This window comes from Marinobacter vulgaris (genome assembly GCF_003344045.1).
GTDB lineage: Bacteria > Pseudomonadota > Gammaproteobacteria > Pseudomonadales > Oleiphilaceae > Marinobacter > Marinobacter vulgaris.
This window is the reverse complement of the sequence record NZ_QFWX01000001.1, coordinates 114,118-171,788: the sequence shown is the minus strand read 5'-3', so window position 1 is coordinate 171,788 and position 57,671 is coordinate 114,118. Positions and strand designations below refer to the sequence as shown.

General features: G+C 58.9%; 52 protein-coding genes (2 of these 52 only partly in view). 26 read left to right on the top strand and 26 right to left on the bottom strand.

Going from position 1 to position 57,671, the window contains the following annotated elements:
- The 5 genes from DIT71_RS00790 to phoR form a co-directional block, all read left to right on the top strand.
- A protein-coding gene (locus DIT71_RS00790; protein WP_114611301.1) for a hypoxanthine-guanine phosphoribosyltransferase crosses the window boundary here: on the top strand, positions 1-324 show its 3' portion. Its footprint begins 234 nt before the window's first position; 324 of the gene's 558 nt are visible here — the last part of the coding sequence; the start codon falls outside the window, past its left edge; the stop codon is at positions 322-324.
- Positions 305-847: a chorismate--pyruvate lyase family protein gene (locus DIT71_RS00785; protein ID WP_114611300.1), complete on the top strand. Its 543-nt coding sequence runs from the start codon at positions 305-307 to the stop codon at positions 845-847. The genes DIT71_RS00790 and DIT71_RS00785 overlap by 20 nt, the downstream gene beginning before the upstream one ends.
- 110 nt (positions 848-957) lie before the next feature.
- Positions 958-1,845, top strand: coding sequence for a 4-hydroxybenzoate octaprenyltransferase (gene ubiA / locus DIT71_RS00780; RefSeq protein ID WP_114611299.1), 888 nt, complete (start codon positions 958-960; stop codon positions 1,843-1,845).
- 101 nt (positions 1,846-1,946) lie between these two features.
- Positions 1,947-2,639: a phosphate regulon transcriptional regulator PhoB gene (gene phoB / locus DIT71_RS00775; RefSeq protein WP_114611298.1), complete on the top strand. Its 693-nt coding sequence runs from the start codon at positions 1,947-1,949 to the stop codon at positions 2,637-2,639.
- A gap of 57 nt (positions 2,640-2,696) precedes the next feature.
- Positions 2,697-4,013: a phosphate regulon sensor histidine kinase PhoR gene (phoR, locus tag DIT71_RS00770; protein WP_114611297.1), complete on the top strand. Its 1,317-nt coding sequence runs from the start codon at positions 2,697-2,699 to the stop codon at positions 4,011-4,013.
- 17 nt (positions 4,014-4,030) lie between these two features.
- Here phoR and DIT71_RS00765 read toward each other — a convergent pair whose 3' ends face one another.
- Positions 4,031-4,867 (bottom strand): response regulator, encoded by an 837-nt coding sequence (locus tag DIT71_RS00765; RefSeq protein WP_114611765.1) that lies wholly within the window; start codon positions 4,865-4,867, stop codon positions 4,031-4,033.
- 313 nt (positions 4,868-5,180) lie between these two features.
- On the opposite strand from DIT71_RS00765, the gene DIT71_RS00760 reads away from it, so the two are divergent.
- The 3 genes from DIT71_RS00760 to DIT71_RS00750 all read left to right on the top strand — a co-directional run bounded on the left by DIT71_RS00760 (position 5,181) and on the right by DIT71_RS00750 (position 8,128).
- Positions 5,181-6,323, top strand: a complete 1,143-nt coding sequence (locus DIT71_RS00760; RefSeq protein ID WP_114611296.1) for a lytic murein transglycosylase — start codon at positions 5,181-5,183, stop codon at positions 6,321-6,323.
- 78 nt (positions 6,324-6,401) lie between these two features.
- On the top strand, positions 6,402-7,433 hold the full coding sequence (locus DIT71_RS00755) for a metal-dependent hydrolase (RefSeq protein ID WP_114611295.1): 1,032 nt from the start codon (positions 6,402-6,404) through the stop codon (positions 7,431-7,433).
- Between the two features lie 2 nt (positions 7,434-7,435).
- Positions 7,436-8,128, top strand: a complete 693-nt coding sequence (locus tag DIT71_RS00750; RefSeq protein ID WP_114611294.1) for a pseudouridine synthase — start codon at positions 7,436-7,438, stop codon at positions 8,126-8,128.
- Here DIT71_RS00750 and DIT71_RS00745 read toward each other — a convergent pair whose 3' ends face one another.
- From DIT71_RS00745 to ilvD, 3 genes are all read right to left on the bottom strand, one after another.
- Entirely contained in the window at positions 8,129-8,608 is a 480-nt protein-coding gene (locus DIT71_RS00745) for an asparaginase domain-containing protein (RefSeq protein WP_114611293.1), read from the bottom strand.
- A 27-nt stretch (positions 8,609-8,635) separates the two neighbouring features.
- Positions 8,636-9,550: a D-alanyl-D-alanine endopeptidase gene (gene pbpG, locus DIT71_RS00740; protein ID WP_114611292.1), complete on the bottom strand. Its 915-nt coding sequence runs from the start codon at positions 9,548-9,550 to the stop codon at positions 8,636-8,638.
- A gap of 87 nt (positions 9,551-9,637) precedes the next feature.
- Positions 9,638-11,314, bottom strand: a complete 1,677-nt coding sequence (ilvD, locus tag DIT71_RS00735) for a dihydroxy-acid dehydratase (protein ID WP_114611291.1) — start codon at positions 11,312-11,314, stop codon at positions 9,638-9,640.
- A gap of 217 nt (positions 11,315-11,531) precedes the next feature.
- Here ilvD and DIT71_RS00730 point away from each other — a divergent pair, with 217 nt between their 5' ends.
- Both DIT71_RS00730 and DIT71_RS00725 read left to right on the top strand, forming a co-directional pair.
- On the top strand, positions 11,532-11,930 hold the full coding sequence (locus tag DIT71_RS00730; protein WP_114611290.1) for a glutaredoxin family protein: 399 nt from the start codon (positions 11,532-11,534) through the stop codon (positions 11,928-11,930).
- A 127-nt stretch (positions 11,931-12,057) separates the two neighbouring features.
- Complete coding sequence (locus DIT71_RS00725; protein WP_114611289.1) at positions 12,058-14,466, top strand: phosphoketolase family protein; 2,409 nt, start codon at positions 12,058-12,060, stop codon at positions 14,464-14,466.
- On the opposite strand, the gene DIT71_RS00720 is transcribed toward DIT71_RS00725, so the two are convergent.
- The 4 genes from DIT71_RS00720 to ald form a co-directional block, all read right to left on the bottom strand.
- On the bottom strand, positions 14,444-17,203 hold the full coding sequence (locus tag DIT71_RS00720; RefSeq protein WP_114611288.1) for a cation-translocating P-type ATPase: 2,760 nt from the start codon (positions 17,201-17,203) through the stop codon (positions 14,444-14,446). The genes DIT71_RS00725 and DIT71_RS00720 overlap by 23 nt on opposite strands.
- Before the next feature lie 131 nt (positions 17,204-17,334).
- Positions 17,335-17,946, bottom strand: coding sequence for a Yip1 family protein (locus DIT71_RS00715; RefSeq protein WP_114611287.1), 612 nt, complete (start codon positions 17,944-17,946; stop codon positions 17,335-17,337).
- A 149-nt stretch (positions 17,947-18,095) separates the two neighbouring features.
- Positions 18,096-18,668 carry a glutathione S-transferase N-terminal domain-containing protein gene (locus tag DIT71_RS00710; RefSeq protein WP_114611286.1) on the bottom strand — a complete coding sequence of 191 codons (573 nt, stop codon included), beginning with the start codon at positions 18,666-18,668 and terminating at the stop codon, positions 18,096-18,098.
- Between the two features lie 23 nt (positions 18,669-18,691).
- Positions 18,692-19,810: an alanine dehydrogenase gene (gene ald, locus DIT71_RS00705; RefSeq protein WP_114611285.1), complete on the bottom strand. Its 1,119-nt coding sequence runs from the start codon at positions 19,808-19,810 to the stop codon at positions 18,692-18,694.
- A 159-nt stretch (positions 19,811-19,969) separates the two neighbouring features.
- Here ald and DIT71_RS00700 point away from each other — a divergent pair, with 159 nt between their 5' ends.
- Complete coding sequence (locus DIT71_RS00700) at positions 19,970-20,800, top strand: dienelactone hydrolase family protein (RefSeq protein ID WP_114611764.1); 831 nt, start codon at positions 19,970-19,972, stop codon at positions 20,798-20,800.
- Positions 20,801-20,819: 19 nt separating this feature from the next.
- Here the strand turns inward: DIT71_RS00700 and DIT71_RS00695 are convergent, their stop codons facing one another.
- The 3 genes from DIT71_RS00695 to crcB all read right to left on the bottom strand — a co-directional run bounded on the left by DIT71_RS00695 (position 20,820) and on the right by crcB (position 22,482).
- Positions 20,820-21,515, bottom strand: a complete 696-nt coding sequence (locus tag DIT71_RS00695; protein ID WP_114611284.1) for a lysophospholipid acyltransferase family protein — start codon at positions 21,513-21,515, stop codon at positions 20,820-20,822.
- 140 nt (positions 21,516-21,655) lie between these two features.
- Positions 21,656-21,862 (bottom strand): cold-shock protein, encoded by a 207-nt coding sequence (locus DIT71_RS00690; protein WP_114611283.1) that lies wholly within the window; start codon positions 21,860-21,862, stop codon positions 21,656-21,658.
- A 239-nt stretch (positions 21,863-22,101) separates the two neighbouring features.
- Positions 22,102-22,482: a fluoride efflux transporter CrcB gene (gene crcB / locus DIT71_RS00685; protein ID WP_114611282.1), complete on the bottom strand. Its 381-nt coding sequence runs from the start codon at positions 22,480-22,482 to the stop codon at positions 22,102-22,104.
- Between the two features lie 95 nt (positions 22,483-22,577).
- Between crcB and DIT71_RS00680 the strand changes: the two genes are divergently transcribed.
- Complete coding sequence (locus DIT71_RS00680) at positions 22,578-24,248, top strand: GMC family oxidoreductase (protein WP_114611281.1); 1,671 nt, start codon at positions 22,578-22,580, stop codon at positions 24,246-24,248.
- 6 nt (positions 24,249-24,254) lie between these two features.
- On the opposite strand, the gene DIT71_RS00675 is transcribed toward DIT71_RS00680, so the two are convergent.
- From DIT71_RS00675 to cysZ, 3 genes are all read right to left on the bottom strand, one after another.
- Entirely contained in the window at positions 24,255-26,702 is a 2,448-nt protein-coding gene (locus DIT71_RS00675; RefSeq protein WP_244311911.1) for an acyl-CoA dehydrogenase, read from the bottom strand.
- 103 nt (positions 26,703-26,805) lie between these two features.
- A complete protein-coding gene (gene rapA / locus DIT71_RS00670; RefSeq protein ID WP_114611279.1) occupies positions 26,806-29,673 on the bottom strand; it encodes an RNA polymerase-associated protein RapA in 2,868 nt (955 codons plus the stop codon).
- A 16-nt stretch (positions 29,674-29,689) separates the two neighbouring features.
- On the bottom strand, positions 29,690-30,463 hold the full coding sequence (gene cysZ / locus DIT71_RS00665; protein ID WP_114611763.1) for a sulfate transporter CysZ: 774 nt from the start codon (positions 30,461-30,463) through the stop codon (positions 29,690-29,692).
- Positions 30,464-30,547: 84 nt separating this feature from the next.
- Here cysZ and DIT71_RS00660 point away from each other — a divergent pair, with 84 nt between their 5' ends.
- Positions 30,548-30,961, top strand: coding sequence for a VanZ family protein (locus tag DIT71_RS00660; protein ID WP_114611278.1), 414 nt, complete (start codon positions 30,548-30,550; stop codon positions 30,959-30,961).
- 465 nt (positions 30,962-31,426) lie between these two features.
- Here DIT71_RS00660 and DIT71_RS00655 read toward each other — a convergent pair whose 3' ends face one another.
- Positions 31,427-32,092: a 50S ribosomal protein L11 methyltransferase gene (locus tag DIT71_RS00655; protein WP_114611277.1), complete on the bottom strand. Its 666-nt coding sequence runs from the start codon at positions 32,090-32,092 to the stop codon at positions 31,427-31,429.
- An 89-nt stretch (positions 32,093-32,181) separates the two neighbouring features.
- On the opposite strand from DIT71_RS00655, the gene mnmH reads away from it, so the two are divergent.
- The 5 genes from mnmH to DIT71_RS00630 all read left to right on the top strand — a co-directional run bounded on the left by mnmH (position 32,182) and on the right by DIT71_RS00630 (position 36,736).
- Positions 32,182-33,279, top strand: coding sequence for a tRNA 2-selenouridine(34) synthase MnmH (mnmH, locus tag DIT71_RS00650; protein WP_114611276.1), 1,098 nt, complete (start codon positions 32,182-32,184; stop codon positions 33,277-33,279).
- 116 nt (positions 33,280-33,395) lie between these two features.
- Positions 33,396-34,229 carry a mechanosensitive ion channel family protein gene (locus DIT71_RS00645; protein ID WP_114611275.1) on the top strand — a complete coding sequence of 278 codons (834 nt, stop codon included), beginning with the start codon at positions 33,396-33,398 and terminating at the stop codon, positions 34,227-34,229.
- A gap of 170 nt (positions 34,230-34,399) precedes the next feature.
- A complete protein-coding gene (locus DIT71_RS00640) occupies positions 34,400-34,957 on the top strand; it encodes an aminoacyl-tRNA deacylase (RefSeq protein WP_114611274.1) in 558 nt (185 codons plus the stop codon).
- 86 nt (positions 34,958-35,043) lie between these two features.
- Positions 35,044-36,330 carry an FAD-dependent monooxygenase gene (locus tag DIT71_RS00635; protein WP_114611273.1) on the top strand — a complete coding sequence of 429 codons (1,287 nt, stop codon included), beginning with the start codon at positions 35,044-35,046 and terminating at the stop codon, positions 36,328-36,330.
- 40 nt (positions 36,331-36,370) lie between these two features.
- Positions 36,371-36,736 carry a histidine triad nucleotide-binding protein gene (locus tag DIT71_RS00630; protein ID WP_114611272.1) on the top strand — a complete coding sequence of 122 codons (366 nt, stop codon included), beginning with the start codon at positions 36,371-36,373 and terminating at the stop codon, positions 36,734-36,736.
- Positions 36,737-36,758: 22 nt separating this feature from the next.
- Here DIT71_RS00630 and phoU read toward each other — a convergent pair whose 3' ends face one another.
- The 5 genes from phoU to DIT71_RS00605 all read right to left on the bottom strand — a co-directional run bounded on the left by phoU (position 36,759) and on the right by DIT71_RS00605 (position 42,283).
- A complete protein-coding gene (gene phoU / locus DIT71_RS00625) occupies positions 36,759-37,481 on the bottom strand; it encodes a phosphate signaling complex protein PhoU (RefSeq protein WP_114611271.1) in 723 nt (240 codons plus the stop codon).
- A 33-nt stretch (positions 37,482-37,514) separates the two neighbouring features.
- Positions 37,515-38,405, bottom strand: coding sequence for a phosphate ABC transporter ATP-binding protein PstB (pstB, locus tag DIT71_RS00620; RefSeq protein WP_114611270.1), 891 nt, complete (start codon positions 38,403-38,405; stop codon positions 37,515-37,517).
- A gap of 10 nt (positions 38,406-38,415) precedes the next feature.
- Entirely contained in the window at positions 38,416-39,693 is a 1,278-nt protein-coding gene (pstA, locus tag DIT71_RS00615) for a phosphate ABC transporter permease PstA (RefSeq protein ID WP_114611269.1), read from the bottom strand.
- Complete coding sequence (gene pstC / locus DIT71_RS00610; protein ID WP_114611268.1) at positions 39,686-41,074, bottom strand: phosphate ABC transporter permease subunit PstC; 1,389 nt, start codon at positions 41,072-41,074, stop codon at positions 39,686-39,688. The genes pstA and pstC overlap by 8 nt, the downstream gene beginning before the upstream one ends.
- Positions 41,075-41,224: 150 nt before the next feature.
- Positions 41,225-42,283, bottom strand: coding sequence for a substrate-binding domain-containing protein (locus DIT71_RS00605; RefSeq protein ID WP_114611267.1), 1,059 nt, complete (start codon positions 42,281-42,283; stop codon positions 41,225-41,227).
- A gap of 194 nt (positions 42,284-42,477) precedes the next feature.
- Between DIT71_RS00605 and DIT71_RS00600 the strand changes: the two genes are divergently transcribed.
- Positions 42,478-42,882, top strand: a complete 405-nt coding sequence (locus tag DIT71_RS00600; RefSeq protein ID WP_114611266.1) for an acyl-CoA thioesterase — start codon at positions 42,478-42,480, stop codon at positions 42,880-42,882.
- A 71-nt stretch (positions 42,883-42,953) separates the two neighbouring features.
- Here DIT71_RS00600 and DIT71_RS00595 read toward each other — a convergent pair whose 3' ends face one another.
- Positions 42,954-43,250 carry an RNA polymerase sigma factor gene (locus DIT71_RS00595; RefSeq protein ID WP_114611265.1) on the bottom strand — a complete coding sequence of 99 codons (297 nt, stop codon included), beginning with the start codon at positions 43,248-43,250 and terminating at the stop codon, positions 42,954-42,956.
- A 393-nt stretch (positions 43,251-43,643) separates the two neighbouring features.
- Here DIT71_RS00595 and DIT71_RS00590 point away from each other — a divergent pair, with 393 nt between their 5' ends.
- On the top strand, positions 43,644-44,093 hold the full coding sequence (locus DIT71_RS00590; protein ID WP_114611264.1) for a phosphate-starvation-inducible protein PsiE: 450 nt from the start codon (positions 43,644-43,646) through the stop codon (positions 44,091-44,093).
- Positions 44,094-44,141: 48 nt separating this feature from the next.
- On the top strand, positions 44,142-44,885 hold the full coding sequence (locus DIT71_RS00585) for a ZIP family metal transporter (RefSeq protein WP_114611263.1): 744 nt from the start codon (positions 44,142-44,144) through the stop codon (positions 44,883-44,885).
- A 44-nt stretch (positions 44,886-44,929) separates the two neighbouring features.
- On the opposite strand, the gene arsJ is transcribed toward DIT71_RS00585, so the two are convergent.
- The 3 genes from arsJ to DIT71_RS00570 are packed head-to-tail and all read right to left on the bottom strand — an operon-like array spanning position 44,930 to position 47,959.
- Positions 44,930-46,141, bottom strand: coding sequence for an organoarsenical effux MFS transporter ArsJ (gene arsJ / locus DIT71_RS00580; protein ID WP_114611262.1), 1,212 nt, complete (start codon positions 46,139-46,141; stop codon positions 44,930-44,932).
- 1 nt (position 46,142) lies between these two features.
- Entirely contained in the window at positions 46,143-47,147 is a 1,005-nt protein-coding gene (locus tag DIT71_RS00575) for an ArsJ-associated glyceraldehyde-3-phosphate dehydrogenase (protein WP_114611261.1), read from the bottom strand.
- 47 nt (positions 47,148-47,194) lie between these two features.
- Positions 47,195-47,959, bottom strand: a complete 765-nt coding sequence (locus tag DIT71_RS00570) for a metalloregulator ArsR/SmtB family transcription factor (RefSeq protein WP_114611260.1) — start codon at positions 47,957-47,959, stop codon at positions 47,195-47,197.
- 215 nt (positions 47,960-48,174) lie between these two features.
- Between DIT71_RS00570 and arsH the strand changes: the two genes are divergently transcribed.
- From arsH to corA, 5 genes are all read left to right on the top strand, one after another.
- Positions 48,175-48,891: an arsenical resistance protein ArsH gene (gene arsH, locus DIT71_RS00565; RefSeq protein WP_114611259.1), complete on the top strand. Its 717-nt coding sequence runs from the start codon at positions 48,175-48,177 to the stop codon at positions 48,889-48,891.
- Between the two features lie 10 nt (positions 48,892-48,901).
- Positions 48,902-49,972 carry an ACR3 family arsenite efflux transporter gene (arsB, locus tag DIT71_RS00560; protein WP_114611258.1) on the top strand — a complete coding sequence of 357 codons (1,071 nt, stop codon included), beginning with the start codon at positions 48,902-48,904 and terminating at the stop codon, positions 49,970-49,972.
- A 148-nt stretch (positions 49,973-50,120) separates the two neighbouring features.
- Entirely contained in the window at positions 50,121-50,654 is a 534-nt protein-coding gene (locus DIT71_RS00555) for an arsenate reductase (azurin) small subunit (RefSeq protein ID WP_114611257.1), read from the top strand.
- Between the two features lie 13 nt (positions 50,655-50,667).
- On the top strand, positions 50,668-53,160 hold the full coding sequence (locus DIT71_RS00550; RefSeq protein WP_114611256.1) for an arsenate reductase (azurin) large subunit: 2,493 nt from the start codon (positions 50,668-50,670) through the stop codon (positions 53,158-53,160).
- A gap of 71 nt (positions 53,161-53,231) precedes the next feature.
- On the top strand, positions 53,232-54,185 hold the full coding sequence (gene corA, locus DIT71_RS00545; RefSeq protein ID WP_114611255.1) for a magnesium/cobalt transporter CorA: 954 nt from the start codon (positions 53,232-53,234) through the stop codon (positions 54,183-54,185).
- A 25-nt stretch (positions 54,186-54,210) separates the two neighbouring features.
- Here the strand turns inward: corA and uvrD are convergent, their stop codons facing one another.
- On the bottom strand, positions 54,211-56,376 hold the full coding sequence (gene uvrD, locus DIT71_RS00540) for a DNA helicase II (protein WP_114611254.1): 2,166 nt from the start codon (positions 56,374-56,376) through the stop codon (positions 54,211-54,213).
- 194 nt (positions 56,377-56,570) lie between these two features.
- Positions 56,571-57,671: the 3' portion of an NAD-dependent succinate-semialdehyde dehydrogenase gene (locus DIT71_RS00535; protein WP_114611253.1), read on the bottom strand. Its footprint extends 351 nt past the window's final position; the window shows 1,101 of its 1,452 coding nt (coding positions 352-1,452); the start codon falls outside the window, past its right edge; its stop codon occupies positions 56,571-56,573.

Below are 57,671 nucleotides of genomic sequence, written 5' to 3'. Positions count from 1 at the left end.
CGCCAGGAAACCACTGGCGGCATACTGGAATGGAAACTGCGGCCGGAAGCGGACATGAATGGCCGCACAGTGCTGATTGTCGACGATATACTCGATGAAGGTACGACGCTCTGTGCCATTGCGGATTACTGTCTCGCTCATGGCGCCAGGGAGGTACTGACGGCAGTGCTGGTGGACAAACAGCACGACCGCAAGGCAAGGCCGGACCTGAAGGCTGACTTCACCGGGCTGGAAGTGGAAGACCGCTTCCTGTTCGGCTACGGCATGGACTACAAAGGTTATTGGCGCAACGCCCCGGGAATTTATGCCGTCAAGGGACTGTAACCCGGCCTGCATCCCCCGGACGGACTGGTATCGCTCGTTCGCAGCCGCCGCGCTGAGAAGCCCCGCGGTACATGGCAAACTTGGTAAATGGCTGAAACTGGAGGGCTCACTGACCCGCGCACTCCAGCTTCAGTGCCGCGAAAGCTTCCATGTGGACATCCTCCAGGAAGGTTTTGCCCGTCCTTCGCTGGAAGAAGCGCGCACCCTCGGTATTCCGATCCGCCAGAATGCCTGGATACGGGAAGTCTGCCTGACCGGCGATAACACTCCCTGGGTGCTCGCCCGCACCGTCATTCCACTCTCCACCCTGGCGGGACGGGGCCGGCGCCTGCGCAACCTGGGCCGCCGGCCTCTGGGGGCCTATCTGTTCAGCAATCCCGAGTGGCAACGCGGCCCCTTCGAGACAGGGCTATGCCACCGCAGCTCCAGCCACCAGCCACTGGCAGCACGACGGTCCCGTTTTTTCAGTGGTCACCACGGGCTGCTGGTGGGTGAATATTTCCTGCCGACACTGTTCAGCTGACGCTCCCGCCCCTAACCCGGAACCTTTTGCCCCTGCCCTTTTACCCCAGCCCCGACGCTGGCTATAATCCCGGCCTCACATTCCGAACATAGCCCGAACGGACCTCGCTCATGCTGCCCAACGCCGTGCCCGTCCATATCCAGGCCCGCCTTGCGGACTACGCCCGCCTGTTGCGCCTCGACCGTCCCATTGGCAGCCTGCTGTTGCTGTGGCCGACTTACTGGGCACTTTGGCTGGCGGCTGACGGCTTTCCCGGCATCGGCAACTTTATCGTGTTCACCCTCGGTGTTTTCCTGATGCGCGCTGCCGGCTGTGCCATCAATGATTTTGCCGACCGCAAGGTAGACCGCCACGTAAGGCGCACCCAGGACCGCCCGCTCACATCGGGGCGTATTGAGGCCTGGGAAGCCGTCGCGCTGTTTGCGGGAATTTGCCTGATCGCCTTCCTGATGGTGGTGCTGTTCACCAACACACTGACGCTGTATCTCTCCTTCGGCGGCGTACTGCTGGCCTTCATTTATCCCTTCATGAAACGCTACACCCATTTACCGCAGCTTTTCCTGGGTGCAGCCTTTTCATGGGCCATCCCCATGGCCTGGGCCGCCGAGGCCGGTGAGGTTACCCGCGTCGCCTGGCTGCTGTTTACCGCCAACCTGCTGTGGACCGTCGCCTACGATACCCTTTACGCCATGGTCGACCGCGACGACGACATCAAAATCGGCATCAAGTCCACTGCCATACTTTTCGGCGACGCAGACCGGGCGGTCATCGCCGTGCTCCAGACACTGGTGGTGCTGGTCCTCATCATGGTCGGCCAGCAGGCCGAGCTGGGCGCTTTCTACTACCTGGGGGTCGTGGCCATGGCCTGCCTGTTTGTCTTTCAGCAACACCTGGCGCGCTATCGGGAACGGGATGGCTGCTTCAAGGCCTTTCTCAACAATAACTGGGCCGGCTTTGCAGTTTTCACCGGTTTGCTGGTGGACCTCATTATCCGTTAACCCTTCAAATCCAGACACAGGCGGATCCTGTCATATACTTGTAACACTACCCGGGTGTAATAAGGCAGCAACAATACAAGGTCTGACACAGGTTAATGCTCATGACTGGAAAAACTGTCCTGATCGTCGATGACGAGGCGCCCATTCGCGAGATGATTGCGGTTGCCCTTGAAATGGCCGACTATGACTATCTTGAGGCAGCGGATGCCCGCGAAGCACATGCCCTGATTGTCGATAAACAACCCGATCTCATACTGCTGGACTGGATGCTTCCGGGCACCAGCGGCGTGGAACTGGCACGGCGCCTCAAGAAAGACGAGACCACCGCTGAAATTCCCATCATCATGCTTACGGCCAAGGTCGAGGAAGACAACAAGATCCAGGGCCTGGAAGTGGGTGCAGACGATTACATCACCAAGCCTTTCTCGCCGAGGGAACTGGTAGCCCGGCTCAAGGCGGTTCTGCGCCGCGCGACTCCGCCCGGTGTGGAGACCCCCATCGAGGTGGATGGCCTGACACTGGACCCGATTGGCCACCGGGTAACGACGGCAACCGCCGAGCTCAACATCGGCCCGACTGAGTATCGGCTCCTGCAGTTCTTCATGACACACCAGGAACGGGTTTATACTCGCTCCCAACTGCTGGATCAGGTATGGGGCGGGAACGTTTACGTTGAAGAGCGAACGGTCGATGTTCACATACGCCGCCTGCGCAAGGCTCTTGGCGACCAGTACGATCACCTGATCCAGACAGTGCGTGGCACCGGCTACCGGTTTTCTACCAGGGCAGCATAACCACAACCGGCGCTCTCAACCCCGCAAGGGCCCGGAACTGACTCAGGGGCAGCAGTAATGCAACACAACTGGTCGAGATACGTGCGATGGATCATCGCATTCCTGATCGCCTGCACGGCGGTCGGACTGTTCTTTGGTGAGCCCGTTTACGGACTGACGGTGGGACTTCTGGCCTACCTCTGGTGGACGCTCGCCCAGGCCAAGCGTCTCTACCAATGGCTGGGAAATCCCGGCGGCGGCGAGGATGCCCCTCAGAGCATCGGGCTCTGGGGTGATATGTTTGACGGCCTCCACAAGCTTCACCAGAACCACCTGCGCACCCGGGACAAGCTTCGCGCCCAGATCAACCGGGTCCAGGAATCCACCAATGCCATGCGCGATGGCGTCATCATGACCGACTCCCGCGGGGCCATGGAGTGGTGGAACGGTTCCGCGGAACACCTGCTCGGCTTTCGGCGCAGCTCGGATCAGGGCCAGTTCATCCACAACCTGATCCGCAACCCGGCTTTCAAGGCCTATTTTGATTCCAGGGACTACCGCGAACCGCTGGAGCTGAACTCGCCGGCGCGCCCCCATATCCATTTGCAGATCCAGATCAGCCTGTTCGGCGATGACGATCGCCTGATTGTAGCCAAGGACGTGACCCGCCTCTTCCAGCTCGAACAGATGCGGCGTGATTTTGTTGGCAACGTTTCCCATGAAATGAGAACACCGCTGACGGTCATCAGCGGTTACCTGGAAACCCTGGTGGACAACGCCGATGACCTGCCCCCCAAATGGCGGCGCGCGATCAACACCATGGCCCAGCAATCTTCCCGCATGGAAGCACTGATTACCGATCTGATCCTGCTGTCAAAGATTGAGACCGGCGAACAGACCATCAGCGATGCGGTAACGGACGTCAAGCCGATGATCAACCAGATATGTCACGATGCCAAAGCCCTCAGTGGCGACCAGGGACACGAGTTCAGCATCAACATCGCTGAACGCCACCTGCTCACCGGCGACCAGAGTCAGCTGCGGAGCGCCTTTTCCAACCTGATTTTCAATGCGGTGAAATACACCCCGGCCGGTGGAAAGATTACCGTTACCTGGACCACCGATCGCGAGGGTGCGCATCTGTCAGTGAGGGATACCGGTATTGGTATTGATCCGGTCCATATCCCGCGGCTCACCGAACGCTTCTACCGCGCCGACCCGAGTCGACACAAGGAAACCGGGGGCACCGGGCTGGGACTGGCGATCGTCAAACACGTACTGCTTAACCATGACGGCCGGCTGGAAATCCGCAGCCGCATCGGTGATGGCAGCGAGTTTATATGTCACTTTCCCCGGGAACGGCTGGCGGAGAAACTGCCAGAAACTGCCTCCTGACAGGGTCTATTGCCTGGCTAGCCTGCGCTTCGAAAACGGGCAATAAAGCGGGAAAGATCCTCCAGCTTTTGCGGATCTTCATCAACAAAGCGGATTGTTACGCTGACAAAATCCGTATCCTGCCGCTTTTCCACCGCCTGTAACTGGTGAACATAGCCATTCAAACGCGCTACCTGGCCCTCGGCCACTTCAATATCCACCACGGCCTGGTCGAGAATACCGGGAAACTGCTGGTCCCGCCTGGCGACCACACGCACTTCCGTGAGGGTAATATCCTTGACCACCGACCGCAGGGTGCTGTCTGAAAAACGCACCGAGGCTACGCTCATTGCCGACCTGCCAGCAGCAGTGGGTGCAATGGATGGTTGGCCCGGAGGCGCCGGTTCCCTTTTCCGGGTCAACAGAGAGGCAGACTCCTTGAACGCATCGGCAGGGCCAGCCATGGACTTGCCTCCGCGATCCATGGCGTGCTTGAGCCGCGGTCCCATTACCTTGATGATCTTGTTGCTCAGGCCCTCCGGGCTAAAGGGTTTGCCGAGATACTCGGACACCCCGCCCTTTACCGCCTCCACCACATGATCCTTGTCGCCACGGCTGGTGATCATGATAAACGGGACCTTCTCGTACTGGGGCTGCTGGCGCATCCATTGCAACAGCTCGAGGCCCGACATCTCAGGCATCTCCCAGTCACACAGGATGAGATCGAACACGGTGCGCGACATTAACGACTGGGCCCGCCGCCCGTTCTGGGCGTCCGTGGTTTCAATCACCGGGAATCGCTGGCGTACTGTGCGCTTTACCAGATCCCTAACAAAACTGGCATCGTCCACCACCAGCACTTTCAGCATTGCCATGATCAGGGCCTTTTTGTGCAAAAGTTTGTCATTGATATGGCCGAACTATAAAACAAGCCGCTACCGGGGAATAGCCAGGCTACAAAAAGACGACACAGGCATGGTTGCAGGAAACGTCAGGTTAAAGAATTGTCACCGAAAGCGGCCGACAACGGTATTTAAGGGCCGTAAAAACAGGCTACCATGAGCCTGAAATATCCACTCCAGACCGAGGTTCAGCGTGCCGACCATATTCCCAGGAGCTTTTTCAGGCAAACAGACAATTCGTCAGCTTTCATTTGCCGGAGTCCTGGCCGCAGCAAGCCTGCCCGGCATGGCCCACAGCGATGCTCTGGAGGATTTTCCCCAGTGCATCGAACGGCTGGAAAGCCAGGCGGTTGAGGCCGGAGTGTCATCGCAAACCGCCCGCGAGGTTCTGGCAAGCGCCGAATACCTGGAGCGGGTAATCGAACTGGACCGGCGCCAGCCGGAGTTCACCACCACCTTCGCGGACTATCTCAACCGCAGGGTAAATGATCAGCGTGTCAGTCAGGGGCGGGAACTGCTGCGGGAGCATCGTGAACTGCTCGACCGCGTCACCCGCGAATCCGGCGTGCCAGCCCCCTATCTGGTGGCTTTCTGGGGCCTGGAAACCAACTTTGGCTCCTATTTCGGCAAGATGCCGGTGCCCAGCTCCCTGGCGACACTGGCGTGTGACCAGCGCCGCAGCACATTCTTTACCGAGCAGCTGATTGCCGCTCTGCAAATCATAGACGAGGGCGCCATTGCAGCGGAGCAGATGGAAGGCTCCTGGGCCGGGGCCATGGGGCACGTACAGTTCATGCCTACCGTATTTCTGCGCCATGCTGTGGACGGTGACGGCGACGGCAAACGGGACCTGTGGAACAGCCTGCCGGATGCCATGATGTCAGCGGGCAATTTCCTGGAAGACCTTGGCTGGGACGGGGATTACCGCTGGGGACGGGAAGTCCTGCTGCCAGACAATTTTGATTATCAACTGGCGGACGGCCGCAAGCTTTCACTTGCGGAGTGGCGGGAGCTGGGAGTCACCGATGCCTTCGGCAATGACCTGGCCAATGAGCCCATCAAGGCCTCTCTGGTGGTCCCCTCCGGCCATCGAGGCCCGGCTTTCCTGGCCTACAAGAACTTTGGCGTGATCATGGGCTGGAACCGTTCCGAGTTCTACGCCATCGCCGTGGGACACCTGGCGGACCGGATAGCGGGCGCGGGAACCCTGCAGAATCCGCCTCCGGAAGACCTGCCGGCCCTGTCCCGGGACAACATTCTCGCCATCCAGCAGGCACTGAATGAGGAGGGCTTCGACACCGGGGAGCCGGACGGCATTATGGGCCCCAACACCCGCTCTGCCATTCGCAACTATCAGGCCAGCAATGACCTCGTGGCTGATGGCTATCCCGGCGATAGGGTTCTGGAATCGCTGGACATTACTCTCTGACCCGGCGAGGCCCCGTGATCCGAAAATCGATTCCGCGCATAATAGCTGTCGGACTTCACTGACAAGGCCTCATTACTGATGGACTCGATCACCCAGGCTGCACTGGGCGCCTCGCTGGCAGGCGCGGTTGCCGGAAAAACCCTCGGCCGCTCGGCACTTCTGATCGGTGCGGCGCTCGGCACCCTGCCGGATCTGGACGTGGTTATCGATTACGGCACCGCGGTGGCCAATTTTACCCAGCACCGGGGGTTCAGCCATTCCCTGTTCATCCTGTTTCCGCTGTCGTTTGTTATCGCCTACGCCCTGCACCGCTGGCGCCCGATTCTCAGTTACAGGCGCTGGCTCGGAGTCAGCGCGCTGATATTACTGACCCATCCGCTGCTGGATGCCTTTACCACCTATGGCACCCAGTTGTTCTGGCCCTTTGGTCCGCCTGTTGCTATCACCAGCATTTTTATCATCGACCCCCTGTATAGCCTGCCCTTGCTGGCCGGGATACTCATATTCCTGTTCCGTGGGCCGCACACCAGGTCGGTCACCGTGGGCCTGGCGTTGTCTACACTGTATCTGGGCTGGAGCCTGGCCGCCCAGCAGATCATATCGGACCGTGTCGAACCGGCCCTGGCAAAGGAAGGTCTTCAGGACGCCCCGAGAATGGTGCAGCCGATGCCCTTCAACACCATATTGTGGCGGGTCACCGTCATGGGTGAGGAACGGAGGGTGGAAATTGTCACCGGCTTCCTGGACGGAGACGGGCCAATCACCCTGGAAAGCTTTCCCCGCCATCCAGAACTGGCAGAAGCGGCGGCCGCTCTTGAAGAGGGCCGGCGGCTACAATGGTTTACGGATGGTTTCCTGAGTTACCAAAGAACCAATGGCAAGCTGGCGGCAACAGACATCCGCCTTGGCATTCCCGGAGCGCATCCTTTCACCTTCATCCTGGCGGAAGATAACGGCGAAGGTTTTACCGCGCAACCCAGTTCCCGTCTGGATCGCCCGGCTGTTGCAGGGGAACTGCTGGGCGTGTTGTGGAGCCGGATGACCGGCTCTGCCGAGGTTCTATGCCTGGCCAGCCTGTCCCTGCCACCACCGGGAGAAGGCTGTAGCTGAACATGCGCCTGGATTATTTCATCGCCACCACCACAACCCTGTCGCGCCGTGATGCGAAAAAAGCCATCAGCGCCGGCCTGGTGAAGGTGGATGATCAGACCTGCCGCAAGGCGGCCACGCCAGTGGTCCGGGAGTCGGAAATAACCTTTGAAGGGCAGCCTCTGTCGCTGCCAGGGGAACGCTACCTGATGCTTCACAAGCCCCGGGGCGTCATCAGTGCCACCACGGACAGTCAACAGCCGACGGCACTGGACCTTCTACCGGCCGGGATACGGTACGGCCTGCACATCGCCGGACGCCTGGATGCCGACACCACCGGTCTGCTGCTACTGACCACTGACGGTCAATGGTCCCACAGAATAACGTCTCCCAGGGTCAATTGTCCCAAAACCTATCGGGTCACTCTCAGGGAAGCCATTGATGAGACGGCCATTGCCCGGCTGGAGCAGGGAGTTTTACTGCGTAACGAGTCCAGACCGACTGCTCCAGCCAGGGTTCACCGGCTGGAAGACCGTCTGATCGACCTGACCATTTCCGAGGGGCGTTACCACCAGGTCCGGCGAATGCTGGCCGCGGTGGGCAATCATGTGGACAGTCTGCATCGATGGCGGATTGGAGACATCGTGTTGGACCCGGCACTGGCACCGGGACAATACCGTGAGCTGAACGCCGATGAAGTGGACTGCCTGGGCTGATCAGGTGCGCTCGAACCGCTGGGCCTTCAGATTTTTGCGGACAGAGCCGGCCTCGAAAACCTCTCCGTTCATGGCGATGTAGACACCGTGGGGTAACAGCCTGGCCGCTGCCCAGGCAAACCCGATGTTGAACGCCGCATCACTGCGACGCATGCGGGCCGGCTGCATGGCACCGGTGAGCACAATGGTCTTGCCCTTTACTGATAACAGGGCATTCGCCGTTTCGGCCATGGTGTCGGTGCCGTGGGTGATGAGAACATGCTCTGCGGGACACTGGCTGACGGCATTCCTGACGGTTTCACGGTCTTCGTCCGTCATCTCCAGGCTGTCTTTTCGCATCAGGCCGGAAACTGAAAAGCCTTCATGGATGTTGGATTCCGCAAGCAGCTCTCCGACCAGGCTGTCACCGATGTCAAACTCACTGTTGGCATCGAAGTACACCTTGTCGATGGTACCGCCGGTGGTGAATATTTCGATCATTGGCCGTCAATCCTGAAGGTTTCGACGTCAGTTGACACTGACAGAGGCGCTGTCAGAGGAGGCATAGGCCGCGTTCTTTTTCTGCTCATAGGCCCGGGCCGCACCCGCCACACTGCCGCCGGCCCCGGTGGTCAACCAGCGCTTGATCCGCCCGGCATCCCCCATCGGTGAGCGGGTACCCAGGGAGTCCAGCAATACGGTCACGACCGGTCGGCCATCCATTTCCGAGAGCATAACCAGGCAGCGCCCTGCCGCGGACAGATAGCCGGTTTTACTGACCCCGACGCCCCAGCTGTCGCGATGCACCAGGGCATTGGTATTGCCGAACGCAAGGCGATAACGGGGCTGCCGGAAATGCCCGCTGAAATAACGGGTGGTGGAATATTCCCGGATCTGCGGATGCTTGCTGGCAGCCCGGACCAGGCGCACCAGGTCCGCCGCCGTGGAGCGATTGTTAACCGAAAGCCCGGTCGGATCCACAAACCTGGTATTCATCATGCCCAGCTGTCGGGCCTTTGCGTTCATCGCCTCGACAAAGGCGTCGTAGCCACCCGGGTGATGGCCGGCCAGGGTGTAGGCTGCGAAGTTTTCCGACGACATCAACGCGATCCGCAGAACGTCGCCGCGCCTCAGTTCAGAGCCGACGCGAATGCGGGTGTAAGCATTTGCCGGCGCCGGGATATGGCGCTCCCTGAACTCCAGCCATTCGCGCAATGGCTCCCCGGAGTCCATCACCACCAGCGCTGTCATCAGTTTGGTGATGGAGGCGATGGGTACCGGACGATCGGCGTTCTTGCCATACACCAACTCGTCGGTATCCGCGTAAGCCACCGCTGCGTTGACCGATGCCAGCCTCAGCTCTGCCCTTTCCAGCGCACTGGCAGGGGACAGAGTCAATGCAAGGAACACTGCCAACACCAGAAATCCGGCCGATCGGATCATCTTTCTAACCCTTCTTGTATTTGCCCACACGCTTGCCACCCAGGTTCAGCCTGCCACTATAGCAGCCATAGTGACTGCTGGCAGCGGTCAGGGCTTATCCGTCACCGCACCTTCCGAGGCCGAGCCTACCGTGCGCGCATACTTGGCCAGCACTCCCCGGGTAAATCTCGGAGCTGGCTCTGACCATGCTTTGTGGCGACGCTCCATTTCCTCACTGGAAATGTCCAGTTCGATACGATTGGCAACGGCATCAATGGTTATGGTGTCACCGTTTTCAACCAGCGCCAACGGCCCGCCTTCAGCGGCTTCCGGAGTGATATGGCCGACCACGAAACCGTGACTGCCTCCTGAAAAGCGCCCGTCGGTAATCAGCGCCACATCGTTACCCAGGCCTTTACCCATGATTGCAGAGGTGGGCGTCAGCATCTCGCGCATGCCGGGGCCGCCTTTCGGGCCTTCATAGCGGATGACCAGTACGTCGCCGGCCACCACGGTACCATCCATGATCCGCTCCTGAGCTTCCTCCTCGGAATGGAACACCCGCGCACGACCGGTGAAATGGGTGCCCTCCTTGCCGGTGATCTTGGCGACAGCGCCGGTAGGCGCCAGGTTGCCATACAGAATCCGCAAATGGCTGTCCGCCTTGATCGGATTGTCAAAGGCACGAATGATGTCCTGGCTTTCCGGATAGGGAGCGACATCATTCAGGTTTTCGGCCATCGTCTGCCCGGTAACGGTCATGCAGCCGCCATGGAGCATGCCCTTGTCCAGCAGCATCTTCATCAATGGTTGTATACCGCCAATCGCCACCAGCTCTGACATCATGTAATGGCCGCTGGGGCGCAGGTCCGCCAGCACCGGCACCCGTTTGCCAATGTCCACGAAATCATCCAGTGACAACTCTACCCCGACAGTGCTGGCCATCGCCAGCAGATGCAGCACCGCGTTGGTGGAGCCGCCCAGGGCAATCACCACCGTAATGGCGTTTTCAAAAGCTTCACGGGTCATGATGTCGGAGGGTTTGATGTCCCGCTCCAGCAGATTGAGCACCGCGGCTCCGGCGGCGCGGCAGTCAGCCGCCTTGGTCTCGGAAATCGCGTTCTGGGCCGAGCTGCCCGGCAGGCTCATACCCATGGCCTCAATGGCCGAGGCCATGGTGTTGGCGGTGTACATGCCACCACAGGACCCGGGGCCCGGGATGGCGGTTTCCTCGATCTGCTTCACTTCAATCAGATCCAGATCGCCGCGGGCATGGGCCCCTACCGCCTCGAAGACAGAGATGATGTCGGTATGGTTCTCGCCCGGCATGATGGTGCCGCCGTAGACAAACACCGAAGGCCGGTTCAGCCGCGCCAGGCCCATCATGCAGCCGGGCATGTTCTTGTCGCAGCCGCCAATGGCAACCAGCCCGTCAAACCCTTCACACCCGGCCACGGTTTCAATGGAGTCGGCGATAACTTCCCGCGATACCAGCGAGTATTTCATTCCCTCGGTGCCATTGGCGATGCCATCGGACACCGTAATGGTGTTGAACGTCAGGCTTTTGCCGCCGGCCTCGTCGGCTCCGGCCGCAGACTCTTCCGCCAGCCGGTTGATGTGCATGTTGCAGGGGGTCAGGTTGCTCCAGGTGGAGGCAATACCGATCTGTGGTTTGCGGAAATCTTCGTCAGTAAAGCCCACGGCCCGCAGCATGGCCCGACTTGCCGATTTTCCGAGACCGTCCACCACTGGGGACGAATAGCGGCGGCGCTTGTCTTCTGTCATCGCGTTACTCTCCTGTTAGCCACCGGCAAACCCGGCACTGTTGCTGTCATGAACGTGAGATTGGCAGAAACGCCCGATGACAGCAATAAAACCCTGGCGTCGGAAGCGCCGCCACGTGCTGGCCCGAAACCCGCCCGAATGGTACTGTAAGGTTCCCGCACCTGGTGGGACCCTGTCATTGGTAGCCCGCCCTTTTAACCGGAGCCGTATCCTTTTCATGAGAATTGTCATTCGTTATTTTTTCCGCACACTTCGACTGATCCTGACACCGTTTATGCTGATCAGCGAGAAAATCAGTACTCCCAAGAGCATCGACCGGTCCCCTGAAGAGCAGGCCCGCGTGGATGCTGCCTGCAAAAACCTGGCGCTTTACCAGTTCAGCGCCTGCCCCTTCTGTATCAAGGTCCGCAAGGAAATGGCCCGGCTCGGACTGAACATCGAAACCCGCGATGCCCAGCACAATGACAGCCACCGTGAAGCGCTTGCCGCCGGCGGTGGCCGGGTAAAGGTACCCTGCCTGTTGATCGGGGAGAACAGTGACAACGAGCAATGGCTGTACGAGTCTGACGACATCAAATCCTGGCTGCAGCAGCGGTTCGAACCGGCTCGCTCCTGACCGCCCTCGACACCCCCCTGGTGAAGAGACAGTCAAACAAGATGTAGGTCCGAATGATCTGCATCAACGGTTTTTCAGATGCTGGCTTCTATAATCGCTTCATATCACGAAGCCATGGAGGCCCGTCATGTCGTCCCCTATAAACCCTGAATCCGGCAACAGGCCTGTCTCTGATTACGAGCGCTGGCGGCGGGGCTATGGCGTGATCCGGCACTCCGAAACCACTTGTGACCAGGCCCGGACCATGGCCGGCAAACTGGTGGCCGCCGGGCTTCAACCTGATACCGCAACCGTCTATCGCAAGCTCGCCTGCCTGGATCTGCTGGCCAGCGCCGGCCTCTGGCTGGTGGCGCACATGACCTATACCAGCCGGGTGGATGTGAGCGGCACGCCCCTGTTGCCCAGCGATTTCAAAACCAACCCCGAGGGCCATACCGGCGGTGCCCTGAACATGATCCCCGCCTACGCTGCCTATATGGCGCTGAACAACCTGACCGGCCAGACCCGAAGCTGGCTGATGGGCCAGGGGCATTGTGTCGCCGCGATTGATGCACTGAATGTGCTGACAGGCAACCTGCACCCTGAACAACAGGACCGTTACCGGGGCAGGAACGGACTATCGCGCCTGGTGTCCGATTTCTACAGCTACCGCCAGCGGCCGGATGGTGGCATGGACGCCCCCCTGGGCAGCCATGTTGGCCCCCACACGGCGGGGGGAATCATGGAAGGTGGCTACCTCGGTTTTGCCGAACTGCAATATACCCACATGCCGCTGCCGGGTGAGTCACTGGTGGCCTTTCTGTCTGATGGCGCTGCGGAGGAGCAACGCGGTAGCGACTGGGTTCCGCGCTGGTGGCGAGCGGAGGATTGCGGCGCAGTGATGCCCATCATGATTGCCAATGGCCGGCGAATTGAGCAGCGCACTGAACTGGGCACCCACGAAGGTCTGGAACGGTTTGGCGAACATCTTTCGCACTGCGGTTTCGAGCCGCTTTATTTTGATGGCCGTGATCCGGCGGCCTTTGTTTGCGCCCTGTTCAACATGGAGCAAACCTTGAACCGTTATCGCGAGCAGGCCCGGAGCGGGACGCTTCGCTATCCTGCTGCAATTCCCTACGGCATCGCCGAAACCACCAAGGGTTACGGCTTTTATGGCGCCGGCAGCAATGCTGCCCACAACCTGCCACTGCCCGGGAATCCAAAAATTGACACCAGGGCCAGGGAACTGTTCCACCACCACGCCGGTTTGCTGTGGGTGCCACCGGAGCAACTTGCCGATGCCGTCAGCCAGCTCAACCAGCATCGGCAACAGCAACGCCCACTGGAGCGGGACCATGCACTGGCGACACGCCATCCGCCAGATCCTGTTATGCCAGCACTGCCGCCTTCACAGGACTTCGGCTCACCAATGCTGGCAGTCGACGATTTCTTCACCGCCCTGGTGCGGCAAAATCCAGGGTTACGGGCCAGGGTCGGCAACCCGGACGAACTGGCCAGCAATCGCCTGGAGAGCGTACTCAATGGCCTTAAACACCGGGTGAACTGTCCTGAAAATGAACAGGAATCCGTACACGGGCAGATCATTACCGCTCTCAACGAGGAAGCCGTGGTGTCCGCCTGCCTTGCCAACAAGGCCGGGCTGAACCTGGTGGCCAGCTACGAAGCCTTCTGCGTAAAAATGCTGGGGGCCATTCGCCAGGAACTGATCTTTGCCCGCCAGCAGAAGGAGATCGGCAGGCCGGCCAACTGGCTCGGTTTTCCGGTGATTGCCACCTCACACACCTGGGAAAATGGCAAGAACCAGCAATCCCACCAGGACACCACCTTTTGCGAGAGTCTGCTGGGGGAAATGAGCGATGTCAGCCGGGTTCTCTTTCCGGCGGACTACAACAGCACCCTGGAGGCGCTGCCCGGTGTCTACCTGGGGCGTGGGCAACTGGCCTGCATGGTGATACCGAAACGTGACCGGCCGGTGGTGTTTGACCGGAAAGAAGCTCAGGCCCTGGCAAAAAACGGTGCCCTTGTGGTGGATGAGGACACCTCCCCCGGCGAACCAGTAATGCTGATTGCCAATGGTGCCTACCAGCTCTCCGAAATGATCCGCGCCAGCGAGCGGTTACGGGAAACCGGGACCCCGTTCAGGCTGGTGTATGTGCAGGAACCCGGCCGCTTCCGCGAACCCCGGGACACCATCGAGGCCGCGCAGTGCGCCCGCGATCTTGAGCAGGAACGGCTGTTTCCCCGCAGAATGAAGCGCCGGGTTGCCCTCACCCACATGCGCCCGGAGGTATTTCGCGGCCACTTGTCCCCGCTGTTTCCAGAGCCGTCAAAATCCCGTGTTCTGGGCTATATAAACCGTGGCGGCACGCTCAATGAAGCCGGCATGCTGTTTGCCAACCGCTGCTCCTGGGCCCATGCCTTGGCAGCCTGTGCGGACGTTATGGAACGCCCGCCCGGCGAGTGGCTGTCCAGCGCCGAGCTGGCTGCCATTGAGGGCCGTGGCGACGCTGCCATCATAACCCGGAGCCAGAGCTGACGGAGTCATCGGCTCCCTTGCCCCATCGACGCCTGAGCCAGGTCTCCAGCTCCAGCACCAGCAGCACCACAACCCCGGCAGCGCCGGCAAAGACCAGGGCCCCGACCGTGAGCGGCGCGGTACCGAACGTCTGGTGGAATAACGGCAGGTAGGTAAACAGCAACTGCAACAGGATAACGGCACCCACCGCCAGCAACACGATGGGAGTGCCCAGCACCCCGCGCAGGGTTATGGAGGCAGTGTCCAGATAACGCACCGCGAACAGGTAAAAAACTTCCATTGCCACCAGCGTGTTCACCGCCAGCGTTCGCGCCATCGCTTCATTATCAAACCGGAACATCGCCCAGTACCAGGCGGCAAAAATGCCAATCAGGAACAGCAGGGATACAAAAGCGACGCGCCAGACAACGAAACCTGCCAACAGCGACTCGTCCCGGGGCCGGGGCGGGCGCTTCATGACGCCCGGTTCAGCAGGTTCAAAGGCCAGGGTCATCGCCAGGATCACCGAACCCACCAGGTTCACCCAGAGTATCTGCAACGCCGAGATGGGCAACGACAGCCCCAGCAGCAGGGCTGTGATAAGACTGATGGATTCACCTCCGTTAATCGGCAGCATGAAGGCGATCGCCTTTTTGAGATTGGCATAGACCGTGCGACCCTCCCGCACCGCTGCGGCAATACTGGCAAAATTGTCATCCAGCAACACCACCGATGCAGCCTCACGAGCCGCTTCCGAACCCTTGACCCCCATGGCAATACCAACATCCGCGCGTTTGAGGGCCGGTGCGTCATTCACGCCATCCCCGGTCATGGCGACCACACCGTGCAGAGCCTGCAACGCCTCTACCAGGCGCAATTTGTGTTCGGGGCTGGTGCGGGCGAAAATATCCACGTCACCGGCGACCTGCGTCAACTCCTTCTCATCCAGTTGATCCAGCTCCTTACCGGTGATCACGCGGGTGGTGTTCTCAAGCCCCAGCCGCGCACCGATGGCACTGGCGGTCATGGCATGGTCGCCGGTAATCATCTTTACCCGGATACCGGCGTCATGGCAGTCCTGGATGGCCTGGATCGCCTCCTGCCGCGGAGGGTCCAGAAGACCGACAAGCCCCAGCAGTTCCAACCCTTCCTCAACATCCTCCACCGCCAGCGTATTCTGCGACGGATCGACTGGCCAGCGGGCCAGAGCCAGTACCCGAAGACCCTCGGAGGCCAGCTCGGAAACCACAGCGGTCCAGGCCTCCCGATCCAGCGACGAGGTATCACCGCTGTCAGTCACCATGCCGGTACACATTTCCAGGATCCGTTCGGGAGCACCCTTTACGTAGACCACGCCGTGGCGATGGTGGTCATGGTTGAGCGTCGCCATGAAGCGGTTATCGGTATCAAAGGGGACTTCATCGGCCCGCGGCCACTGCCGGCCATCAGTCTCCGGATCAAACCCAGCCTTCTGGGCGAATACCTTGAGAGCCCCCTCCATGGGGTCACCGGCAACCCGGATTGTGCCCTCATGGCGCTCCAGGTGGGCGTCATTGCACAAGGCTGCGGCCCTGGCCAACTCGTCCAGCAGTGCACTGCCATCGGCCAGATCGCTGCCGTCGCGAATGTCTCCCTCAGGCTCGTAACCTTCACCCTCTATATCCAGGCGTTTCCCGGCCGCCACCGCCGCCGTCACCATCATTTCGTTGCGAGTCAGGGTTCCGGTTTTATCGGAGCAGATCACCGATACAGCCCCGAGAGTTTCAATCACCGGCATTCTGCGAACAACGGCGTGACGGCTGGCCATCCTGCGGACGCCGATGGCCAGCGTGATGGTAAGAATGGCTGGCAGCCCCTCGGGAATGGCCGCCACGGTCAGGCCCACAACCGCCATGAAGAGTTCACGAAGCGGGAGCCCGCTCAGGGCCAGCCCACCACCAAATATCACCACGCCGGCAACAATGATGATCAGTGACAGGTAACGGGCAAAACGGTCAATCTGTTCGAGCAGCGGCGTTTTGAGTGTGGCGGTATCCTGCAGCAGGCCGGAAATCCGGCCAATTTCGGTCTCCGGTCCTGTCCTCACGACCACGCCGCGGCCGGTGCCGGTTGCTACCATGGTGCCGGAAAACGCCATATTGAGCTGATCACCGAGGACCGCATCCGCTGGCTGAACATCGGTGGTTTTATTTACCGGTTCGGATTCTCCGGTAAGCACTGCCTCTTCAATTTTAAGGTTATGGCAACGCTCCAGCCGGATGTCAGCCGGTACCCGGTCACCCGGCTCCAACAGCACGGTATCACCAGGCACCAGCTCGGCCGCATCGATCTTCTTCTGGCCCCCATCCCGCAGCACAATTGCCCTGGGTGCCAGCATATGTCTGATCGCGGAGAGCGCCTGTTCGGCTTTACCTTCCTGTATGAAACCCACCAGAGTCTGGATAACCACCACCGCAAGAATCACCGTGGTATCCACCCAATGGCCCAACAGCGCCGTAATCACTGCTGCCGTGATCAGTACATAAATCAGGAAGTTTTTGAGCTGGTTGCCCAGGCGGGCCAACGGACCGCGGCGGCGGGCTTCCGGAAGGCGGTTGTGGCCAAATTTACTCAGCCTCTCGGACACCGCCTGCGCGGTCAGTGGGCCGGTTGCAGACAGATCCGAACGAACCTTGTCAGCATCCATGGCGTGCCAGTGCAGCTCACGATTGCCGGAGGATTCGTCGGATCCGGATTGAGGTGGTTCAGACGATGACATTGCCGGACTTCCTGGCCAGATACCTCCTGCTATTGAACCCGGACGCAGACCCGGAGGGGTTGTTTCAGGTCAATAATAAGCCTGTTCGGCCGGCGATGCCGGCCAGCAAGCCCACCTGTCGACAATACCCACTAGCCCTGAATGAACACCGGGCCGAAGCCATAATTCCAGAGGATAACGGACCCGACGCGGGTGGAGACCAGAATCACCAGGGCGACGGTCAGCAATGCTCCCGCGTACATGACCGCCCGGTCCTTGTGGATGCCCATGACAATGGGCAGACCGTCATACATCAGCTTGGCGCCGTAACCGGCGGCTACCAGAAACACGATGGCATTGAACCAGGGCACCGGATAAAGCAACGCAAATCCCGCCAGGAACAGCGGGGTGCACGAGTAGGACGCCAGTGCCAGGCCATTGGACGGCACCAGCTCCTCGTTGGCGCCGTAGGTCTTGGCCATCCAGTTAATGGCGTAACCAAGGGCAAATACGCCCACCAGCATTGCCAGGTAGGTAAGCACACTCATCTGGAAGGCGCTGATTTCCGTCAACTTGATCAGACGGTCGTTACCAACAGTCCAACCAAAATGCGCCGTGGAGATGTAGGCACAGATCGGCGCGATCGCCGCCAGAACCAGTACGTAGGCCACATACAGCCTTCTGGGAGGCGCGTGTTCCTTGCGAATTTCCGCCCACTCGCTATTGGGATGGGTAAACAGGCCAAACGCGTGATTCAGAAGCATAGCTCGACCCTCTTGGGTTGATATTGTTATTGATTGTCATAATTACGTTGTGCGGGCGTCAACAGATCAGGCCCTGCCTGCCCTTAACTATAGTCAAGAATTGCAGAAGGAAAAGCCGCAGGAACATGAAATAGTGCCAGTTTCCCGTTTCAACTCGTCCGCGGATCTGTGCGACTGACCACAGCATTATCGCGGTGGTGATCGCGGAAGCTGAGCAGGCTTTCAACCCCGGTAAAATCCACCAGACCGCGAAAATCGACCCAGTCCACCAGGCTATACAGGCAAATCGCCGGATAGTTCCATTCATGGAACAGGCCCTCATCAACCATGGCCGCCAGGGTGCGCATGGTCAACATGATGCGCTCCCGCTGAAGGTTGAAAAACATCAGGTTCTCGCTGGTGTCGATACCCGATCGGGACGACAGCAACAGGATAACGGCGGAATCATTGGCGGCATCGATCAGCGTCAGCTGGTTTTCCTGATCCCAGGTCAGGGGGCTGAGGCCCTGCTGTTCGCTGAAGTAGCGGGCGATCACCCGTGAATCATACACTTCCTGGTCACCGTCAATCAGCATGGGAATTTTCAGGGCCGGATTGTGGCGCCTGAGCTCGTCCCTGCCCTCACCGTAAATGTCGAGGTTCACGAACTCATAGTCGTTATCAGCCAGTAGCAGCCGGATGCGCCGGACGTAGGGGGACGTGGTAGAACCAATCAGTTTCATGAAATCTCCTTGTTGCAGTGGGGTTACTGACCCAGCAGCGATTCGGGGTCAGTAAACTCGTAGCCTGTGGCTTCCGCCACCTCACGGAAGGTCACCCTGCCCTGATAGACGTTGAGGCCATTGCGTAAGTGGTGATCGTCTCTCATCGCCTGCTCGGGGCCCTTGTTGGCCAGGGCGGCAATGAAAGGCAGAGTGACATTATTCAGCGCCAGTGTAGAGGTTCTGGCAACCCCACCCGGCATATTGGCAACGCAATAGTGCACTACACCCTCCACCACATAGGTGGGGGCATCGTGGGTAGTGGCCCTTGAGGTTTCGGTACACCCGCCCTGGTCGATAGCCACATCCACGATCACACTGCCCTCCGGCATCCTGCTGATCATGTCGCGGGTGACCAGTTTGGGCGCAGACGCCCCGGGGATCAGAACGCCACCAATGACCAGATCCGATCCGGTGACCGCTTCCTCCAGGGTGGCTGCCGTGGAAAACAGAGTGCTGATACGGTTGCCATACAGATGATCAAGATTTCTCAGCACGTCCATATTCCGGTCCAGCACCGTCACCTGGGCGCCCAGCCCGATGGCCATGGCCACGGCGTTCTGACCGACCACGCCGCCGCCAATCACCGTGACCCGAGCCGGACTGACTCCCGGCACACCGCCCAGCAGGACACCGCGGCCACCCATGGATTTTTCCAGACAATGGGCCCCCGCCTGGATCGACATCCGGCCCGCCACTTCCGACATGGGTGCCAGTAGCGGCAATCGTCCGTGACCATCGGTCACTGTTTCATAGGCAATGCAGGTGGCTCCGGATTTCACCAGGTCATCCGTCTGTTCCTGGTCCGGCGCCAGGTGCAGATAGGTAAACAGGGTGTGCCCCGGTGTCAGCAATGCCCGCTCATCGGGTTGCGGCTCCTTGACCTTCACGATCAGGTCGCTGGCTGCAAATACCGCCGGGCCATCGTCAAGAATCCGTGCGCCTGCCTTGCGATAATCCTCGTCGCCGAACCCGATCGCCGAACCGGCATCTGCCTCGATATAGACATGGTGCCCGTGGCCGCAGAGTTCATGGACAGCGGCAGGGGTCATCCCTACCCGGTACTCATGGTTCTTGATTTCCTTCGGTACACCGATCTTCATGCTTTGCCCCTTGAATCCGTCCGGTAAACGATGTGTCATCTGCTAGAGTGTAGTAAAAGTCTGGCACTGGCATCAGCAATTGAATGCATCGGTTCAAGGGGCTCCGGCGTAAAACTCCGGGCCAACCACAGGCAATCGACCCAAATGGAGCAGGAACGAATGAATAATGACAAGCACACAGCCGCCGCTTCCTTTTCGAGGCCCGCGACACTTTCTCTCGCCCTGGCCCTTGCCCTGGCAAACGCACAGGTATCAGCCGAGATGCAGACAGAAACCGTTGAGTATGAAGTTAACGGCAAGACCTTCACCGGCTACATGGCTTACGACAGCGAAGCCGATGGCAAGCGGCCCGGCGTTCTTGTGGTTCATGAATGGTGGGGACACAATGAATTTGCGCGGGAGCAGGCCGAGAAACTTGCGGCGGCAGGCTATACAGCATTCGCCCTCGACATGTATGGGTCGGGCAAACTCGCAGAACACCCGGAGGATGCCCAAAGTTTCATGAAGGAGGCGACGAAGGACATGGACCAGGTCAAGGCCCGGTTTACCGCCGCCATGGAATTACTGCAACAGCACGACAGCGTCGACAGTGACAGGATTGCCGCCCAGGGATACTGCTTCGGCGGCGCTGTGGTGCTGAACATGGCCCGCCTGGGTGTGGATCTGGACGCCGTGGTCAGTTATCACGGCGCTCTGGGAAGTCCCATCAAGGCGGAAGCTGGCAAGGTTCAGCCGCGGATTCACGTCTACACCGGTGGGGCCGACCATATGGTACCCTCAGATCAGGTTGCCGGCCTGGTAAAAGAAATGCAGGACGCCGAAGCCGACCTGACCCTGGTGAGCTTCCCGGGAGTTCTGCACTCCTTTACCAACCCTGGCGCAGACAGGATCGCCGAAGAATTCGACATGCCCGTCGCTTATGATGAGGATGCCGCAGGTCGCTCCTGGGAAGGCACCATGCGGCTGTACGAGGACGTCTTCAACGACTGAGGCGGACTGAGGCGTGAAGTCAGAGGGCACCTTCTATGGTGGCCCTCACCTCTGCCCGCACGGCATCCACCTCACGACCCGCCGTGGCTACCGGCGGATGTATGACGATATCGATAATGCCCGGCGAGAAGGCAGCTGTTCCCTTGGGCAGACGGTCATGAGAGCCCCGTATCGTTACCGGTAGAATGGGCAGCCCGCCATCACGGGCAATCACAAACCCGCCTTTCTTGAACGGAAGCAGTTGCCCATCCCAGGACCGGGTCCCCTCGGGGAATATCAGGATACTGGTGCCCTCGGGTAACTGTGCCACACCTCGCTTGATGCTCTGCAGCGCATCACTGCCCCTGGATCGGTCGATAAACAGGTTGCGTGAGGTTTCCAGTGCCAGGCCAAACAGGGGCACTTTGCGCAGCTCTTTCTTGATCACCCAGCGGTATTGCAGACCCAGCGCCAGGACCAGCGCAGGGGGATCGTAGTAGGACGCATGATTGCTGAGGATCACGTAGCGTTGGGCGGGATCAATGTGCTCCCTTCCGCTGACACGAAGGCGAATACCGGTGAGCTTGAGAATGCACCAGGCATACACCTGGGTACCGTGAAAGGCGGCATTACCGCTTCGGGCGGCAAGTGCGGCAACTACTATGGGCAAAAACAGGATCAGGGTGAGCAGCGCAGCCCATACCAGTATCCAGACAGCTTTCAGGATTTTCAGCATAAGGGGCCCTGGGCAATATAACGGCTCGACACACACAAACGGCAGGGTATAAAAGATGTCATATCCGGGAAGAAATCACAAAACACACACGCACAAAAAAAGGCAGCCGAAGCTGCCTTTCTGGCGCTAACAACTATCCCTTAGATAGGAGTTACGTTTTCCGCCTGAGGACCTTTCTGGCCCTGGGTAACGGTGAACTCGACTTGCTGGCCTTCTGCCAGGGTCTTGAAACCGCTGCCCTGAATTGCGCTGTAGTGAACGAATACGTCCGGGCCGCCTTCACGAGTGATAAAGCCAAAGCCTTTAGCTTCGTTGAAGAACTTAACAGTGCCGGTAGTAGTAGACATACTTAAACATTCCTGAAATCAATCATTTTATCTTGCCGCCAGGCCATCATCATGATGCCCGATCAGCGTTTACGGAAATACAGAACTCGCGGAATCAAAAACAGGACGGTCACTACTAACTGCGGAGTACGTCTTATTCATGAAAGCTTTGCTGAATCTTTCCTACGAAAATAACTTTACTCTTTGTTACCTGGATTGCCAAGCCTATTTTGAATATTTTGCATACGTAGTGATACCCATCATCCGCGGACCAGGCCAAAGGTGTAAATTCCCAGCGCCGTCATAAGGATAGAGCCGATGACATGGGCCATTATTCCGGCCAGGGCCATGCTCCACTTGCCTTCCTGGATCGCTGAAAGCATCTCGAGGGAGAAGGTGGAGAAGGTGGTAAGGGCACCACAAAGGCCGGTAATGGCGAACAGGCGCCACTCGGGGGCCAGGGAGCTGCCATGGACAAAGTAGCCGATCAGCAGGCCCACCAGCCAGCCGCCGGACAGGTTGGCTGCCAGGGTTCCGTAGGGGATGGCGTGGTAACTGCTGTTGAGCCAGAGGCCCAGGGCCCATCTCAGGTTAGCGCCTATGACGGCTCCGGCGCTTACGGCCAGGATTGATAACCACATTCTTATGCATCACCTCGTATTTAGCGTTCAGCCTTCCCGGTTGCTTCGCCTCCGAACTCGCCCTAGGCTGAACGAAATGCGGAGAAACCACCATTATGCCCAACAACAAGAAAGCACAGATGCAGAAAGAATTCGACTACATCGTAATAGGCGCCGGCACCGCTGGCTGCCTGCTTGCCAACCGCCTGAGCGCCGACCCGGCCAACCGGGTCCTGCTGATCGAAGCGGGCGGTCGGGACAACTACCACTGGATCCACATTCCGGTAGGTTACCTGTACTGCATCGATAACCCTCGCACCGACTGGTGCTTCCGCACCGAACCGGACCCCGGTCTTAACGGGCGCTCGCTGATCTATCCCCGGGGTAAAACCCTGGGCGGCTGCTCCAGCATCAACGGGATGCTCTACATTCGCGGCCAGGCCCGGGATTACAACCAGTGGGCGGAGATCACCGGCGACGCCGCATGGAGCTGGGGCAACTGCCTGCCCGACTTCATGCGCCACGAGGACCACTACCGCCTGGATGACGGCGGCGACGCCGATACCGAGCACGACAAGTACCACGGCCATGGCGGCGAGTGGCGGGTGGAACACCAGCGCCTGAAATGGAAAGTGCTGGAAGACTTTGCCACGGCCTGCGTCGAGGCCGGCATTCCCCGGACCCGGGATTTCAACCGCGGTGACAATGAGGGTGTGGACTATTTTGAAGTAAACCAGCGCTCGGGCTGGCGCTGGAACACCCGCAAGGCCTTCCTCCGGGGCGTCGAGAAACGCCCCAACCTGACACTCTGGCACTCCACCCACGTACTTGGCCTGGAAACCGAAGCCAGTGATTCCGGGCCACGCTGCACGGGGGTGCGCGCTGAACGCCCGGGTGACGGCAAAGTCGTTGCCCGGGCGGAACGGGAGGTTATCCTCTGCGCCGGTGCCATCGGCTCACCGCAACTGCTGCAACTTTCCGGCATCGGCCCGGCCGATCTTCTGACAGAACATGGTATTGATGTCGTCAAAGACCTCCCCGGCGTTGGCGAGAACCTGCAGGACCACCTGCAGATCCGTTCCGTTTACAAGGTAAAGGGGGTCACCACCCTGAACACCATGGTCAATTCACTGGCCGGCAAGGCCCGCATCGGGCTGGAATATCTGCTGACCCGTTCCGGACCCATGAGCATGGCGCCGTCACAGCTGTGTCTGTTCACCCGCAGCTCCATGGAGTACGACTACGCCAATATTGAATACCACGTCCAGCCCCTGAGCCTGGACGCCTTCGGACAGCCGCTGCATGACTTTCCGGCCATCACCGCCAGCGTCTGCAACCTGAACCCGACCAGCCGTGGTAGCGTGCGTATCCGCAGCAACGATCCCAAACAGCCACCAGCCATTGCCCCCAATTACCTGAGCACACCGGAAGACCGGAAAGTGGCCGCGGACTCACTGCGGGTGACGCGGCGCATCGCCGAACAGCCCGCCTTCATGCAGTACCAGCCGGAAGAATTCAAGCCCGGCCTGGAGTACCAGACTGACGACGATCTCACCAGGCTGGCCGGCGACATCGGCACCACCATCTTCCATCCTGTGGGTACCACCCGGATGGGAGCCGCCGACGATGAGCTCGCCGTGGTGGACCCTCACCTGCGAGTGCGGGGGGTGGCCGGCCTGCGGGTCGTTGATGCCAGCGTGATGCCCACCATTACCAGTGGCAACACCAACTCCCCCACCCTGATGATTGCGGAAAAAGCCGCCCGCTGGATCCTGGGCGGCGATTAACCCCGATCAGGTCGGGGTGTGGTCGATCAGCGTGTCCTTGTTGCGGGCAAACTCGTCAAACGGGAAGTCATCGACGGTCAGCATTTCCAGCACGGTGGATTCATACTGGCGCATGAAGTCGGCCTCTTCCTTGGTAAAGATGTCCGCCTTCAGAGCAGCCTCAAAGCGCTCCTCAGGATGCAGGGCCTGCATCGGCAGTTGGCCTTTGGCGTAAGCTTTGGTTGCCTTGCGGTATAGCTGCTCGGCCTTGTCGTAGTCTTTCAACAGGCCGTTGTAACGGGCTATCGGATTCTCCACCGTGCCCTCGCCGTTGGTGGTCCAAACCGGTGTCAGCAATTTTTCCCGTACCGGGCTATCAGTCGAGATAGCGCGGGCCAGTTTGCGGGACAGGTCGTCGTGGGGTTTGTCCCAGCGACGGCCCAGCGGCATGGTAATGGCCCGCAGCGCCAGGGCTACCGGACGGTTGGGCAGATTCTGGAGGAATTCATCCATGGCATTTTCCGCGCGATACAGCAACAGCGCCATGCTGTATTCCATCAGGTCCCGTTCGCCGTCCACCGGCTGGGTTTCGTGCCAGTTCTTGAGCACCATGGAAGCCAGGTAGAGATTCGCCAGAACGTCACCGAGACGGGCGGAGATCAGCTCGCGCATTTTCAGCTCGGAGCCCAGCGTGGTCATGGCGGCGTCTGCGCACAGACCGAAGGCGGCGCTGAAGCGGGCCACGCCCTGCGCGTACTTACGGGCAGCATGGTCAAACGGCACATCGGCCTTACCGATACCCAGCGCCTGGGTGAAGGCACGGGCAGCGTTGCCGAAGATCAGGCCGGCGTGGCTGAAGAAGGCATCATCGAAAGCGTCGATGTCATCCTTGTCTTTCGCCGCCAGTTCCCTGAGCACGTAGGGATGACAGCGGATCGCACCCTGACCGAAGATCATCAGGCTGCGGGTCATGATGTTGGCGCCCTCCACGGTGATGGACACCGCCGCGCCGCTGAAGCCGATACCCAGGTAGTTACGGGGCCCGAGGGTAACGGTTTTACCACCGTGTACGTCCATGGCGTCGGTGAGGACCGCGCGCTGCATTTCGGTCAGGTGATATTTCAGGATGGCGGAGGGGACAGCCGGCTTCTCGCCCTTGTCGATCATGTTGGCGGTCTGGTTCACCGCAGACTGGGCAATATAGGTCTGAGCGGCAATACGGGCCAATGGCTCCTGCACGCCTTCCATATCCGCCACCGGGGTGTTGAACTGACGGCGTATGCGGGTAAAGCCGCCGGCGGTGCCGACGGAGTAGGCCGCAGCGCCGGCAGCCCCGGACGGCAATGTGATGCAGCGCCCGACGGAGAGGCATTCAACCAGCATGCGCCAGCCCTGCCCGGCCATTTCCTGGCCACCGATGATGTAGTCCAGCGGAATGAACACATCGTTGCCCTTGATGGGGCCGTTCATGAACGGTGTGCCAATGGGGCAGTGACGACGGCCGATTTCCATGCCCTTGGTGTTGCGGGGAATCAGTGCACAGGTAACGCCGTAATCCTTGGTGTCGCCCAGCAGGCCATCCGGGTCGAACATGCGGAAGGCCAGGCCCACCACGGTGGCGACCGGCGCCAGGGTGATCCAGCGCTTCTCGAAGTTAAGGCGCAGCCCCAACACTTCCTTGCCCTCGAACTCGCCCTTGCAGACGATACCGGTATCCGGCAGTGAGGTGGCGTCGGAACCAGCGCGGGGGCCGGTGAGGCCGAAACAGGGAATTTCGCGGCCATCGGCCAGGCGCGGCAGGTAATGGTTCTTCTGCTCGTCAGTGCCGTATTTGACCAGTAACTCGCCAGGACCGAGAGAGTTGGGCACACCGACGGTGACCATCAGCATTTCGTTGCCCGCCAGCTTCTGCAATACCGCCGTCTGGGCCTTGGCGGAGAAATGCAGGCCGCCGTATTCCTCGGGAATGATCATCCCGAAGAATCCTTCCTTCTTGAGGAAGTCCCACAGCTCCTCCGGCAGATCCGCACGTTCAACCGCCAGATCCCAGGCGTTGCACATGGCAATCGCCTGGGTGCACTGGTTGTCCACAAACGACTGCTCTTTTTCAGACAGGCCGATGTTGCGGTTGATCAGCAGGTTATGCCAGTCGGGGCGACCGGTGAACAGTTCACCATCCCAACTGACGGTGCCTGCCTCAAGGGCCACCTTTTCGGTATCCGAAACCTTCGGGGCCACCTTCTTGAACATGGCGAACACCCTTGGGGTCAGCCAGCTCTGGCGGAATCCGGGCAGGCCGGCTGCCGCTGTAATGGCGGCACCGATAAACAGGATCAGCGCCAGCACACCTGACGCGAAGAACAGCGAAAGCAGGCCTGTTACAACCATGACCCCGATCGCGGGCTTGGCTCCGGATTCCCTGCGCATCACAGCAAGGAGCCCGGCAACAGCAACAAGAAACAGTATGAAAGTCATCATGGATACTCTCTGTCGTCCGTGGTTTTGAATGTAAAAATCTGGATTTCGATACGTCCAACCTACCTGATCGAAGGGATTCTGGCCAGCAACTGGTTCACCATCAGGCAGTTACAATGACACGGATACCCTCCAGCGAGAGGCTCGCCCGACTCAATGCCGTTTCCGCCGCCGCCAGCTGCTCCCTGAAGAAGCCGATCTCGTCGTCACGGATGGCGGAATTCACCTTTTTCATCGCCTCCAGGCGGCGTATTTCCGGACCAAACACCTCCCTCACCTGGGCCAGTGCCGACTTTCTCAGGGGCTCCAGGTGGGGTTCCGCCAGGTTTTCCGCATGATCAACCATGGTTTCCACCTGGGGGCGAATCTGGGGCACGATGGCCTGGGCGGTGCGCCGGCGAATGTTGGAGCACATGTCATTGAGCCGGTCGTGGGGCAGTGTTGCCGACAGGTTCCGACCGTTGACATCCACCAGCAGGCGCAGCGGCGAAACCGGCAGATAGCGGGATAACTGCAGCGACTCCGGGGCCGGACAGTGCACGGTGAACAGGGCCTCCAGTAACAGGGTTCCCGGTGGCAGGGCCTTGACCGTCATACTGGCCAGAGCCGCCTTGCCGAGCCCGGAACTGGTGACGGACTCCATGACCCCTGTTACCAGCGGATGCTCCCAGCTCATGAACGCCATGTCTTCGCGCTCTAGCGCCTGTTGCCGGCTCCAGGTGACGGTCAGGCCGTCTTCCGGCATTTCCGTCACATGTCCCGCCTGGTACTGCTCCCCCGGACGTAACACATCCGCATGTTCGGAGTGGTCTTCCACATCCACACCCAGGATGTCGCAGGCATCCATCATGTAGTCCCGGACCTGCGCCGATTCTTCCTCCGTCTCGATCTGGCTGATCAGGGCGTGGGCAACCTCCGGCCGGCAGGAATTGAGCTCGATCAGGGCGTCGCGACCGTTGCGCAGCAGAATGCGCAGGCGTTCAGCCTCGCTTTTAGACGCCTCCAGCAGCGCCGGCAGCTGATCGATCTGACCGTCAATGGCAGCCTGCCACTGCCCGGCAACAAGGTCATGAACAGCAACGCCAACGGAACAGCTCTCACTGAACGCGTTGAGGCCTTCGTCAAACCAGCGGTACTGGACTTCCTGCGTGGTTCCCTGCAGGTAGGGTATGTGTATGTCGATGGTCTCGGTCTGGCCGATGCGATCGAGCCGCCCGATCCGCTGTTCCAGCAAATCCGGATTGGCAGGCAGGTCAAACAGAATCAGATGATGGGCAAACTGGAAATTGCGGCCTTCACTGCCGATCTCCGAACAGATCAGTGCCTGGGCCCCCTGCTCGGTGTCGGAGAAGTAGGCAGCCGCCCGGTCCCGCTCGATCAGGCTCAGATGTTCATGGAAGGCGGCACTGCGAATACCGGCCCGCAACTGCAGGTAGTGCTCCAGGGCCATGGCGGTGGCGGCGTGGGCACAGATGACCACCACCTTGGCCGGTTTCAGGCCAGCCAGGGTCTTTTCCAGCCAGGCGACGCGGGGGTCTTCCGCCAGCCACTGCTCCTCGTCCACCACCGTTTCCGGGGTCAGTCCGGCAATACCCCGGTCAATCCCGCCTTCCCGATAGAGTTCAGGACAAGGCAAGGCGGTCGGTAGCGGATGACGCTCGGGAAAACCCTTGATCGCCGCCCGGGTGTTACGAAACAGCACCCGGCCAGTGCCGTGGCGGTCCAGCAGGGCGTCAATCACTGCCTGTTCCGGCTCGTGAGCACCCATCAGGGCGTCCAGCTCATCCCCCAGCCAATCCCTGAGGGCTTTGCGATCTTCGTCGGAGATCCCCTTTATTCCCAGGTCTCGAATCCGGGACACCACCCGGTTGATGATTTCATACTGCTGCTCTTCTTCCCGGAAAGCCTCCAGATCATGAAAGCGCGCCGGGTCCAGCAATCGCAGACGGGCAAAGTGGCTGGCGACGCCCACCTGCTCCGGCGTTGCCGTTAACAGCAGCAAACCATTGCTGGCTGCTGCAAGCTGCTCCACCAGCCGGTACTCCGGGCTGGCTGCCTCCGGGCTCCAGGCCAGGTGGTGGGCCTCATCCACCACCATCAGGTCCCATCCCGCGGCCCTGGCGTCCGCCTGGGCCTGCTCACTGGACATCAGGAAATCCAGGCTGCACAGCGCCAGCTGCTCGCTTTCAAAGGGGTTCTCATCGGCGTCCGCCAGGTCTTCATCTTCTTCGTCCGACAACCCGGCAAAGTCCTCCATGGCCTCATAACGCCCGCGGTCAATGATGGAGAAGCGCAGGTTGAAGCGACGCAGCATTTCCACCAGCCACTGGTGCACCAGCGAATCCGGCACCACGACAAGCACCCGGCGCGCACGGCTGGTGTGCAGTTGATAGTGGAGAATCAGGCCAGCCTCAATGGTCTTGCCCAGGCCCACTTCGTCTGCCAACAGCACCCGCGGCGCATACCGTGTCGCTACCTCATGGGCGATGTAGATCTGGTGCGGCAGGTGCTGGGTGCGCGCGCCGATCAGGCCCTGGGCGGACGATGCCCGCAGCCGGTCCTGATGCTGTGCCGTTGCCATACGCAGACGAAACGCGCCATTGCGGTCAAACTGGCCTGCGAACAGGCGCTGGTGGGGCGCCGAAAAATCCACCAGGCTGCTGAGTTTCACCTCGGAAATCTCGGCCAGATTGTCGCTGCCGTCATCGGCGTAATACATCAGCACGCCGCCGATATCGTCAACCGCCCGGACGGTGTAGCGCTTGCCATCAAAGGTCTCGATATCCTCACCGATCTGGTAGATGATTCTCGATAGCGGGGCATTGTCGATGGCGTAGGTGCGTTCCTCATCGGCGGCCGGAAAACCCAGCGTCACGCGGCGGCCGGAAATATCCGTGACAATACCGAGGCCCAGCGCGGTATCACTGTGACTGACCCAGCGCTGGCCGATTACAAATTCCGATGTATCCAAGAAACCTCCGAGGGATTCAGCTGACTTTAGCGGTTTGTACGTCTTTATTCGACGGCCCGTTCTCTCGCACCCAGTAGGCGGTTGCCCCGCAAACCGCTGCCGGCACCACCACCAGGTTCAATACCGGCACCATGGCCGCCAGGGCTACCGGCAGCCCGAACCCCAGAGCCGAGAGGCGGGTATCTCCCAACAGATGGCGCAGTGCGGGAAAACTGACCCGATGATTATCGGCCGGATAGTCCACGTACTGCAGCGCCATCATCCAGCAATTGAAAGCAAACCACAGCACCGCTGCCACCAGATTCACCACCGGGATAATGCCGATGATAAAAAGACCGATGGCTCTGGGCAGGTAGTAAATGATTTTCTGCACTTCGCGCCACAGCGCGCGGGGAATGTCCTTGATAATCAGGCTCCAGCTATCATCGGTGCTGACCTCCTGACCGGTCAGGTGTTTTTCGGTCAGTTCCGACAGATAGCCATAAAAGGGAGAGCCGATCAGGTTGGCCACGATTACAAATCCGTAGGCCAGCATCAGCAGAATCACGGCACCGTAAAGAATCCAGAACAGCCAGTCGAGGCTTTGCAGCCAGGCCCATTCAGGCAACCAGCCCATGGCGGTCGCGATCATCCCGGAGAAGAGTTCTGCCAGAAAGTAGAACAACAGGCCAAATAACAGGACATTGATAACCAGAGGAATAACAACAAACAGTCTCAACCCGGGCTGCCGAATCAGCCGGAACCCTTCGCCAAGGTAACCCAGGCCGCGGAAAAAATTACCTTTTAGCATACCTCGCAGCACCTCAGCTTCAATGACAGTGACCGGCCGCAAAGCATATCATGTTGCAAACTCCACCACAGCCCGACGGTGTACATGGCCTTTCTGACACAACGCATCCGGCTTCTGCTTGATTACCAGCCCATCTGGCGGGCAATGCTGGTCATTTCCGCAGCGGCCATCCTCTATCTGGCAACCACCAGCGAACCCTATCCCATCCCTTCGTCAGACAACGACAAAATGAATCACGTGCTGGCCTTTCTGCAACTGACCATTGTCACTCGCCTGGCATGGCCAGGGCTCAGCCGGTTATGGATTGCCGCCGGCCTGATCACCTTCGGGGTGACGATTGAAGTCGTCCAGGCCCAGCTGCCCTACCGCACTTTCGCCGTTGCCGACATTGTCGCCGATGCTGCAGGCATTGCTGCCGGGCTGCTGCCATGCCCGAATTTTATCAAACCCGGCAGGAGCGCCGGCGGATCAGGCATCAATTCTGATCAGTTCCGGTGAGGCACCAGTACCGGATGTGAGACATACACCCGAATCTTTGTGCGATATCTCTTACACGCCCGTAGGACCTTGCTGCGCTATAGCGTGCGTTTACCCGAAAAAATTGACAGTGCAAACACCAGGCGGCTGATTTTGCAAGGTTTATGGAATCACCACCGAAAACTCGATGCGCCCGGCGCGGACATTTCACACATCTGTAAGATTTCGAGGGGTATAGTGATTACATCAAGGACGAAAGGGAAAAGGACGACGCACTGGACGCACCCCGGCAATCAGGATGCAGGGAGAGGCAAGGACACAGGGACGCCTCGCTTAAAGGATAATTAATCGGATCGCCGGCTCGGATGCTGGCACCAGGGACTGGCAAGAGAAACGGCAGCGGGATGGTTGCCAACAGCGCAGGGAAGCGACGCCTGTTCCGAAAGAGGGTAGCCGAGAGGTTATCCTCTTTTTTTGCGTGTTTGTTTATCCGCCCGCCCCTGTTTCTGCCCGATAAATCCGTACCCGGTTGAATTCCTCGAATTCCTGCAGATCCGGCCAGGTACGGGCCTCGACCACCGCCTGCTGCCGGTACCGGTCATCCCCCAGTTCCCGCATCCGCGAATCAGCCAGCAGCACCCGGGGCGCCATCCGCGGGAAATCGGACAAAAGGGGGCGGTTTTCCGGGTCGTACAGCACGTCCGCTGCCGTCACCACGCCTATTCCCTCTGGGCGCGTATTCCAGTCACGACACAGGTCAATATGCACGCCATTGAGCCTGGCATTGGCTGCGGCGGCATCCAGCGCTGCCGGGTCAATGTCACAGGCAATGGCCGCACGTGCCCCTGCCATGGCAGCGGCAATCGCAACAATGCCCGACCCCGAGCCAAAATCGAGCACGGTCTCGCCCCTTACCAGATGCGGATTGTCGAGAATGAAAGCCGCAAGCACCTGGCCACTGGCCCAACAAAATGACCAGTAGGCAGGTGCGGCCACCACGGCCTGGGCTTCGTCATGACTGACCGGCCCTTCCAGGACCGCCGGATCGAACAGATACAGGGAAATATCAGGGCACCCGGCGGGGGCAGTGGCTGCCACCCGGCCGCGACTCAGGGTTTTCTCGAGGTGGTGATTCAGAATGCTGGGGGTCAAGGGTTACTCCTGGGCAAAGGGCTGGCGAGCAAAAACTCGACACGTCCGTTATACTGCGGCCTCATTTCCAGCACAAACTGAAATCTGCCATGCCGTCCAGACCCGACACCAGCGACTACCTTTCCCTGTTTCTGAACGACATTCCGCTGATGGATGTGCGGGCACCGGTAGAGTTCAGCAAGGGCAGTTTTCCGGGCGCCATCAATGCGCCGCTGATGAACGATGAGGAACGCCACCGGGTCGGTATCTGTTACAAGGAAAAGGGCCAGGATGAAGCCATAAGGCTCGGCCATCAACTGGTTTCCGATGATATCAAAGCGCATCGCATTGAAGCCTGGCGGCGATTCACGGCAGAGCATCCGCACGGCTATCTGTTCTGCTTTCGGGGTGGCCTGCGTTCGCGGCTGAGCCAACAATGGATCCGCGAGGCAGGTATCGACTACCCCCTGGTCACCGGCGGCTACAAGGCCATGCGGCGCTTCCTCATTGACAGCCTGGAAGCACTCATTGACTCCTCTGAGTTTGTCATACTCAGCGGCCGCACCGGCACCGGCAAAACCCGCGTGCTCCACCAGCTGCCCAACCCGGTGGACCTGGAAGGAGTGGCCAATCACCGGGGTTCCAGCTTCGGCCGCCAGGTCACGCCGCAACCCTCACAGATCGATTTCGAAAACCGTCTGGCCGTTGCCATGCTCAAGGCCCATCACCACGTTGGCGGGCCAGTATACCTGGAAGACGAAAGCAGGCTGGTGGGCCGCTGTGCCCTGCCGGAAAGCCTCCGCGCTCGAATGGCGGAGGCTCCCCTGATGGTTCTTGACCAGCCTGTTGAGGAACGGATCCGGATTATCCGTGAGGACTATGTTGACCAGATGGCAGCAGACTATGCTGCCCGCGACGGCGAAGAGGCCGGTTGGCTCAACTTCCGCGACTACCTGCTCAGTGCCCTGGACCGGATCCGCAAGCGCCTGGGTGGAGAGCGCCACAGCCAGCTGCGGCGGATGATGGAGAGCGCCCTGGACCTACAGCAGCAGTCAGGAGATGTCAGCGCCCATCACCCTTGGATCCAGGCGCTGCTGGAGAACTACTACGACCCCATGTACGACTACCAGCTGGACCAGAAACAGGGCCGAATCGTGATGCAGGGACGGCCGGAAACGATTATCGACTGGGCCAGGGAACGGTCTTGAACGTAACCCGCTTGCAGGCAGATCAGTGCTCAGGCTACATGTACGCCGCAAACCTCTGTTATAACAAACGACAGGCAAAACACTGCTTTTAACAACATCCGTCAAGGAGCCGCTGAATGGAAGATCTTCTGGGAGAGAACATAAACGTCACAGAGCTGCTGGATCAGGCCTTATCCCTGGTCATAACCTATACCCCGAAACTCATGCTGGCCATCGTTACATTGGTGATTGGCCTCTGGCTGATTAACCGGTTCATCGGGGTTCTTGATAAAAAACTGGGCGCTAAAGACCCTACCCTGAACAAGTTTTTATGTGGCCTGATAAGCGCCATCTTCAAGGTCATGCTGTTGATCTCGGTCGCCTCCATGATCGGTATCGCAACCACTTCCTTTATCGCCGTGATCGGTGCTGCAGGCCTGGCCATTGGCCTGGCGCTCCAGGGCAGCCTTGCCAACTTCGCCGGGGGTGTACTGATCCTGATTTTCAAACCGTTCAAGGTAGGCGACACCATTGAGGCACAGGGCTTTCTGGGTGCCGTCGCGGAAATCCAGATTCTCTATACCGTGGTAAACACCTTCGACAACCGCCGTATCGTGATCCCCAACGGCAGCCTGTCCAACGCCACCCTGGTGAACGTGAGTATCTACGAGAAGCGTCGCTGCGATATGACTTTCGGCATCCACTACAACGACGACATCGACAAGGCCAAGGCGATTCTCCAGCGCCTGTTCGACGAGGACGAACGCTCCCTGAAAGATCCGGAACCACGGATCTGTGTCGGCAGCCTTGGCGACAACTCGGTCAACCTCATGTTCCGTGCCTGGGTGGCCACTGACGACCTCTGGCCATACTACTGGGATATGCATGAAAAGGTGAAAAAAGCGTTCGATGCCGAGGGCATTACCATTCCCTTCCCCCAGCGGGATGTGCATGTCTACAAAGCCGAGTGAGGGGTATCCCGACAACACAATCCGTAACTCGCATTCTGTATAACCTCAACTAAGCTGACCAATAATGGCGGGGCGCGTGCAACAGCGACGCCCCGCCAGGCCATCGGAGCCGGCGGATGCACAAACCCCGGCTCCAGCATCGCTGTCATTGCTGGTAGGAGACTGTCACTATGCCGGTTCAGCAGTTGAAGGAATATCTCGACCAGGCAGGCGTGGAGTACATGTGCCTGTCCCATCCCACTGCATTCACCGCCCAGCAACTCGCCCATCATGTCAAAATCGCCGGTGACCGGGTGGTCAAAACAGTCATCATTGAACTGGATGGCAAAATGGCCATGCTGGTGATGCCGGCCACCTGGCGCATTCACTGGGACCGGTTAGGTCAGATCCTTGATACCGACTTTATCGATTTGGCGGACGAACAGGAATTCCAGCACCACTTCCCGGACTGCGAAGTCGGCGCTATGCCACCGTTCGGCAACCTTTTCGGCATGTCCGTGTACTGCGCCGAAGCCCTGACCCGGCAACCGGAGCTGGCCTTTGCGGCCGGCACGCATACTGAATCCATCCATATGAAAACCGACGACTTCCTCAACCTGGTGCGCCCCATTGTTCTGGAACAGGGATTTGTCAGACCGGGCGCCCGCAGACCGGCCTGGCTCAAAGGCCGTGCCCGCAGGGCAGAGTCGCTGACCGACAGTCACGCCGCAAATCTGGCGGGCTTCTGACAGCACTAACCGGTGCCGGCTTGATCCGGGACGCTTGTCTGAACTCGCCCATCGCGTAAACTGGGCGTATCAGACAGGAACCCGTTATGACCCAAGCCTTTGATGTTGTTATTGTTGGTGCCGGCATGGTCGGTGCTGCCCTCGCCGCCGGGCTGGGCCGCAGCGGCTTCCGCGTTGGCCTTGTGGATCAGGGCGCAGCACCGTCCTTTGATGCCGCTCAGCCTCCTAATATCCGGGTATCAGCCTTGAGTGCAGGCAGTGAACGCTACCTTGCCGACCTGGGGGCCTGGCCCGACATCCTTGCCATGCATGCCACCCCCTATACCCGCCTGGCCGTATGGGACGAAACAGACCACCCATTGAGCAGCCTCCTGCCCCGCAAGATCGCCGAGGTGGTTTTTGACGCCCACAGCCTGTCCGCCAGCCATCTGGGCCATATCGTGGAAAACCGCGTTACCCAACAGGCGCTCTGGGCCTGTGCGGAAAGCCAACCATCAGTTAGCCTGTTTGCCGGCCTTGCCGTCACCAGTCTTGACAATGGGCGTGACGGGGCGAGCGTCACCCTGGACGACGGCACGGAACTGACCGGCCAGCTGGTGGTCGGCGCAGACGGTGCCAATTCCGGTGTCCGCGACCTGGCCGGCATCGGCGTCACCCGCGACCAGTACCAGCAGCAGGCCATGGTGGTCTCCGCGCGCTACCAGGGGCCGGTTCAGGACATCACCTGGCAGGGCTTCTACCCCAGCGGCCCTCGTGCCTTCCTGCCATTGCATGCCGCCGGCAATGGCGAAAGCTGGGCCTCGCTGGTGTGGTACGACTCGCCGAAAGAACTGTCACGGCTTAAATCACTGGACAACAGGGCATTGATATCGGAAATCCAGAGGGCTTTCCCACCGGAGCTGCCACCACTGACTCATATTGACGCCAGGGCCAGCTTCCCCATCGCCCGTCAGCACGCGAAAACCTACGTAAACAACCGCGTCGTGCTGATTGGCGACGCCGCCCACACCATCAATCCACTGGCAGGCCAGGGTGTGAACCTGGGCTTTCAGGACGCCCGCTGCCTGCAGTCAGTGCTCCGCGAGGCCAGGCGCGCCGGCAGTGACCTGGCCAACCCCGATCGGCTGAAGCAATACGAACAGCAGCGCCGCCCTGCCAACCGCCGCATGATGCTCGCCATGGATGTGTTCTACCACCTGTTCAGCAACCGCACACCGCCCCTTCACCTGCTGCGAAACCTGGGCCTGGGCGCGGCAAAGGCCATGCCGTTTGCCAGAAACCGGGTGGCCAAATACGCTATGGGTATCGACGACGAACTGCCCCCGGTGATCCGCCGACTGGCGGGACTATTACCGGGACTCAGGCAGCTTTGAAACGGCTTTTCTGCCATTTATTCAACAAAAGGGACCCACCATGTCGGAGACTATCTTCACCAAGATCATCAATCGCGAAATTCCGGCGGATATCGTCTATGAAGACGACATCAGCCTGGCCTTCAATGACATCAACCCGCAGGCGCCAGTGCATCTGCTGATTATCCCGAAGAAGGAAATCGCAACGATCAACGATATCCAGGAAGGCGACCGCGAACTGGTCGGTCATCTGTACTGGGTTGCGAGCAAACTGGCGAAGGAAATGGGCTTTGCGGACGATGGCTATCGTACAGTTATGAACTGCGGCGAAAATTCAGGGCAGACAGTCTTCCATATCCATCTGCACCTGCTGGCCGGCAAACCCATGGGCTGGCCGCCGTATACTGACAAGAAGAAACAGGCCTGAGAGAAAAGGTAAGGGCGCTGAATCAGCGCCCAACCACCTTTTCGGCTTCTTCGACCGGCGTATGCCGCACGTCCTCGCCCTTGACCATGAAAATCACATTCTCGGCGATGTTGCAGGCATGATCTCCCACCCGTTCCAGGGCACGGAGAATCCACATCACCGACATGCAGCGGGAGATATTGCGGGTATCTTCCATCATGAAGGTCAGCAACGTTCGCGTAGCGGCCTGGTATTCCTCATCCACCCGCTTGTCTTCCCGCATGATCCGCAGCGCCTGCTCCGCATCCAGACGGGCGAAGGCGTCCAGGGCATCATGCAGCATGGCCAGGACGTGATTGCCGATATGGCGCACTTCCACGTAACCGCGAGGGGCCTGGCCCTCTTCTGACAGCTTGATGGCGAACTTGGCGATTTTCTTGGCTTCGTCACCGACACGCTCCAGATCCGAAACCATCTTGATGACCGAAACCACCAGTCGCAGGTCACGCGCCGTGGGCTGGCGACGGGCGAGTATCAGTGTTGCTTCCTCGTCGAGATCCATTTCCATCTGGTCGACTTTCTTGTCCGTGGCACGGACCTCGTCTGCCAGGTTGCTGTCGTTGTCAACCAATGCATGAATCGCCCGGTCAACCTGGGATTCCACCAGACCACCCATCTTGAGGAATTCGGTCTTCAGCGCCATCATTTCGTCATTGAACTGATGCGAAATATGATCGCCGTAAACATCGTCCTTTTTATCTGGCATAACTCTATTCTCCAGTGTTCAACCGTACCGGGGTTAACCAAAACGGCCGGTGATATAGGATTCCGTGAGCTGATGCTCCGGCGAGGTAAACACCTTGTTGGTCTCGTTCACTTCAACCAGGTGCCCCAGGTGAAAATACGCGGTGCGATTGGACACCCTCGCCGCCTGTTGCATGGAGTGGGTGACGATCACGATAGTATAGCTCTCGGACATGTCCGCGATCAGTTCCTCGACCCTTGCGGTAGCAATCGGGTCCAGCGCTGAACAGGGCTCATCCATCAGGATCACTTCCGGGCTGACCGCGATGGCACGGGCGATACAAAGACGCTGCTGCTGGCCTCCGGACATACCGGTAGCAACGGCGTCGAGGCGATCCTTTGCTTCTTCCCACAACCCGGCCTTGCGGAGGCTGTTTTCGACAATCTCGTCCAGCTCTGACTTGCGGTTGGCCAGCCCATGTATTTTCGGACCATAAGCCACATTGTCATAGATTGACTTTGGAAAGGGATTCGGCTTCTGGAAAACCATGCCTACCCGGGCCCGCAACTCGACCACGTCCCGTTTCGAACTGTAGATATCTTCGTCGTCCAGCATCAACTGGCCCTTGACACGACAGATGTCGATGCTGTCATTCATGCGATTGAGACACCGCAGGAAAGTCGACTTGCCGCAGCCGGAGGGGCCGATAAACGAAATGACTTCGTTCCGGCCAATGTCCAGGCTGATATCCTTGATCGCACGGTCATTACCATAGGAAACGCTGACGTTACGCAGCTTGAACTTGGGATCCTGGGCAAACGGTTTACCGACTGTCTTGCCCTCTTCAATTACCGTAGCCTCTGGTTTGTCCTCCGGCACAGGAACAGCCTTACTCTGGCCTCCAACCTTCGTTTCCCCGGAAATGCCCGGATTCATCGTATTCATATCGTTCTCCTTACCAGCGACGCTCAAGCCGCTTGCGCAGCCATATCGCCAGTGCGTTCATACTGATCATGAAAGTGAGCAGCACCATGATTCCGGCGGATGCCAATTCTACAAACCCCTGTTCGGAGGCGCTTGCCCAAAGATAGATCTGTACCGGCAGTACAGTGGCAGAATCGAAAAAGCCGTCTGGCACATCCACGATGAAGGCCACCATGCCAATCAATAGCAACGGGGCTGTCTCCCCCAGCGCCTGGGCCATACCGATAATGGAACCGGTCAGCATGCCGGGCATCGCCAGGGGTATCACATGATGCATCACCACCTGCATCTTGGAGGCGCCGACACCCTCGGCCGCTTCACGTATCGAGGGAGGCACACTCTTGATGGCCGCGCGGCTGGAGATAATGATGGTCGGTAACGTCATCAGTGCCAGCACCATGCCGCCCACCACCGGCACCGAGCGCGGCATGCCGAACAGACCAATAAAAACCGCGAGACCCAGCAGGCCGAAGATGATCGATGGCACGGCGGCCAGATTATTGATGTTGACCTCGATAAAATCGGTAATCTTGTTCTGGGGCGCAAATTCCTCAAGGTAAACCGCTGCCGCGATACCCACGGGAAACGCAATCGCCAGCGTGACCAGCATCGTCAGCAAAGAACCAACAATGGCGCCAAGAATACCCGCATTCGACGGTTCCCTTGAGTCACCACGACTGAAAAGCACATCGTTAAAGCTGGTATCGATAACGCCCTTCTCCACCAGCTCGTCTACCCATTCCTGCTGCTGCTCGGAAAGCTTGATGGAGTAGCTGGGGTCATCTGCGTGCTTGACGTAGGTCGAGACCCGGTCGTGTGCCAGAAACTCCATGGTTTGCGTGGTGCCCAGAAAATCCGGATTGTTTTCAAGCAGATTACGAACCTCGCTCGCTGCGTAGTTGCCAACCAGACGTCCCAGCTCCCGCCTCTCGGCCGCACTGTCGGCTTCTGGAACATGCTCCTGAAGTGCGGCAATGATCGGCGCAACGAAATCCGCCATCGACAGCTGATCCTCGTCTCTGGGGTCATCCAGGTACATCATTTCCGAATCGAGCGTCACATCCAGCGTGATGGTGGTCTTTATGAACCCTGAGTGTCCCTTGTTGATAATGTCCGCAAAGAGAACAAACAGAGAGCCGAGGGCAATGAATATCGCCAGCATCCCGTAAAGCCGGAACCGACGCTCCTTGCGATAGCGACGCTTCAGGGAGTTGCGGACAATCTCCGCCTGAGTAGTCTGATCACTCATACTGTTCCCTATATTTCCGTACGATCTTGAGTGCAACAACGTTGAGCAGCAGCGTCACGATAAACAGCAGCATGCCCAGGGCGAAGGCCGAGAGTGTCTTGGCGCTGTCAAATTCCTGGTCACCCACCAGCAGTGTTGCGATCTGCACCGTCACTGTCGTTACCGACTCCAGCGGATTGGCCGTCAGATTGGCTGCCAGACCTGCCGCCATCACCACAATCATGGTTTCGCCGATGGCACGGGATGCCGCCAGCAGGATGCCACCGATGATGCCCGGCAGAGCTGCCGGAAAAATCACCTTCTTCATGGTTTCCGACTGTGTCGCGCCCAGGGCCAACGAGCCATCCCGCATAGTCTGGGGGACGGCATTAATCACATCGTCTGACAGCGATGACACGAACGGCACAATCATGATACCCATGACCAGGCCGGCGGCCAGAGCGCTCTGGGAAGAGGCCTCCAGTCCAACCATTTCAGCAACATCACGAATGAACGGAGCCACGGTCAACGCGGCAAAAAAACCGTAAACCACGGTGGGAATCCCCGCCAGCATCTCCAGCACCGGCTTCGCCGTTGAGCGCACGCGCCTGCTAGCGTATTCAGACAGGTAGATGGCAGACAGCAGACCCACGGGCACCGCAACCAGCAGCGCAATGGCGGAAATCAACAGGGTACCGGTAAACAACGGGATAACACCGAAGGCGCCCTCAGAACCCACCTGATCGGCGCGCAGTGCGGTCTGGGGGCTCCAGCTGGTACTGAACAGAAACTCTGATATTGGCACCCGGTTGAAGAACCGCACCGTTTCAAAAATCACTGAAAACACAATGCCCGCAGTCGTCAGCACCGCCAGTGCCGCACACACGAAAAAGATGCGGCGCAGGGTAGTCTCTACGTTTAGTCTGGCGTTGACGTGAGGCGAAACGCGAGTCCAGGCAAACGTTGCGCCCCCGACGGCAACAAGCAGAACCAGAGCGGCTTTGAAGTTTTCACTCCGACTTTCCATTGCTTCAAGTACCGACGCGGCTGCGACGATATGATCCGGCACAAACTCAGGATTGAGCTTGCCCGCTGCAACGTTGCTGATCTGGGAGAGAATCAGGCTGGCCTGACCAGGGGATTCCGGCCACGACTCGGGGGGCAAAGTGGCAATCACAATGCCCTGGATGACCTGGCCTTCAAAACCGGCCCAGGCGGCCAGCACAATCAACGCGGGAATCGCACACCAGAGTGCCGCGCGCGCCGCGTAGTAGAAAGGAAGAGCCTTGAGATTCCGGATACCGCCGAGGGGCGCTGCCACAGCCCGGGATCGCATGTACGCGAGGCCATAGGCAATCAAGGCAAGAACAAGAACCAGGGGCAGAAGATTGGCCGTCTGCATATCAGTCTCTGTATTAATGGCTTTGAGTTAGCTGGGCGTCTATTTTGCCAGTTAGCCGGACGAAAATATTCATACAAGTGTAACAAAGGGAACGCGGACCTGATGGCCCGCGTTCCCTGTTCGTCATCCTTGACGCCTACTGGGCGAGCCTTACAGTTCGTTACCAGTCATCGGTTCCAGATCTTTTACCCGCTTGGCCGTTGCCATACGCTGTTCGCGCGGGAGCGGGATAAGACCCACATCGGCCAGGTAACCATTGTCGCCCCAGGCGCTTTCGCTGGTAAACTCGGCGATGTATTCCTCAATTCCCGGAACCACACCCACGTGAGCGTTCTTGACGTAGAACCACAGTGAACGGGCAACCGGATATTTATCGCTGGAGATATTTTCCGGAGTCGGCTCTACGCCATCAATGGTGACCGCCTGGATCTGACCGCTGTTTTCCATCAGAAAGCTGTAACCGAAGATGCCCAGAGTGTCTGGGTCTTGGGCCAGACGCTGTACAATCAGGTTGTCGTTTTCGCCGGCTTCGACGAACGGACCGTCCTCACGCATGCTGTGACACACACTCTTGAACTTGTTCTCGTTCTCGTCTTCCATCTGCGCAATCATGTCGAACTGTTTGCAGCCACCTTCCATAGCAAGCTCAACGAAAGCATCACGGGTGCCTGACGTCGGAGGCGGACCCATAACGCTGATTTCCTGATCCGGCAGGTCAGAGTCGATCTCGTTCCAGTTCATGTAAGGGTTAGCAATCAGCTCGTCACCACCATCCGGGTCCGGTACTTGTTTTGCCAGGGCCAGGAACACCTGCTCCAGACTCAGGTTCCACTGGTCCGCTTCACTGGAGTGAGCGATAACAATACCGTCGGCACCAATGCGCACCTCGGTGATTTTCTCAACGCCGTTTTCCTGACACATGTCGAACTCGGACTTCTTCATACGACGGGAAGCGTTGGTGATGTCCGGATGCTGGGTGCCAACACCTTCACAGAACAGCTGCAAACCACCGCCGGAGCCGGTGGACTCAAGCTTGGGAGTCGGGAAATCGGTGTTACGACCAAAACGCTCGGCAACCACAGTGGCGAACGGATAAACAGTTGATGAACCGACGATATTGATGGTGTCGCGAGCCATGGCAGGGGTTGATACGGCAGCGATGCTACCAGCCAGTGCCACGGTTGTAAGGGCTGTTTTTAGTTTGATCACGTTGAATCTCCATTTGTCACTTTGACTTTTATGTCGGGTTTGCTTCACCGATGTGTGAACAATAAAGGCGTTCTGTGACAACTTTGTTACAACAACTGCAATATGGAACAGGACCTTCAATTTTTCTTGCAGACGCTGCGCAGGCCGCTACCATGCGGGAACTAAAACAATTCCGGACTGAAAAGGTTATACCCATGACGGCGCTCGATGACGACAAGCCCATGCCCCGGGGCGAACTGGTAATCCAGGTAATACCCCTGCCTTCCGACACCAACCCGAACGGCGACGTCTTTGCCGGCTGGCTGGTCAAACAGATGGACATGGCGGCTGCCACCATGGCGGGCCGCATTTCCCAGGGACGTAATGCCACCGTTGCCATGGACCGCATGGAGTTTCTCTCTCCGCTTCGGGTGGGATCCCAGGTCGGCTGTTACGGTGAGCTGGTAGAGGTAGGCCGCAGCTCAATGAAAATCAACATTGAAGTCTGGACCCTGGACCGAACTGCAAAAACCCCCCGCAAGGTGACTGAAGGGCTCTTTATCTATGTCGCCATTGACGAACACGGCCGTATTCGTGAGGTGCCTGCACAAGATAATTGAAGTACTGAATCTGGATAAAAAGAGCGCCGGAACATTCAGCGCTTTCCGTCATCCCGCCCGGCACTGATAGCTTAGCTGATGGCGGCGTGACAGCAGACGCTGCCAGAGCCATCCAACACCACATCACAACGCAGCGCCAAAGCCTCCCGCAGGCGATGACTGTCGGTCAACGCGTTGCGGGCGACACGGAACAGCCAGGCCCGGGGATCCTGCAGGTCACAGAAGTTCTCTCCCTCCCGCATGGCTTTGAAGAACACATCCTGCAGAACATCCTCAGCCATCGCAGGCTCTTTCATCTGGCCGATCAGGAAACCATAAAGCTCTGTCTGATGGCTGTGCCAGGCCCGCAATACACACTCAAATGCCATAGTCCGGCCTCCACCTTACTTCTCTTGCCATCATAAACGATGCCCGCCCCCCGATAACGAGGCTTCCTGCCGGAAGCCCCCGCGATTCCAGCCATCAAAAGTATCTTCATTTACGACACCACCGAGATCCTCTTGCTGCTTAAGGTCACGCCAATCTGTTCCTGTTCCAGCATTCTCCTGTTTCTGGGTTTTACCAGGGCCGGCACCCCGGTGGTTACAAACATGGCTTCCCGCTCACATTACCCATCATCAACGAGCTGACGGCGGTCATGATTTGGAGTCTGCTAGGATGAAAAAGTGACAGACCCGGCAAAGATCAGGGAGTATCGGATGATGCCCACCACGACCGTGGCGATATCGAGTTAATTGCGGTAATCAGATAAAGGTTCTTTCATGAACGATTCGAATTCTAACAGTGCACGTAAAACCGGCGAGCCGGAGACCCAGAAAGCGCCTGAGGTTCCTCAGGTCAGCAACGCCGAACAACTTCTGGTTGTTGGCGGCTTCAACCTGATCCAGAAGCTGGTGCTGATTCTGACTGGGCTGATGACCCTGGGGGCCGCCGGAATGGAAATTTTCGGCATCTACGAAAGGGGAGTCATCACCCTCGCAGATATTCTGATGATGTTTCTGTACACCGAGGTGGTTTCGATGGTGGTGGTGTCTTACACCGGGCGGGGCCTGCCGTATATCTATCCGATTTTTATTGCTATTACCGCTCTGGCCAGGCTTATCGTGCTGCAAAGCAAAGAGATGAATCCACAGAACATCCTGTACGAAGCCGGTGCAATCGTGCTGCTGGCGATCGCAGCCATCGTGATTATGCGCCTGCCCCGGCAATAATGGGCTCCAGCCGCAGGCGTACACCCACCACCAGCACAGGAGATTACAGTGGTACTGGAAGTAACGCTTCTTACTGTTTTTATCGCTGCACTGATTACCGCCTTAACCACGGGTCTGGGTGCCATACCACTGGCTTTCAGCAAAAAGGTGGGCAAAAAATGGCTCAGCGTCGGTGCTGCCATGGCCGCTGGCCTGATGCTTGCTGCCAGTCATAGTCTGACTGAAGAAGGCATCGCGAAACAGGAATGGCTCGCCCTCGCAGGCATGGTGACCGGGCTGATCCTGGTGTATCTCGCTTACCAGTGGATTGAGAAGCAGGGAGCGCCAGACGTCAGTGAGCTGGATAGTGCCGACGCCAAGAAAGCGCTCATGATCGTCGGGGTCATGACCGCACACTCTTTTGCGGAGGGCATCGGCGTTGGTGTGTCCTATGGTGGCAGCACGGAGCTTGGCGTATTCATTACCGCCGCGATAGCGGTGCATAATATTCCGGAGGGCCTGGCGATTGCCCTGATTCTTGTGCCACGGGGGATGTCGGTCATGAAGGCCGCCGGCTGGAGCATTTTCAGCAGCCTGCCCCAGCCACTGGTGGCCGTACCTGCGTTCATGTTTGTGAACACTTTCAAACCGATACTTCCCTTTGGGCTAGGCCTGGCTGCCGGGGCGATGATCTGGATGGTATTCGCAGAACTTCTGCCGGACGCCAACAGAAAACTGGAACCGGCGACCGTCGGCGCGATTGTGGTTCTTGCCTTCCTGGGCATGATGGTTTTCCAGGTTTCCATTCACTGACAGGTTCTGGTCGCCCCCCCCCTTGTGTCTGGCGCTTCCAGCCACTATTCGGGGACGGCACGGCACTTGCCAGCGACATCTCTTGCCGGCAGCAGCATCGACAGCATGGCTGCCGTGGCCACAAAGCCGGCGGATATCCACAGGCACGCCTCCAGGCCATAGGCCTGATAAACCCATCCTGAGAGGATGGTGCCAAGAAGCCGGCCGGCGGCGTTGGACATGTAATAGAAACCCACATCAAGGGATACCCCATCCCCCCGCGCATAGCTGACGATCAGATAGCTGTGCAGAGAGGAGTTGATGGCGAAAAGCACGCCGAAAAGCAGTAAGCCCCCAATCAACACGATCTGCGGCGGCCAGGCCATGGTCAGACCTGCTGCAATAGCGGCGGGGATCAGTGCCAGGGCAGCGGCCCAGAGCACCGCTGGCAGCTTTCCCTGCATACTGCCGGTGATGCGCGGCGCAATGGTCTGGATAAAGCCGTACCCGATTACCCATGTCGCCATGAAGCCGCCCACTTGCCAGAAATCCCATCCGAATACCGTGTGCAGGTATACCGGCAGGGCTACCACAAACCACACATCCCGGGCGCCGAACAGGAACATTCTTGCCGCGGACAGCACGTTGATGGCGCGGCTCTTCGACAGGATCTCACTGAACTTGGGTCTGGCCTTGCTCTTGCCCAGCTCCTGCTTCAGCAGAAACAGGCTTGCCAGCCAGACCAGGGCGAGAGCAACGGCCATGATGATGACTGCACTTGTGAAGCCGGCGGCAACCAGCAGCACGCCACCAAGGAAGAAACCGACGCCCTTGAGGGTGTTCTTGGAGCCGGTAAGGATCGCCACCCACTTGTACAGGGTTCCCTGCTGTTCATCCGGCACCAGCAGCTTGATACCACTCTTGGCGGACATCTTGTTCAGGTCCTTGGCAACGCCGGACATGGCCTGTGCCGCCATCACCCAGGGTACGGTTAGCATCGCCGCCGGCACTGCCAGCATGGCCAGGGCAATGATCTGCAGGAACAGCCCGATGTTCATGGTGCGGTTCAGTCCCATGCGGGCGCCCAGGTAACCACCCACCAGGTTGGTCACCACCCCGAAGAACTCGTAGAAGATAAACAACAGGGCAATTGCCAGAGGCGAATAGCCTAGCTGGTGGAAGTGCAGAACCACCAGCATCCGCAGGGCCCCATCCGTCAGGGTGAAGGCCCAGTAATTGCCGGTGATGACCAGGTACTGTCGGATGGCGGCGGTCATGTCAGGCAGAACCTACCCGGCGTGCCAGTTCAACGGTGCGATTGGCATAGCCCCACTCGTTGTCGTACCAGGCGTAGATTTTCACCTGTGTGCCATTGATCACCAGGGTGGACAGGGCATCGACGATGGAGGAACGCGGGTCGGTCTTGTAGTCGATGGAAACCAGCGGGCGTTCTTCATAGCCCATAATGTCTTTCAGTTCGCCCTCGGCTGCTTCTTTCAAAAGCTTGTTCACTGTGTCGCGGTCCGTGGGTGTCTCTACTTCAAAAACGCAATCGGTCAGAGAAGCGTTGGTCAATGGCACTCGCACCGCGTGGCCATCCAGCCGTCCTTTCAGTTCCGGGAAGATTTCTATAATCGCCGTCGCAGAGCCGGTGCTGGTCGGGATCAGTGAACTCCCACAGGCCCGGGCGCGACGCAGGTCTTTGTGGGGTGCGTCAAGGATGGTCTGGGTGTTGGTGAGGCTGTGGATAGTGGTGATGGAGCCGTGTCTGATGCCCAGTTTTTCGTGAATGACTTTGACCACCGGCGCCAGGCAGTTGGTGGTGCAGGAGGCGGCGGTAATAATACGGTCGTTGGCCGGGTCGAAAATATCGTCGTTTACGCCAACCACGATGTTCTTGGCACCGGCTTCTTTTACCGGTGCAGTAACAACCACACGCTTCACGCCCTGGTCCAGATAGCCTTGTAGTACTTCTACTGTCTTCATTTTTCCACTGGCTTCTATGACCAGATCACAGCCGGACCAGTCAGTCTCTCCAATGGTCTTGTTGCGGGCCACGCGAATGCGCTGATCACCGATAATCATGGTGTCCCCGTCCGCGGTGGCTTCCTGGCTCCAGGGGCCATGGACGCTATCAAAGTTCAACAGGTGCGCCAGCGTACCTGCGTCAGCACCCGGATCGTTGATGGCAACAAACTCCATCTCTGGCCATCCCCAGGCCGCCCGCAGGGCCAGGCGGCCAATACGACCAAATCCGTTTATTCCTACCTTGATCTTGCTCATCTCATCTGCTCCTGAAAAAATCTTCACGCTGCCCCATCAAACGGGCTTCACAGCAAACCTGCACCAGGTCGGTCGGTCATGGCACGCAGCCTCTGCGTCTGCTGTTTTACCAGCGTGGTGTTACTGTCCGAAGTCTCATCCAGCACCCTGATCAGCCACTTCGGCATCTGTGGATGGAGAAAATAGTAGCTCCACTGGCCCTGGCGCTCCGTCTCCAGTAGCCCCGCTTCCTTGAGGTTCGCCAGATGCCGGCTGACTTTCGGCTGGGACGAATCAAGCGCGGTGGTCAGTTCATAAACGCAGAGTTTTTTCTGGTCGCGAATCAGCATCATTATGGCCAGCCGCAACTCATCCCCCAGAGCCCGAAAAACAGCAACCGGATTGTATTGCGGTGGCTTCATGCCGGTTTCTTTCTGATGCACCAGCGTAAAAAGCCCGATACGATCCCTCAATTGCTTGAGCGTAAGCGCGAAGGTCGCGTGCCGCCCACTCGACACCGGATCGGGGAAATCCCAGGCAATCTGCTGGGCCGGTTCACACACGGTTCCGCACTCTCTGGACGCTTTTTCACACAAGGTAATCACATAATCCCAGTTCTCATCCTGAAGCTCTGCCAGTTTTTTACTGTGTAAGCCCTCCACGGGTATGCCGGACTCCTGTAAAACCTGCAACGCCATGGGATGCGGCTGATCGGGTTCGGTACCGGCGCTTGCTACCTCAAACTGATCCCCGGCCATGTCTTTCAGCAGGGCCTCAGCCATCAGGGACCGGGCGCTGTTGGCAGTACAGACGAACAAAACGCGACGCTTCATATTCGTTTATCCGTATATATTTATATGTGGATATCTACATTTTCGTATATTAGAATGCTGCAGTGACAAAGTAAACCCTCGACTGATCGAAAATCGCCCTCGGCGGAGGAAACCAATTCGCATGTATCTTTTCGGCAGGTTATTCGTCATCGGGGCAGCTATGCTTTGAAACTCAATCCGGATTCATGAATTCTGCGAGGTGATACAGGAGTGTTATGAGCCATCCAGACCTTCCAAACATCGACAGGACGCTGTTTTCCGCGCCAACGGCTGACACCGTCTTCGCCGACCAGCCTTCGACACACCCGCCCCGCATCCTCCTGCTCTACGGCTCTCTTCGCGCACGCTCGTTCAGCCGGCTGGTGGTAGAGGAAGCCGCCCGGTTGCTGGAAGCCATGGGCGCCGAAACCCGGGTTTTCAATCCGCGGGGGCTGCCGCTGGCGGATGCCGAGGAGGCCACCCACCCGAAAGTCCGGGAACTGCGGGAACTGGCGCAGTGGTCGGAGGGTATGGTGTGGTGTTCGCCGGAACGCCATGGGGCCATGACCGGCATCATGAAGACCCAGATTGACTGGATTCCCCTGTCCATTGGTGGCATGCGTCCGACCCAGGGCAAGACCCTGGCGGTGATGCAGGTGTGTGGTGGCTCCCAGTCATTCAACGCAGTGAACCAGTTGCGGGTGCTGGGCCGCTGGATGCGGATGGTGACGATTCCCAACCAGTCGTCGGTGCCCAAGGCGTTCACCGAGTTTGACGATGACGACCGAATGCTGCCATCGCCCTATTACAACCGCATCGTGGACGTAATGGAGGAGCTGATGAAATTCACCCTGCTGATAAGAGATCGCAGCGACTATCTGACGGACCGCTATTCCGAGCGGGTAGAGAGTGCCGAAGACGTCTCGAAGCGCGTCAATCAGCGATCCATGTGAGAGGCAAGTAATGAACCGCAATACAGACGTCACTACCGAGGTGGACACCAACGAAGGCATGGATCTTTTCGGCAGGTACCTGTCGGTCTGGGTGGCGCTGGCCATTGTCGCCGGCGTGGCTCTGGGGCAGCTGGCGCCCGTAGTGCCCGAGACCCTGTCCCGCTTTGAATACGCCCAGGTCTCCATTCCCATTGCCATCCTGATCTGGGCCATGATCTTTCCGATGATGGCCCAGATAGATTTCAGTGCTATCGTGGATGTGAGAAAAGAACCGAAGGGGTTGGCCATCACTACCATCGTGAACTGGTTGATCAAACCCTTCACCATGTTCGCCATTGCCTGGTTCTTCCTGATGGTGGTGTTCGAGCCGTTTATTGCACCGCAACTGGCCAGCGAATATCTGGCCGGTGCCATTCTGCTGGGTGCCGCCCCCTGCACCGCCATGGTGTTTGTCTGGAGCTACCTCACCCGGGGAGATCCTGCCTATACCCTGGTGCAGGTGTCACTGAACGACATCATCATGCTGTTTGCGTTCGCCCCCATCGTGGTGTTCCTGCTGGGCATTTCCAACATCCAGGTGCCCTGGAATACGGTCATCCTGTCGGTTGTGCTGTATATCGTCATCCCCCTGACCGCCGGCTACCTGACCCGACGCACCCTGATCGCCCGCCACGGGCAACGCTGGTACGACGAGGTGTTCATGAAGCGCCTCAGCCCGGTCACGCCAGCTGCGCTGATCGTCACCCTGGTGCTGCTGTTCGCCTTCCAGGGCGAAGTGATTCTGCAAAATCCGTTTCATATTGCGCTGATTGCCGTACCGCTGATCGTTCAGACCTTCCTGATTTTCTTTCTGGCCTACGGCTGGGCCAGATTATGGAAGGTGCGCCACTGCATCGCTGCTCCCGGCGCCATGATTGGTGCCAGTAATTTTTTCGAGCTGGCGGTGGCAGCGGCGATTGCCCTGTTCGGCCTGCAGTCAGGCGCCGCTCTGGCGGCGGTGGTTGGTGTGCTGGTGGAAGTGCCATTGATGCTGATGCTGGTGCGGATTGCCAACAGCACCCGGGACCGGTTCCCGGCCTGAGTTGACCAGCATCAATAAATCTTGAGATCTACCCGGGAGCCACTGGAGGAAGTTGCAGGCCTGATCTAGATTTGTACAAGTTTTATACAAAACTTGTGGCCCAAGGGCAGTTTTCTCAGGGTCCAGATAACAAGAGAGGGAGAGTGCAATGAAGCTTTCAAGGAGGAAATTCCTCGCCTTTACCGGTACAACCGCGGCCGGCTCCGCCGCCCTTGGTGGCAACTTGCTACTCAACCCGGCCCATGCCTCCGAAGGCAGCCAGCAGCCGGGAAGAGTGATGCTGGACTACCCGAAAACCACCATCAGCAAGGCTGGCGACCTGAAGGTCGGCCAGCCGGTGTCCTTCACCTATCCGGATAATTCCTCTCCCTGCACCCTGGTCAAAACTGGCCGCGAGACTCAGGGGGGTATCGGTCCGGACGGCGATATCGTCGCCTACAGCATTCTCTGCACGCACATGGGCTGCCCGGTTTCCTATTCATCGGAAGAGCGCACTTTCAAATGCCCCTGCCATTTCAGCGTTTTCGACTCCGAGCTCAATGGACAGATGGTGTCTGGTCAGGCCACGGAGAACCTGCCCCGAATTCTTCTGAACTACAGGGATTCGGATGATTCCATCGAGGCTGTTGGCGTGGAGGGCCTGATCTACGGCCGCCAGGCCAATATTCTGCCGAGCGCCTGAGGAGGGATGCATCATGTTTGAACACAAGAGGGACCGGATTGCGCTGCCACCGGCTAATGCCCAGAAAACCCAGACCTGCTGCCATTTCTGCATCGTCGGCTGCGGTTACCATGTCTACAAATGGCCCGCCGACCAGGAGGGCGGGCTGGTACCCGATCAGAATGCCCTGGGTCTGGATTTCCGTCAGCAGTTACCTGCTATGGCAGTCACCATGACCCAGGCCATGACCAACGTTGTCCAGGACGACGACGGCAGCTACCACCGGATCATGATCGTTCCGGATAACGACTGCAAAGTGAACAGCGGCCTGTCATCTACCCGGGGCGGTCAGATGGCCTCGATCATGTACTCACCGCAAACACCGGTGGGCAGTCAACGGGTGAAATACCCCCGGGTGTTTGCCGGCGATGAATGGCGCGACACCAGTTGGGATCAGGCAATCGAGCTTTATAGTCATCTGACCAAGCTGGTACTGGATGACGCAGGCTCTGACCAGCTGATGTTCAACCTGTTCGACCATGGGGGAGCCGGAGGCGGCTTCGAAAATACCTGGGGCACCGGCAAGCTGATTTTTACCGGCCTGGGCACCAAGATGGTACGGATCCACAACCGCCCCGCCTACAACTCGGAGTGTCATGCCACCCGAGACATGGGCATTGGCGAGCTGAACAACAGCTATGAAGACGCCCAGATGGCCGACTGCATCTTTTCCATCGGTGCCAACGCCTACGAGACCCAGACCAATTACTTCCTCAACCACTGGCTCCCCAGCCTCCAGGGGCAGACGACCAGCAAAAAACGGGAAGTTTACGAGGACGGCGAAACCATCCAGCAAACCAAGATCATCCTCGTCGATCCCCGGCGGTCGCTGACAGTGGCCCTGCTGGAACAGGCAATTGGCACGGACAACCTTCTGTATCTAGATATCGAGCCCGGCACCGATACCGCCTTGTTCAATGGCCTGCTGACCTATGTGGTCGAGCAGGGATGGCAGGACGAGGATTTTATCAACGAATACACAACCGGCTTCGAGGATACCCTGAAAGCCAATCGCATGAGCCTCGATGAAACCAGCAAGATTACCGGCATCAGCAAGGACAAGCTCATCAAGGCCGCGGAATGGGCCTACAAGCCAAAACAATCCGGCCACCTGCCCCGCACCATGCACGGCTATGAAAAAGGCATTATCTGGGGCAATGACAACTATCGCATCCAATCGGCATTGGTCGACCTGGTACTGGCCACCCACAACGTGGGCCGCCGGGGCACCGGTGTGGTCCGGATGGGTGGTCACCAGGAGGGCTACTGCCGGCCACCGTATCCGGGTGGCCGTCCAGCGCCCTACGTGGATCAGGAAATCATCCAGGGCAATGGCCAGATGCTCACGGTCTGGGCCTGTAATGCCTTCCAGACGACTCTGAACGCCGAGCAGTATCGCAACGAAGTCCTGCGCCGTAGCAACATCGTCAAGCAGGCTTTGCGCACGGTCCGGGGAGCCGGCCCCAAGGAGATGGCGGAGGTGATCCACAAAGCGGTGACGCAGGATGGTGGCCTTTTTATTACGGTCATCAACCTCTACCCCACCAAGTTTGCCGAGGCTGCGCACCTGATTTTGCCGGCAGCGCATACTGGCGAAATGAACCTGACATCCATGAATGGCGAGCGGCGCTTGCGGCTTTCCGAGAAATTCATGGATCCTCCCGGCACCGCCAAACCGGACTGTCTTATTGCCGCGGACATGGCCAATGCCCTGCGCAAGCTGTACGAAGACGAGGGCAACGCCGAGATGGCAAAGCGTTTTGAGGGTTTTGACTGGAAAACCGAAGAAGATGCGTACAACGACGGGTTCCGCCTTGCTGGCCAGCCCGGTGCACCCCACATCGAAAGCCAGGGCGGTTCCACTGGCCATCTGGCCACCTACGAGCGCTTGCGGGCCGCTGGCAACAACGGCGTGCAGCTTCCGGTCAAGGAATACAGCGACGGCCAACTGGTCGGAACAGAGATGTTGTATACCGACGGCAAGTTCGATACCGACGACGGCAAGGCCCATTTTCAGGCCGCCCCATGGAATGGCATGCCCGAGGTCGTGGAAGAGCAGCGCAAGAAATACCGCTTCTGGATAAACAACGGCCGTACCAACCAGATCTGGCAGACCGCTTACCACGACCAATACGTCGAATTCCGTCGTGGCCGCTATCCCATGGCCCCGCTGGAAATCAACCCGGAGGATGCCAGGGAGCTGGGTATTGAATCCGGCGACCTGGTAGAGCTGTTCAACGACTACGGCGCCACCACAGCCATGGCGTACCTGGAGCCGGACATCAAGCAGGGCCACGTGTTTATGGAGGCGATGTACTTCAACTCTGTCATGGGCGACCTGGTGACGCCCTGGACCGATCGCAACATCATCCCCTACTACAAGGGAACCTGGGCGGATGTCCGCCGTATCGGCCGGATTGATGACTATGCTGACAAGGTGAGCTTCAAGCGCCGGCGTTACGTTTGAAATCGTTAGCGGCGCGCTCCTGATACACTAGGACTTCCAGTGGTGTCACTCAGGCTAGTCGGAGCGCGCGTATGCTTAGATTCTTCAGGATCGTGGATGGGTTGATCAAGGAGATGGGCCATTCCATGGAGGATCGGGCCGCTCGGGTGAAGCAGGCGGACTGGATCGACGCCTGCGAGGCCGACGAAACGGAACGGCAGATTCTCCAGGAGTTACTGAAAACTGACATCCCCGAGTTCGATGACGTGGAGGAAATCGAGGCCTCGGCACGCTGCTTTGTCGACCAGGCCGGCGTACATGTCCATTCGCTTTTCCTCAATCTTGCCGAAGGACGCCACAACACCGTCTCTGTCGCCTTCATACTGCAGAAGAACCGCCTGATTACGATCCGCGAGAGTGAGCTTGCGGATTTCCGATTGCTGAGAATGCGCGCGCGCCGGGAGCAGGTCGAGGCGCGGGACGTGTCCGAAATGCTGGTGACACTGCTGGAGCAGAAGGTGGAAAACCACGCCGACGGGCTTGAGGACCTTCACCGGCAGCTCGAGGATGTCAGTTATCTGGTGCTCGAAGACGAAGAGGCCGAACTGGACGAGGCCATCAACCGCCTGGCCAGACTGGAAGACAGTAACGGCAAGACCCGGCTGTGCCTGATGGACACCCAGCGCAACATTTCGTTTCTGCTTCGTCACCTGAGTAAGGACGGTGAGCGACGGGAAACGCTCCGGGAGATCAACCGCGATATTGAAACCCTGATGTCCCACACCACGTTCCTGTTCGACAAAATCAACTTCCTGATGGACTCTACCCAGGGTTTTATCAACATCGAGCAGAACCAGATCATCAAGACCTTTTCGATTGCCGCCGTGGTGTTCCTGCCACCCACGCTGATTGCCAGCATTTATGGCATGAACTTCGAGCACATGCCGGAACTGGAGTGGCTACTGGGTTACCCGGGGGCCATCGCCCTGATGGTATGCGCCGGGTTTGCGCCATATTGGTACTTCAAGCGCAAGGGCTGGCTTTGAGTTTTGGGTCTGGTGGAAGCAGGTATCAGCAGGCTTCCAGAGGCGCATAAGCCAACACCAGCCACTTGGCACCCTCATCAAAATTCACCTGCACCCGGGTATGGTGGCCGCTACCCTCGCTGTTCAGCACGATACCCTCACCAAACTTGGGATGGCGTACCCGCTGCCCCAGGCTGAAGCCAGCCTGTTCCATGGGGCCGGCGTCGAACAGGCCTTCATTGGGGCGCGACACCATGGCCGGGCGGCTGACGGTATTGCGTAGCCGTACTTCCTGAATGCAGTCACCGGGGATTTCACGAACGAAACGGGACAGTGCGTGGAATTTTTCCTGGCCATACAAACGGCGGGATTCCGCGTAAGTAAGCACCAGCTTTTTCATCGCCCGCGTAATACCCACGTAGGCCAGACGACGCTCCTCTTCCATGCGTCCCGGCTCTTCCAGAGACATGCTGTGGGGGAACAGGCCTTCCTCCACGCCGGCCAGGAACACCAGTGGAAATTCAAGGCCCTTTGCGGAGTGCAGGGTCATCAGCTGGACACAGTCTTCATTGACCTCTGCCTGGGCCTCGCCGGCGTCCAGCGCTGCCTGGGCGATGAACTCCGACAGCGGATCAACGCCCTCCTCTGCTTCGAAGTCCGACAGGGCATTCACCAGTTCGTCCAGGTTCTCTGCCCGCGCCTGGCCTTTTTCGCCCTTTTCGTTAGCGTGGTAATCCCTCAGGCCACTCAGCTCCAGGGTTTTCTTCATCAGCCCATGCAGGGAGGCGTCATCCACCATATCCGTCAGGCTTCCGATAATGCCCATGAACGATTGCAGGCCGGTCTTGGCGCGGCCCTTCACCTGGCCCGCTTCCAGTAGCCGCTCGGCGGATTCCCACAGGGAGATGCTGCGTTCGGTGGCAAACGCCCGTAAGTCGGCCAGGCTCTTGGCGCCAATACCCCGGGCGGGAATGTTCACCACCCGCTCAAACGCCGCGTCATCCCGGCGATAGTGCACAAGACGCAGGTAGGCGATGGCATTGCGGATTTCCTGGCGATCGTAGAATCGCAGCCCGCCGTAGACCCGATAAGGAATGCCCTGGCGGATCAGGGATTCCTCCAGCACCCGGGACTGGGCGTTGGACCGGTACAGAATAGCCGACTCACTGCGCAGGTTGCCTTCGCTGACCCAGCTGCTGATGGTATCGGCGATGTAGTTGGCCTCGTCCTGCTCGTTGAATGCGGCGTAGAGACTGATCGGTTCACCGTCGGGGCCATCGGTCCAGAGCTCCTTGCCCAGTCGGCCCTGGTTGTTGGCAATCACCGCGTTGGCCGCTTTCAGGATCAGCTGGGTGGAGCGGTAGTTCTGCTCCAGCCTCACCAGCCGGGCATTGGGAAAGTCCCGCTGATACTGCTGGATATTTTCGACCCTGGCGCCGCGCCAGCCATAAATCGACTGGTCGTCGTCCCCCACGACTGTCATCGGTACCCGGTTGCCCGCCAGAATCTGCAACCAGGCGTACTGGATGGCGTTGGTGTCCTGGAACTCATCCACCAGAATCTGCTGGAAGCGGCTCTGGTAATGGCTCAGCAGCTCGGGGCGATGCAGCCACAGTTCATGGGAGCGCAGCAACAGCTCGCCGAAATCCACCAGACCGCCCAGGTTGCACAATTTCTCGTACTGGCGGTAAACCGTCAGCATCGTGGATGTGAAATGATCGCCGGGATTTTCCTGGATATGTTCCGCTCTCAGGCCTTCGTCTTTCTGGCCATTGATGAACCACTGGGCCTGCTTTGGCGGCCAGCGGCTTTCGTCGATCTGCAGTTCCCGCATCACCCGCTTGATCAGGCGCAGTTGGTCATCGCTGTCGAGCACCTGGAAATTCTCCGGCAGGCCGGCATCCTTGTAATGAGCCCGCAACAGCCGGTGGGCAATGCCGTGAAAAGTGCCAAACCACAGGCCACGGGCCGGAATATCCATCATCTGCTCGATGCGATACCGCATCTCCTTGGCCGCCTTGTTGGTAAAGGTCACCGCCAGAATGCCCGTTGGCGGCACCTTGTCCACCTGCATCAGCCAGGCAATCCGATGAACCAGCACCCGCGTCTTGCCACTGCCCGCACCAGCCAGCACCAGCAGATGGTCGTTCTGGGCGGTGACTGCCTCGCGCTGGGCGTCATTGAGGGCGTCAATAATGTGGGAGACATCCATAAAGATTCGGTCGCTACTGGTTAAATGAACAGGGTTAGGATTATAACAGGAGAAAACGGGGATTTCTGTCGGGCCTGTGTCAGCCCATTTTTTCGGGGAGGGTGGAAGACGCAACCGGGCGAACCTCTGCTCGCAGCATGTGCTGAGCATGGGCCCGCCCTCGCGCTTATCGCTTTGTTGTGGACACCTATCTGTTAGAAGCCTCTGGGCACTGTTTGCGCTTCAACAAACTCGAACAGGCCTTCAAGACCACCCTCGCGGCCGATACCGGAGGCCTTCATGCCACCGAAAGGCGCTTCCGGAGTGGGGCCTGTGCCCGTATTCCAGCCAACATGACCAAACCGCAGCCCGGCGGCCACCCGCTGGGCGCGCTCCGCGTCGGCGGTAAAGACATAGGAAGCGAGACCAAACTCGGTGTCGTTGCCGGCTTCAATGACTTCCTCTTCAGTGCGGAACAGGGCCATGGGCACCAGCGGGCCAAAGGTTTCCTCACGGTAGCACTCCATATCCCGGTTCACCCCGGTGATAACCGTTGGCGGGAAGAACAGCCCATCGCCGAGCTCCTTCGGCTGCTTGCCCGCCACCAGGCCAGCGCCCTTCTCGAGCGCATCCTCTAGATGGCGTTTGACTTTGTCGAAGCCGGCCTTGTTGATCAGCGGACCCAGGTCGACATCGCCGTTGATGCCATCACCCACGGTCATCTTGTTCACCCGGTCAGCGAGTTTCTCACCGAAGGCATCCGCCACCTTCTCATGGATGAATATCCGGTTGGCACAGACACAGGTCTGTCCGCCGCCCCGGAACTTGTTGGCAATGAGGTTATCGGCAGCCGCGTCCAGATCGGCATCGTCGAAGACAATAAATGGTGCGTTACCACCCAGTTCCAGGGCCAGCTTCTTGACCTGGTCGGCAGTGTCCAGAATCAGCTTGCGACCCACTTCCGTGGAGCCGGTAAAGCTGAGCATGGGGACATCCGGGCTTTCACAGAGCACCTTGCCAATCACGCTGGCCTTGCCCATCACCAGGTTGACCATGCCATCGGGAATATCCGTGTGCTTGTCCATCAGGGTGAACAGGGCAATCATCGTCAGCGGTGTTTCGCTGGCCGGCTTGATCACTGAAGGGCAGCCTGCCGCGAGGGCCGCAGACAGTTTCTTGGCAATCATGCCAATCGGAAAGTTCCAGGGTGTAATCAGGCCGGCCACGCCAATGGGGCGATAATGCACGGTCCAGGTACAGTCCTTGGGTTTCTCGGTCAGCGTGTGGGCGTCGAGCGCCTGGATATGCTTGGAGCA

Excerpts from the sequence above, each read along its gene's own strand:
- DIT71_RS00785 (WP_114611300.1), top strand. The coding sequence starts at position 305 with ATGCCGTCAAGGGACTGTAACCCGGCCTGCATCCCCCGGACGGACTGG.
- ubiA (WP_114611299.1), top strand. The coding sequence starts at position 958 with ATGCTGCCCAACGCCGTGCCCGTCCATATCCAGGCCCGCCTTGCGGAC.
- phoB (WP_114611298.1), top strand. The coding sequence starts at position 1,947 with ATGACTGGAAAAACTGTCCTGATCGTCGATGACGAGGCGCCCATTCGC.
- phoR (WP_114611297.1), top strand. The coding sequence starts at position 2,697 with ATGCAACACAACTGGTCGAGATACGTGCGATGGATCATCGCATTCCTG.
- DIT71_RS00765 (WP_114611765.1), bottom strand. The coding sequence starts at position 4,867 with ATGGCAATGCTGAAAGTGCTGGTGGTGGACGATGCCAGTTTTGTTAGG.
- DIT71_RS00760 (WP_114611296.1), top strand. The coding sequence starts at position 5,181 with ATGGCCCACAGCGATGCTCTGGAGGATTTTCCCCAGTGCATCGAACGG.
- DIT71_RS00755 (WP_114611295.1), top strand. The coding sequence starts at position 6,402 with ATGGACTCGATCACCCAGGCTGCACTGGGCGCCTCGCTGGCAGGCGCG.
- DIT71_RS00750 (WP_114611294.1), top strand. The coding sequence starts at position 7,436 with ATGCGCCTGGATTATTTCATCGCCACCACCACAACCCTGTCGCGCCGT.
- DIT71_RS00745 (WP_114611293.1), bottom strand. The coding sequence starts at position 8,608 with ATGATCGAAATATTCACCACCGGCGGTACCATCGACAAGGTGTACTTC.
- pbpG (WP_114611292.1), bottom strand. The coding sequence starts at position 9,550 with ATGATCCGATCGGCCGGATTTCTGGTGTTGGCAGTGTTCCTTGCATTG.
- ilvD (WP_114611291.1), bottom strand. The coding sequence starts at position 11,314 with ATGACAGAAGACAAGCGCCGCCGCTATTCGTCCCCAGTGGTGGACGGT.
- DIT71_RS00730 (WP_114611290.1), top strand. The coding sequence starts at position 11,532 with ATGAGAATTGTCATTCGTTATTTTTTCCGCACACTTCGACTGATCCTG.
- DIT71_RS00725 (WP_114611289.1), top strand. The coding sequence starts at position 12,058 with ATGTCGTCCCCTATAAACCCTGAATCCGGCAACAGGCCTGTCTCTGAT.
- DIT71_RS00720 (WP_114611288.1), bottom strand. The coding sequence starts at position 17,203 with ATGTCATCGTCTGAACCACCTCAATCCGGATCCGACGAATCCTCCGGC.
- DIT71_RS00715 (WP_114611287.1), bottom strand. The coding sequence starts at position 17,946 with ATGCTTCTGAATCACGCGTTTGGCCTGTTTACCCATCCCAATAGCGAG.
- DIT71_RS00710 (WP_114611286.1), bottom strand. The coding sequence starts at position 18,668 with ATGAAACTGATTGGTTCTACCACGTCCCCCTACGTCCGGCGCATCCGG.
- ald (WP_114611285.1), bottom strand. The coding sequence starts at position 19,810 with ATGAAGATCGGTGTACCGAAGGAAATCAAGAACCATGAGTACCGGGTA.
- DIT71_RS00700 (WP_114611764.1), top strand. The coding sequence starts at position 19,970 with ATGAATAATGACAAGCACACAGCCGCCGCTTCCTTTTCGAGGCCCGCG.
- DIT71_RS00695 (WP_114611284.1), bottom strand. The coding sequence starts at position 21,515 with ATGCTGAAAATCCTGAAAGCTGTCTGGATACTGGTATGGGCTGCGCTG.
- DIT71_RS00690 (WP_114611283.1), bottom strand. The coding sequence starts at position 21,862 with ATGTCTACTACTACCGGCACTGTTAAGTTCTTCAACGAAGCTAAAGGC.
- crcB (WP_114611282.1), bottom strand. The coding sequence starts at position 22,482 with ATGTGGTTATCAATCCTGGCCGTAAGCGCCGGAGCCGTCATAGGCGCT.
- DIT71_RS00680 (WP_114611281.1), top strand. The coding sequence starts at position 22,578 with ATGCCCAACAACAAGAAAGCACAGATGCAGAAAGAATTCGACTACATC.
- DIT71_RS00675 (WP_244311911.1), bottom strand. The coding sequence starts at position 26,702 with ATGACTTTCATACTGTTTCTTGTTGCTGTTGCCGGGCTCCTTGCTGTG.
- cysZ (WP_114611763.1), bottom strand. The coding sequence starts at position 30,463 with ATGCTAAAAGGTAATTTTTTCCGCGGCCTGGGTTACCTTGGCGAAGGG.
- DIT71_RS00660 (WP_114611278.1), top strand. The coding sequence starts at position 30,548 with ATGGCCTTTCTGACACAACGCATCCGGCTTCTGCTTGATTACCAGCCC.
- mnmH (WP_114611276.1), top strand. The coding sequence starts at position 32,182 with ATGCCGTCCAGACCCGACACCAGCGACTACCTTTCCCTGTTTCTGAAC.
- DIT71_RS00645 (WP_114611275.1), top strand. The coding sequence starts at position 33,396 with ATGGAAGATCTTCTGGGAGAGAACATAAACGTCACAGAGCTGCTGGAT.
- DIT71_RS00640 (WP_114611274.1), top strand. The coding sequence starts at position 34,400 with ATGCCGGTTCAGCAGTTGAAGGAATATCTCGACCAGGCAGGCGTGGAG.
- DIT71_RS00635 (WP_114611273.1), top strand. The coding sequence starts at position 35,044 with ATGACCCAAGCCTTTGATGTTGTTATTGTTGGTGCCGGCATGGTCGGT.
- DIT71_RS00630 (WP_114611272.1), top strand. The coding sequence starts at position 36,371 with ATGTCGGAGACTATCTTCACCAAGATCATCAATCGCGAAATTCCGGCG.
- phoU (WP_114611271.1), bottom strand. The coding sequence starts at position 37,481 with ATGCCAGATAAAAAGGACGATGTTTACGGCGATCATATTTCGCATCAG.
- pstB (WP_114611270.1), bottom strand. The coding sequence starts at position 38,405 with ATGAATACGATGAATCCGGGCATTTCCGGGGAAACGAAGGTTGGAGGC.
- pstA (WP_114611269.1), bottom strand. The coding sequence starts at position 39,693 with ATGAGTGATCAGACTACTCAGGCGGAGATTGTCCGCAACTCCCTGAAG.
- pstC (WP_114611268.1), bottom strand. The coding sequence starts at position 41,074 with ATGCAGACGGCCAATCTTCTGCCCCTGGTTCTTGTTCTTGCCTTGATT.
- DIT71_RS00600 (WP_114611266.1), top strand. The coding sequence starts at position 42,478 with ATGACGGCGCTCGATGACGACAAGCCCATGCCCCGGGGCGAACTGGTA.
- DIT71_RS00595 (WP_114611265.1), bottom strand. The coding sequence starts at position 43,250 with ATGGCATTTGAGTGTGTATTGCGGGCCTGGCACAGCCATCAGACAGAG.
- DIT71_RS00590 (WP_114611264.1), top strand. The coding sequence starts at position 43,644 with ATGAACGATTCGAATTCTAACAGTGCACGTAAAACCGGCGAGCCGGAG.
- arsJ (WP_114611262.1), bottom strand. The coding sequence starts at position 46,141 with ATGACCGCCGCCATCCGACAGTACCTGGTCATCACCGGCAATTACTGG.
- DIT71_RS00575 (WP_114611261.1), bottom strand. The coding sequence starts at position 47,147 with ATGAGCAAGATCAAGGTAGGAATAAACGGATTTGGTCGTATTGGCCGC.
- DIT71_RS00570 (WP_114611260.1), bottom strand. The coding sequence starts at position 47,959 with ATGAAGCGTCGCGTTTTGTTCGTCTGTACTGCCAACAGCGCCCGGTCC.
- arsH (WP_114611259.1), top strand. The coding sequence starts at position 48,175 with ATGAGCCATCCAGACCTTCCAAACATCGACAGGACGCTGTTTTCCGCG.
- arsB (WP_114611258.1), top strand. The coding sequence starts at position 48,902 with ATGAACCGCAATACAGACGTCACTACCGAGGTGGACACCAACGAAGGC.
- DIT71_RS00555 (WP_114611257.1), top strand. The coding sequence starts at position 50,121 with ATGAAGCTTTCAAGGAGGAAATTCCTCGCCTTTACCGGTACAACCGCG.
- DIT71_RS00550 (WP_114611256.1), top strand. The coding sequence starts at position 50,668 with ATGTTTGAACACAAGAGGGACCGGATTGCGCTGCCACCGGCTAATGCC.
- corA (WP_114611255.1), top strand. The coding sequence starts at position 53,232 with ATGCTTAGATTCTTCAGGATCGTGGATGGGTTGATCAAGGAGATGGGC.
- uvrD (WP_114611254.1), bottom strand. The coding sequence starts at position 56,376 with ATGGATGTCTCCCACATTATTGACGCCCTCAATGACGCCCAGCGCGAG.